The organism is Candidatus Amarolinea aalborgensis, assembly GCF_900491745.1.
GTDB lineage: Bacteria > Chloroflexota > Anaerolineae > SSC4 > Amarolineaceae > Amarolinea > Amarolinea aalborgensis.
Map to the genome: position 1 here is coordinate 1 of NZ_UETR01000009.1, position 57671 is coordinate 57671.

Below are 57671 nucleotides of genomic sequence, written 5' to 3' on the forward strand. Positions count from 1 at the left end.
CTCCGGTCGGCCGGCGCGCGCGCGCCGACTCCGCCGCGGTCAACGCCTGGATCCGCCGCGCCAACTCCAGCCAGGTGTGCGGCTGCATCTGCTCACTCGGTATGTTCGCGAACTCCTCCACCGTAATCTTCGCCAGCGCGCCCAGCGCCGGGATGCCGGACACCAGGTCAGCGCCGCTCAGCGTCGGCACCGGCCCGCCGCTCACGGGGTCAATGCGCATGGCGATCGTGCCGCCCGTGGCGATCACGTGGATGGTCGGTTTGGAATGTGGACTTCTCTTACGCTCACTCATGATGACCTGCCTGGCCTGTGGCCGTTGACGCGCGGCGCGGAATGTTGATGGATTGATCACTACAACCATTTTTAGCACATTTCTACCCGCTTGCCAAAAAGGCGCGTCAGAAAATTCAAGCAAAGTCAGCAAAAAGGTCGCCGCGGGCAAGTCGCCAACGCGCTGCGTAACGCTCCTTTAACGATTGCGCGCTACGGTACAAGCATCGCGGTCATTCGGCTGCCATCAACGTCTGTTGGTTTTGCCCTAACTCCGGTTCGCCTTTCCTAACCGGGACAAGCTGAACCCAAATTGCTCACGCCAAGGCGCAAAGAACGCCAAGAAGAAAAACCTTTGTGAACTTTGCGACTTTGCATAAGTTTTCTTGCTTTTTCTGCAAGAAGTCAACTTGCAAGATAGCAACTGAGGTGCATCCGAGACGATCGTGATATTTCATACGTGATCTGCCTGCCTCTGGATATACCAATGATTTGGGTTGTACAAGCACAATGAATCGTAAAAGATGAGAGACTTCTGAGAGTAAGATGGAAAACATCTGAGGCGCTCTTGTGTTATAGTGAGAGTAGGAAATGATGGTCGTTGAACAAGAACAGCACACGGAGCGACGTGATGAGCATCAAGCACTTGAACGTGGGCGAATTACAGCTGAACATTCGGGACATCCTGGAAGGGATCAAGTTTTGAAACGAACGCCACATCATCATTACCTAGCAGACCAATAGCCGGAGTCAACATCAAGGAATGAGAGCGGATGAGCCGAAGTATCGATCAGCAGCCCATCATTTAGTGACAGCCCGCCGGAGGCAGATCAACGGCGGTCGGTGGAAAGAGCAATGTGGTGGATGAAAATCATCCGTGGCGAGAGCGATTTGCACTAATCTAGCGTTAATGCTATATTCTCAACAAGCTGTGAATGCTACCCTGATCCCCGCACTTGCTGTTCGACTAGTCTTCATGTTCGTGCACAGCCGCGCACTCCCACGCCCTTACATTGAGATGTAACGCAGTAACGGCTATGCTTGGGAGCAAACTGGAGTTTACACCACATCTCGATGCGCTAACAGAACAGAAGGTCAGACTAAATGACATCACTTTTCCTAAGACTCATGGATGCCGATAGACGCAGTGAGTTGGCCGAATGCAAGGTCGATTTACTGGTAGGGGTCAACGAACAGCAGATCTGCGACAAAGTCATGGAGCGTCTTGACCAACTCGGTTGGCAACCTGTTCCGAACCTTAGCCACTGGCTTCAGTCGGCGCAAAGCGAGAACCATCAAGCAATTCAAAGGGTGATGCGTGGAACTACGGGAACCATATCCGTTGCAGTGAATCCCAAGCCTTGCCCCAATTGCGTACAGCATCAGGAGGCGATTCGCCAGCTTCGGAACGCGCTGCATGGCAACAAGCAGATTGTAGAACGCGTGCGTCAAATTCTGATCGATGCAAGGCGATTGAGCCACAACGAAATAGCCCCAGAACGGTTCGCTGATGCTATTTCTGGTGCGCTACACGACCTTGAAACGAAGGAGAACGCATTGCGCGACGTCGGTCTTGCTCTAAGCTCAACTCCAGGAAGCGAAGCAAGTTATGCAGATAAAATCCACTTGCTTGTCAGGGAAAATCACGAAAAGAATCGTGAAATCACAAGACTCGAGCAAGCCAAGGATGACCTAAAGCAGTCTCTTGCGTTCACGGAGGGACAGTTAAAGACTAAGTCAGGCGAAGTGCAGAGATTACGAGAAGAAAATTCGCGGCTAAAAAACGAGGTCAAAGACACAGGACGGCCTGCACCTCATTACGCGAACATGCCCAAGTCGTCTAGCGAAGATCATCTCTGAGGAAGACTGTGATGAGTACACTTGCCGTAGGATCCGCATCGAGTATCGCAGCCCCCCTGGTCGCCGCCGCAGTGGCTATCGCCGGTGCAGGTGTGTTGGTGGCGCGTGAGAGCGCCAAGGCAATTTTGGCGTGCGGCAGTGAACTGAAAGCCATGGCGGATGAGAATCTGGCCTTGCAGCGCCAGTTACGCGCAGCCGCGGCGAACTACGAGCGTGAACAGCTACAAGCTGCACACGCGCAACGCCAGCGCAATGCCGCTAAACTGCAACAGCAGGTCGAGCGTCAACAAGAACTACAACTAGAACGATCGAGACGACTGAAGAGTTCGAAAGAACTTGTGACAGCTGGCGCAGACTCACAATCCGATTGGGCCGCGGTCGACCGTATGCGTTCACAAGTGATACCAGACTCGCGACCACAGAACATTACCTTCGAGATGGCGAGTGGCTGGCCACAAAAGGTGCGGCATCTTCGAGCCTGGACAGACCGGCTTCGTCAGTGCACTGATCGTTTTGCAGACGGTGCCAACGCCCATCTATTCGATGTCAGTGGCCTCATTGAGATGAATCGCAAACTAGACTCCAGAATAGCAGGGATGGAGGTGCAAGCAATCGACACTGCCCTGGGGAAGACGCTACCTTCCGTGGCGATTTTCGAAGAAACTGTAGCGGTAGCGTCCTATCTGGAACGCCGCTTGAAGGAGATGGAGGCTTTGGCGCCAGAACGCCAGAAACTGCGACAAAGAGCCATAAAGACGCTTTGGCAGGCCCAGGAGGCGTTGCACACTGTACTTAATGCTCCTGACGCAGACACTTACCTGGGCAGTGTGGAGCACATCAGCCGCATCTTGGACGACGCCGAACGTGCGTTATCGAAAGCCGAGTTCACGAGCGCCATCTCAGGCGCGGAGGCTGTGTTGCGTCATCTGCAATCTGTGCGCGAAACAGGGCAACGCCTGCGCCAGCGTAACCTAATGCTGCTACTGAATGATTGGCAAAAACGTATGGAACCCCTGGCTCAGTTCTCGGAGCTGAAACCTAAGGTCGAAGAATGGCTGCGAAAAAACACCGATGTTCGCGCTCTGCTTGAACGAGATATCGCGTCGGCCTGGCTCCAGGCCGATCAAGCGGGCGGGTTGCTGGATACAGCAGAATCTCTGTTTCAGCAAGCCACAGACTTGCTGCTGCGCGCAACCGCCGAACTCTTGGCGAAGAATGCCGGCGAATGCCTGAGTGAAATGGGATATCGGATCGACACTCGGTCAGGCGATGGCGTACGAACCTTGATCGGGCGCAAGCCGGACGGAAAGGAATTCTATTTGACCATTGATGATTTGGATGAGATGGCATTCAAAGTAGAGGGCCATGGCAACGAATCTTGTAAAACGGCCTTGCGCGAGTTCATGGATAGGCTGAGATCGAAAGGGGTAGGCGCTTCGTACCAGTCTGAATTCTCACTCGGCCTTGCTACCCAACAACTTGTCCATCTCTTGCAGAGCAAGGGTTTTGATGTACGGATCGAACCTGCCGAGGACGGAGTGACGATTCTGGCCGAGGGGCAACCTGCTCTGACTGGCAAGATCAATTTCGATGGCGTCGTGCCTTCCAGCCTGACTCCGCAAATGCTCGACCTGTGGCGGCGACAGGTGGAAGAAACACACGAACCCGAGCCTGCCAACTCCACTAGTGAAGATGAGTGGTCTAAAGCACAGAAAGCGTGGGCAGACATGCAACCCTATCGTCTGAAGGAGGCGGCATGAATGGTGCTGTGGATCGAGTGCATGCGATCGCTGAGCTACTGGCAGCCGATCCTCCGCCCGCCCAGCGAACGATGGAGCGAGGCTATCTCCAGATATCGATGACCCATCAGGGCCAACTCGAGATGCGTGGTACGCGGGGCTATGTCGAGTGGCTGTTGTATGAACTGACTCGACGAGGATGGAGTCTCGAGATGGACAATCTACGTTGGTGCGGATGATCATAGGGGGGTTGACAGACGATGAGTACCACACAGATATCCGATCAGACTCCTTCAGGAAACCAGGAATCTAAGACTAACCGCTATCGCAACGACGTTCGACCCTTATGGTATCGCGAGATGGTGCAGGCGCGGGACGACCTAGGACGATGCGTTTTCTTGCTTCATTTCAATGTGGATGATTTGGTGTTTGCTCAGAACCTGGCACCCGACTTTCCTAACGATCTGTGGACGGTGAGCGAGTACATTGCCTATCGCCTGGCAAAAGCCAAATCTTTGGCGCTCTCTTACTCGTTGCACGATGGCCTCAGGGTGCATACGCGCGAGGATTTGGAGTCGGGAAGCGCAGCGCCCAGACCGACGAATACTTGGGAAAGCAACAACTCACCATCGCAATTGTGGCAAGATACGGCAGACCATGCCGCTTCACAGCCCTATGCGCTGATACGAGCGCAGGCGAGCCCGGGACGTTCTGGTCATGACGATCCGAAAACCCCACACGAGTGGCGTCATCCTGACAACGTCTTTCCCCTATTTTCGCGTGTGCTGCTGCATGATTATCATGTAAAGGCCAACACGAATGGTTCGGGGACGAGCGGCAGCGAACAGACGGAAAAGAATATGAGCGTAGGTGTGCTGATCGAGCACCTTCAGCATCTGGTCCCAGCCCCCAATGGTCCACTCGCCGCTCATAACTCGGCTGCTATTATGGAAGCTCTGCACAATTGGTCGAGCGATCCCTACCTTGCCTTACGCAAACACGTGGTAGTCTGCATCACGCCCGACTTGGCGGCTTTGCACGCCGAGGTGCAGGGCGGCAACAGTCGTCTGAGCATTCATCGTCTGCCCATGCCCGGGCGGGATGACCGGAAGGCATTTGTGGCCTGGCTGGTCGGCTTCGATGAATACCGACTCCCCGCGGACGCGGACGACGCGAATGAGACAGAGGCGATCGATAAGCTGGCCAACGGGTCCGCGGGCATGAATCTGCGCGAATTACGCGACTTCGTTCGCTTTGTCAACCTGCACCCAGATGCCGACTGGAGGACGCGTCTGGCAGAGCGTCGCGCGGAGATTGTGAGTCGCGAGAGCGATGGCTTGTTGAGACCGCAGGAGCCCAAACACGGCCTTGCCGACATTGCCGGCTATGACTATGTCAAAGAACAGTTCGACCGCCTGCTTCCCCGTTTGCGTGAGGGTCGTGCTGACATTGCCGGCATCCTCTTCGTTGGCCCACCTGGCACCGGTAAATCCTACTTTGCCGCGGCTTTGGCGCGTGATGCAGGTGTGCCGATGTTCGTGATGCGCAACGTGCGCAGCATGTGGGTGGGCGAAAGCGAACGCAACTTTGAGCGCATTTTGGAGGTGGCGCGAACCCTGGCGCCGGCCGTCATCTTCGTTGACGAGATTGACCAGGCTTTCATGAGTCGCTCGAGCAACCGCTCCGATAGCGGCGTCGAGCAACGCTTGTTAGGGCGCCTGCTGGAATTTATGGAGGACAAAGGCAATTTGGGCAGGGTTTTGTGGATCGCCGCCAGCAATCGTCCTGATCTGCTTGATGCCGCGCTCCTCAGTCGGTTCAAGTTGCGTATTCCATTTCTGCTCCCAGATGAAGCCGCTTGCCGAGATCTGTTGGAAAACAAGTTGCCTGCTCAAGCAGGCTTCCGCTGGCAGACTTCGATTTGGAATGAGTGGATGACAAAGTCTGTCGTTGGCCATTATTCTGGCCGTGAGTTGGAAACAATGGTGCGCGCGGCTTTCTGGCGCGCCGAAGACGACGCGCATCACCTGACTTCGGCAGGCAATGGTGCCTGGCGCGAGCAGCGCAGCGCGCAACTTGCAGTCTTAGGGCTGGAATTGCCCCCTCGACCTATTGAGCAGCGCGGAAGCAATGGAATGACAATGCCTTATGCTGATCCGGTTTATCTGCAAGAAATCTTGCACACCTCGAATCCAGGTCACGATGAACGAGAGTACGTGCGTCAATCCTTGTTGGCATTACTGGGCGCGCCCTTCAGCACGCCGGCTCTAGCGCGGGCTGTCCGTACGTCTCTGCCTGACGCTATAGGAAAAGCAGTGGTCTCAGACGATAACCGCATCAATACCCAGGAGATTGCTGCGTTCCTAGATGCACAGACCAATTTTTCACGCAAACAGAGTGCTGGGTCATGAAGCTTGCGCTTGCCTTGGCACTCACTCTGGTTCTGTTAGGGTTGCACATCTCAGCGCCAGAGACAGCGTTGGGCGAAGAAGTTGGTGAGTCAGCGCCCGTTGATATCGTCATCGTATTGGACGACTCGGGGAGCATGGCTGATTGCACCAATCCATGGACGCCCAACAACGACAAATGCACCAGTGGCCAAATTCCGCCGAGCGACCCACTGGATTTGCGTTATAGCGCTGCTCGCCTACTGGCGACCCTCGCTGACAGCGGCGATCGTATTGCCGTTGTTAGGTTTGCTTCCAGGGTGGAAGGGGTTGGCGCATTAGGAAAGCTCACCGCCATGGGTGGCCCTGAAAACCGCGCAGGTCTCATTTCATCCTTGAACGCCCCAAAGGACTATAGCGCCCACGGCGAGACGCGTATTGACCTGGGCTTCGCGAAGGCTGTAGACATATTTGCCGGCCAGCAGGAACCTGCAAGAGCTCGCTACTTGCTGTTTCTAACCGATGGCGTACCTTACGGGGGCCAGGATCAAAATAGGGCGGTGCGAGGTTCAGCAGCCGCATTGCGACGAATGGGTGTTCAGGTGTTCTCCGTCGTTCTCTGCAACCAGAATGCAGGCTGTCCCGAGGGAGCCGCAACGTTTCTGGAAACGAATGCAGGCGTCTCAGCCAGACTTGCACAAAATGCTTCCGAGTTGTTACGAGAGTTTAGCGATATTTTCGCATCTATCAAGCCGGAGATCCACGTGGTAGACCGACGTAACAAAGATGGCAACCTGGAGTTTTTCACGCGCGAAACACACGCGGCGCGACGCATTGCTGTTGTCGCCTCTGTAGGTGAATTGAACACTTTGCGTCGTGATGATCAGCCAATCACAACTGAAAAGGCATTACATGATAGCAACATCGAGGTTCAATTGATTGAGAGCAGCGCCTTGCCTGCAGGTCGCTGGGTAGGGGTGACTAAAGATGGAGGTGCTTTTGTTGTTGCTAGCACTGACACCTATCCTAAGCTGCTTTCGCCACCTGCCTCCATTGCCGAAAATCCTGCCTCCGTTCGCTACGCGCCATCTGACAAGCCGACGCTGCTGATGGGGGGTATCCATGGACCCGCAGGCGAAGACCCCTTGTTGCTGGATGGAACCACTCCGCTCAAACCGTTAACCACAGATGGTCAGATTCGATGGATAACCGTGCCACCTGGACGCAAGGACATCATGTTGCAAGTGGGCAGCGACGCCGCGCCCCTCCAAATCATCAAACACTTTGCTATCGAAACGCGTTCAGACCTGCCAAAACTTCAGGCCGATTCACCGTCGGCGGCCGCAGGCTGCATCCCGAACGGTCCATGCCTGTTTCAGGCATCATTTGGTCCTGGTCCTGACGTCACAGAGTTGCGCGGGCATGTTTATGTACTCGATCAATCGCTGGATAGCCAGCCCATACACGACGCAGGCTTGGATTGCCAAGGTCGGAGTTGCAGCTACAAAGGATTCGTCCCCACAGATGGCCACACTTACGCCATTTATTTTGTTTGCGAAGGCGTTAGTCAGGGCGTACATTTTGGAGATTGGACCGAGACTAGTTTGGTGATGGAGCCAGCGGTCTATGTGCGCGGCCTGCCCGACCCTCTGAATCTGGGTCAACAACCTCTTGACGGTTGGCCTGTGACCGTCATTGCCGGGACAACTGAAGATTTGGGACGGTTGACCGCTGACCTGTCCTTGAATCGGGCGGGGAATGGAGCACCAGTGAACGGCATTACAGTAGTATTCAGCGTTGATATTCGAGGTGCTGGCCAGCAAGCGGCAACTCTCAAAGTTGACTTTCCGATTGATATAGCACCAGGCCAGTACGAGGGCACGCTCAACTTCAGTACAGAGCGTCAACCCACTGGGGTGCGCCTTCCGCGGTCCGTGAGGGTATTCAGGAATGTTGCCACACCCACAGCAGTGATTGATAGTAAGGACGTTGATTTCGGCAAAGCAAATTTTGAAATCAGCGGCGAACCGGTCAAAGCGCAAGCCGATCTTCCGATCAGTTTTAGAAATGGAGACCCCTTCGCCGTGCAGGTCACCGAGTTCAATAGCGCCAACTGTCCAGGGCTTCAGCTTACAGCGGGCGCCCCTACGAGCGAGGGCAAGTTGCCATTGCGATTATTCACAACCGGTCAAACACAACTCCTGCCAGGCGTCTGTACTGGGACTTTTGCGTTGGCGGCGCCGGATGCTAACAGCACCGTCGAGAAGGGGACGAACCTAACCTGGAAACTCGAAATCGCGCCACTAGCCTGGGCCTTCAAGGGAGTACGTGGGTTTGATGGTCGTGAGGGGCAGGATTTTCGGGCTGGTGACATTGGCCTTCCGCAAGAACGGGCGCGCGGGGAATTGCTTGTCTACTTTACGGGAAATCCCAACTTCCGCCTCGAGGCATCGGACTTACACGCAGGTGGCGGCGTCAGTAGTATTGGCGCTGAAAGCCTGGAACTTCTTTTTGGTGAACCGAAGGCGGGCACCGAGGAAAACACCTACCTGGTACCAGTGGATCTGGTAGTGAAGGAATCAATCAATTATCACCCCTTATGGGGCACGACGTACAGCGGCGATTTCAAATTGGCCGTGGCGGGCTTACCTGGAAAGCCCGTATCAGTTAGTTTCCGTTTTCGCAGCCCCAGTTGGTTACAACGCCATTTCTTCAAGTATTACCGGCTATGGTGGCCAGGGATTGTCAGTTGGCCATTGACGTTGTTGTTTCTGTTAGTCGTTACCTTTGTGATGTTGCGTCAGCGTGCAAGTCGGATCGAGAAGCAAGTAGCTGCACAACCCGAAGCCTCGCCCAACCCACCTGAGTCATCCAAGCCATCCTTTCCTGCACCGCCGCCTCCATCATCCCCACCGTGGAGCGTAAAGCCATCAACACCATCACCGTTCGGGAGATATTCATCTACCTCCCCAGACCGTCCTCCGGCACCCTTCAGCGGTCCTAGGTCGACCGGAAGCGCATCGCCACTTGGTGGTTCATCAGCGCCTACCAGCTTTTCAGGCGCTCCCGTTCCCGGTTTCGGCTCACAGTCATCAAAGCCTGGTCCAGGCAAATCTTCTGCCTCCACCTCACCCTTTGGCGAGGCGAAGTCAGGCCTAGCGAAGCCATCTAAACCACCTTGGCGCTAATTTAACCTTTACTCATGTTTTTATCGTTCCGGCTCGGAGGAGCTCATGTCTGATCCTACACCAACTTCGTTACCTGCTATCTATCCTACGCTGGTCATTGGCCTCGGCGGTGCCGGCACGAATGTTGCCCGCCATGCCAAACACCGCTTTCTGCGATCCTGGCGCGCTCATCCCAAATCCAGACCGTGGGACGACTTGCCGGACGTCCTCCAAGTGTTGGCGGTGGACACCGAACCCTTGGTCAACAAGATGGGGGAGACGCCGCTCTATTTTCACGAGTACGCATTCCTGGGCAAATTCGACGCGACCAAATTGGTGCAGAACCGCCATAATCACCCATACTTATCTTGGTGGACACTGGATGATCATGACATTCCGCTAGGCTATGTTCACAACGGCGCCAAACAATTGAGACCGATCGGCCGTCTGGCTTTTTTTCGGAACTACGTAACGTTCAAGAGGCTGATGGAAGATAAAGTAACCAATATGCTGGTGTTGCCCGCCGTCCAAGAAGCCGAGCACCGAGGCTTCGACGTGATGCGCGATCATCGTTTGATCTTTATTGTGTCCAGTCTGTGTGGGGGCACGGGCGCAGGAATGTTCATGGATGTTGCGCACCGTGTCCGACATCAGGTGGGATCGAATGCCAGCATTATCGGCATTTTTTTCATGCCTTCGGTTTTCGAGCGCACGATCAGCAGCGATATTCAGAAACGGCGCATCCGCGCTAATGCTTACGCAGCGCTCAAGGAACTCGAGTATTTTCATGAGAATCAAACGTTCAAAGCCCTCTATCCGAGCGAGCAGGTTGCCTTGCCAGAAACCCCCTATCGAGCTTTCTCCCGTATTTTCCTGGTCGAAAGCACTAATAGCGAAAAAGTTGCCCATTCGGGCAAAGACGCTGCTGAGCAAATGGCAGCTCATCTTATCCACTTGATGGCATTCTCGGCTTTGAACAAGGACATCCTCGGCCAGGATGCCAATGCTCATGCTTCTGAAGAACGCGCCACATCTGGCAGTCACCGCAATTATAGCGCCTTCGCGGCGGCAGCCCTCGTCCTTCCGCGTGCAGCGATGTGGAATTTTCTCTTGGCTGCGACAATTTGGGTTTCGGGCCAGCGTCTGATGGCAGGTGTCACGGAGGACCTAACAGGTGAACAGAAATGGCGGAGCTACTTGGAGCTTCGAGATAGACTCAAGGATGCGTTTCGTAAATATGCGGTTTCCGAGGATGAGCTGCAACATCTGCAACAAGACATGACTCGCAACGATGGAAGGTGGCTTGCCTTTGAACAGGTACTGACCACAACGATGATAGCAGTGCTAGAGAGGTACGGCATACAGGGTCTATCTGAAGTTGCGCGACGGCTCAGTTATGGCGAAAGTGATAGCGACTTGCACCCTGAGGACGTCGGCCACCACGATCAGTTTCCACTGGAAGGGGTCGAGGAGCCTGTGTCTCCGCCGAGACTGAGTTGGCGCGAGTCTCTGTTTCCTAATCAGACTGAATCGGAACGGCGCCATAATGAACAAGCTCGCTACGAGAAAGCATTAATTAGCTTTCGACTTCTTGAAACGGCGCGCACCGCTTGGGCGCAATTACTGGAAAAAATGCGTAACATGGCCGAAGCTTATAAGACGGCAGGGGAGATTGCAAATGCTGCTATCATTGAGGCTCAGAAGCAAGCCGCAGAACAGGCGAATAAGGCACGACAGCAACTAGATCCCCTCCGTCCAAACGACGGCGCCGAAGCCAGCACAATTTACGAGATGGAAACCGGCGCCATGCGCGAAGAGTATGCCGATACGCTCTATGAGCATCTGGATGGTCTGCTTCGTCAACCAGCCGCCAGCGACAATGGCTCAACCGGTTGGGAAACGCTGCATTCGCGTCTGTGCAGTATCATCTTGCCAGCCGGGGCTCGCCAACCATTACGGGTAGGCGTTGGTGATCTAGACAGAGTGGTGCGGGAGGTCCTCAGCCAACCACCGCTTAACGGGTTGTACTCCAAAATGTCGAGCGAGTTCGACATCCGCAGTGTTTTCTATATTCAGTACGCGCAAGAGCGGCAGCGAGCGAATGGAGGCATTCCTCCCTATTTTGCACCGAAGCAGGTCATGGGCAGCCATGTTCGTCCTTTCGCTTTTGCCGACGCTGATCTGCGGCCATTTAGTTATGCTGACGTTGATCCGATTCCTCTTGTCAGTGTGCCGGGCGATGGAAAGGAAGCCAAAGGCGAGATTGACGAGGTCTTCGCCCAAGTGATGAAGGATTTCGGCGAGTTCAGACAGGTACGCACTGGCGACCGCGACCGCATCGATGCCTGTTACATCGTGCACGGGTTGCCTCTGGAACTGATCAGCTCACTACCAGAACTACACACACATTATCATGGGGGCGAGTTCCCAAAGGCTTTATTACACCTACAAGCCGAATGGGTGGATCTGCCTGATGTGTACACACCGCCCACTCAAGGACAAGAGCAGACACAACGGGCGTCTGCAACAAGTGGCGGGCAAAAGATGACAGGTTCATCGACTTCCGGTACACCGCCATCGCCGGGTGCAGGGACATCTTCGACTAGCAAGTCTTCTTCCACCCAGCCTCCGTCTTCGTCAAGCGACCTTTGAGTCATCGAACCATGTCCACGACCGTTACCCGTAACCGCGCAGCTGTCATTTGCTTTGGCGCCTGGGGCTTGCAGACTATGCTACACCTGGTGCCACGCGTTCGCTTTCTGCAAGTGGAACGCCGGGCGCTTGGGCTCGAGAAAGAATTACCCGACTTGGACAGGCTTACAGCCTTTGCCGCTATCATGCCGGGTAATGCAAAAGCTAACGACGGCAGCGCGGCGATAACCACTGCACCGCCATTCACCATCGTGCGTCCCGATCCCAACCGTTACCCAACGCCTTTTTACGTCGAAGACCGCCTACTGGCAATAACGGGTAGGATTCACGGTAACGCCAAAGGCACATACGCCGAACAACTCGGTCGAGAACTGTTGCAGCGAGCATGTGAGGATAACTATGTGCAACCATTGGTACTGGGCCGTCCCAGTAGCATTCTGAGTCAGAAGGCACCCAGCACCAATGCCCGCGCCAAGGCTTTTCAATCTGCTTTGCTTTGGTCTGAACCGGCTGTGCGGGCATTAGCACAAGAGGTGGTAGAGCCAACTCGTTTCGACGACGTGCAGGTGCTTGATCCCTTTGTTCAGACAACTATCTATGTTGTCGCCAGTCTGGCTGAACCACTAAGCTCAGCCTACGTGTGGCCCATCATGGCAGCCATGAAGCTGGCCTTAGGCAATCGAAACGTAGCTCGCATCGTGGGTCTCTTTGCCACAGGCTCTTTCGCCAAAGACAACAGCCAGGCCTTAGAAGAAGCCAACGCACACGTTGCTCTGCGCGAACTGGAGGTTCTTACAGGTTTGGGCCGCTGGCGCGGCAAGATGGATAATACTGAAACCGCTAGCGCTGCCCCAGGTGACAGATACACGGATACAGTAACACCAACATGGGAATCGCTAGTATGCGAAATCGGCGGTGCAAGCTGGCAGGCTCGCGTCGGTGAGCCTATCTTCCATCGAATCTACTTACTGGATCGCGAGAAGAGCAGTCAAAGCCTGGCGAGCGATGCCCAGCATTTGGCGGTTCTGGCTGGCAACGCGATCGAAGCCTTTTTGGTGGCCAATGACCCATTCCTCATCGAAACACACTTGGGGCCAGATAGCGAATTAGGCTTTGCCTCTCCTTACAGCCTGCTTGGCGCTACCAATGATTACGTACCTTTGCGCGACTACCTTTACGCAGCCATCAATGAGGAGCAAAAACGAATCGTCAAAGACTGTGTGTTATTTGAAGGCGATGCATCGCCAACTCGAGCGACCCTGCATGATTTGCGCGCCGATGCGACCGACGCCGTAGCCCGCCTATTGCGACCACATGCTCTACGAATGCTCGAACCCGAGCCTTTGCCGGAACGGGAAGGGCGGCGATTACAACGTTGGCTGCGCAATCTGACCCGACGCCTGCAGCTTAGCTCGCCAGAACCTATTGCCCCACGCGAGGATTGGCTGCCTCCTCTGCGCGTACGCGAAAGCTATTTGCTTCCTGAGAGCTTTCTAGACGAGATGATGCGCAGCAACACCTTGTGGGATTGGCGCGCACACTTCGAGACGCGCGTTGATGAGGCACACATCGAGTTGGAACAGAATCTTACACAGCAGGAATTCGAACAGGTATGGGGTTTGTCCCGATATGACGCCGAAATCAGGGCGCTCGAAGCCGAAATCGAACCTGAGAATCAACGCACAGCTGCCGCTGGCGCTACTCGACGAAGGCGAGGTGTTCGGGGGAGTCAGCCTGCGTCCGAACAAAAGAGGTGGGCTGACCTTCGTGTAAGACTGGAGGGTGATCAGTGTACGATTGGTGAGCAAACCTGGGCCATGCGTCACCAAAACGATGCACGTGTCATTCCTCACGCCATTTTCATGGCGTTACACCAAGCTATTGTAGACATTTGCGCAAGGCCGAATGGTATCCTGGACGCTCATGCAAGGATCGATGCATGGAGAGATGGGGTCAAGATCGTTCTGGGCCGTCTTGGCGAGGCAGAACGGGATCTGGGTGACGAACGAACGTGGCATGAGAACTTCGAGATGCGGGAGCATAGATGGCGCCGGCGTTTCGTGGCAGTGGCCAACCATGTGCCTCATCGCAGCGCTATTTGGGTACGCGCTGTGTTGGCCGCTGGCTTTGTTTCATTTCTCCTTTTCGATTGGTTGCTCTACGAACGTTCGCTTCAACTGAGCAGTTGGCAAACGGCATTGGTTGGGATGAGTTGCGCCGCGGTGGCCATGTTACTAGGTATGGGACTGGAAGGCGTACAGCGATTGCGTGTGCGTCGCCTACAACGGGAACGCATTCAGTTGGCTCAGGAAGAACTATCTCGGCGGGTGAACGATCTGATCGTTCGTAATCTGAAAGGCGTCTACCGGCAGCTCGACGACGATTTGAAACGCATTGATGAACAAATAAGTGAAACGATTTCTTACTGGCGTCGTCGCTCAGAACCGCGCGACGAGGCTCCCCACAGTCCCAGCATACCGATTCGACAGGCACACACAAGCCAGAGATTGTGGGAAGATATACGCGGGTTGGTGCGTGCTGAGGCAGATCGCGAGGGACAAACTTCCGAAGAAGGATTTCGCCAGACGTGGTTGCGCGATGGACGAGATTTGCGCCTTTGGCAACAGTTGGGAGACTCTCTTGCACAGCATATTCGTCTTGCTCTCGAGCGCGGGCTTAATCGGGCGGAAGCGGAGGAATACCTGACGCGATTGGAAGCAGTAAAGCGCCTGGCCGAAGAATTGGCGACATCATCTGGTAATCAGCCTGACACAAGCCTTCGAGAGCGGGTCGACGCCTTGGAACAGGACATTCGCACTACATGGTTGAGTCAAGAATGGTGTCCATATCGGAATCCCAACAAAACTCGCTGCTCGGCATGCCACACTCCTACAGGCTGTGCCCTGGCCACCCATCCCACCCAGTCAACGGGGTCGGAAACAAGCGACCACCGAGAAGCGCCGCTGGATGGGTCTGTTTTGCCTCTGGCGGCGCTCATCGAGGAACGAGCAAAGGCGGCTACAGCGCATTTGCTGCCGCCCCGAGGGGTAGAACAAGCTAAACCTGAACTGTTACGCTCGCTACTACAGCATTACGACATCGAGTCGATTCTGCAGCGAACAGGCATCAATAACTCCTACGGGTCCGAGCAGTCCCGGCTGATGGAATTCGTCGAAACAGCCGTAAGCCGGGGCAAGTTGTCGGCGAATGCTGATCTACACGACCCCCTTACCAAAGAGGGGATGCAAACGATCAACATTGATCTGGCCGTGACACGAGAGGGTTCTCGATCCAATCTACATCCTTACCTGGCGCAGCGTAGCATCCAAGCATTGGCCTCTCATGATCCGATCTCCCTATCGCTAATGCGCACTTTGCACGGCGTTCGATTGATGGATCTGACCCTTACCGAGCGTTGTCGACACGAGTATTGGCGACTTCAAGAGGATGATCAGAAATCTCTTGAGGTACATGATAAATTGGATGAAAGCTTACGCAAACAGGTATACCTTTTGCCTAGTGATGAGGAGCGAACAATGATATCGCTATACGATGCAATTAAGTACGCTCCGGAGATATGAAAGTGCAAAGCACTAGCGCTACAGATGTGGTCGTCTGCGATGTGTGTCCTCGGATGTGTCATTTGCATCCATCGCAAGTCGGTTGGTGTGGTGTGCGTATGCGACTGAATGACGATGTCGCGCCAGATCCCCGTCAAGGATGGACAGTTGCAAGTGTGGGGCACGTTGAAGACCATCCTCTCTTCCATTTCTATCCTGGAATGCGCACCCTCAGTGTGGGATCGGTGGGTTGCACAGCGGCCTGCACATTTTGCCAAAACTGGGAACTTGCGCTGGCGCCGACGCTCACACCATCTTGGTCACTTCGACGAACCTATTCTGATGACTATTTGCTCGAAATGGCACAAATGCGCCGCTGTGAGGCTATATCGTTTACCTTCAACGAGGCCGTCGTATGGATCGAGGGTGTAGAACGCTTGGCGCAGCAAGCAAAAGCTCACCATCTTCGAACCATTCTTGTCACCAATGGTTTCCTCACCGTGCATACGCTGGAGCGACTGTCTCCGTGGCTTGATGCTATTAAGCTTGACCTCAAAGGCTATAACGATGAGGTGAGCACATCCCAAGCCCGTATTGCTTTGGCTCCTATTCTCGGGATAATGGATATGATCCAGGCGCTTGGCCTCTGGATTGAAGTTTCCACTGTTATCGTACCGGGCATCCAGGACTCATCAGCAGCCGTCGCTGCGTTAGTCAATCACATTCTAGCTCATGGTGGGCCAGATGTGCCATGGCATTTGCAGCGGTTTTTTCCTGCATATGGTTTGGCAAATCAATCAGCGGGAGCCATCGCAGATCTACAAAGGATACGAATCCGGGCTTTAGAAATGGGACTGAAATATGTTTACATCAGCAATGTGCCAGGCATTGCCGAGCGTTCGACCCAATGCCACAGATGCAAGCAAGTCGTAGCATCGCGGCAGAATGCCATCGTACAGCGATTACCAACGCGTTGTCCCACTTGCCAGGAGCACTTCGTAGGTGTTGGGCTCACATAAGGAGAAGAATTGCGTATGCACGTTCTTAGAGCTATCATACGAATCATAGTTGAATCCTACACTATTACACGGTACGTGATCAGCGCTCTCACTTTGCTGATTATTTTGGTTTATTCTATTCTCTATCTGACCGGTTATGTGCCATACTATGGGAGATTGGCAGCTAGTTTGAATCTATCAGTTACGCTACTACTTGCGCTTCTATATGTTGCGGTTGCCTTGGTTGTCATCTTGATGTGGCATCTGCTCACAAGAGCAAACGCTCGCTCTTCATTTGCACGGATGGTTTATCGGCAAACAGATACAACTGGTTTACATTGGCTCAACTTACTCGTCGTGGTTATTGTCATGCTGGGTGTTTTTTCATTGCCGCAGCAAACCAAGATGGATCGGGAAGTTGTGACCTTTATCGCGTTTCTCGTGTTGGCGTCGATATTGTTTGACTATCTCCCGATACGTAGACCGAGACGGTGGCTTGTGCCACGACATGTGCGGTCGCGCGAGCAGATTGAGCAAACGCTAGATCAAGGCAATTGGAGCTTGAGTATTGGGGATCTCGAGGCCTATAACGAGTTTCCCATTCAATCCGATCAAGGCGATAATCAACTGCCGGATGGGATGTTCATTGAGATACCGCCGCGCTAGCGTAAGGGTTGTACAACCAGAGAGTATTTCATATTACCTTACACAGTGTCGGCGGGCTTTGCATCAGTTTGGGTAATCGTTGGTGTAGTAATCGGCATGGGTGAGTTGAACACTCTCGCACTGATGAGTTGGATATCCTGCTTTGCTCATGGTCCCTTGGTCTTCCCATGGCAATGGCCTCAATATACCAAAGCCCGGGAAGTTATTCTTTTGCGGGCCCTCAGCTCTCAGGCGATCTCCAACCCATGGGCGTCGAGCAGCGCGGCGTCGGCCAGAATGGCGGCTGTGGGGCCGTCGGCGACGACGCCGCCTTCGTCCATGACGACGGTGCGGGGCAGCAGCTCCTGCACCATGCGCAGGTCATGCGTGGCGACCAGCATCGCCTGCGGCAGCTCGCGCAGCAGGCCGATCAACCCGCGACGGGCGCGCGGATCCAGCCCGGCGGACGGCTCGTCCAGCACGAGCACGGCCGGCGACATGGACAACACAGTCGCGATGGCGATACGTTTCTTCTCCCCGGTGCTCAGGTGGTGCGAAACCCGCCGCGCCATGTGTCCCATGCGCACGGCATCCAGCGCAGCCTGGACGCGCCTCTGCACGTCGGCTGCCGGCAAACCCTGGTAGATCGGCCCGAACGCGACGTCATCGAACACCGTGGGCGAGAAAAGCTGGTCATCGGGGTCCTGAAATACCAGGCCAACCGCGCCGCGCACGCGGCCGAGGTTTTCATCACGCACCTCCAGGCCCGTAATGCGTACAGCGCCGGCGGTCGGCCGCAGGATGCCGTTGAGGTGCAGCATGAGGGTGGATTTGCCCGCGCCGTTTGGCCCGACCAGCGCGACCTTCTCGCCCTCGTGGATGGTCAGCGACACGTTGCGCAAGGCCGCATGCCCGTCCGGGTAGCTGAATGAAAGCGTCCGCACTTCGATCAGTGGTGTCATCACCAAGTCTATCCCCCCAGCAGGAATCCCAACAGCGTCAACAGCGCCAACAGCGTCAGTCCGGCAATCAGCACCAGCCACGCGGGCGGCGTGAGCCGCGGCAGCGCCAACGCGCGCACTTCCCCATCGTAACCGCGGGCGGCCATCGCCGCGTAGATGCGATCAGAGCGCTCGAACGCGCGTAGAAAGAGACTGCCGGCCATCCCGCCCGTCACCCGTGCGCGCCAGGCAAGCGTGCCGCCGCCTCGATCTTGGGCGTCGTTCACACCGCTGCGCGCGGCGCGCGCGCGGATCAGCCGCAGGGCCTCGTCAGCCAGCACGAACAGGTAGCGCCACATCAGCCCAAAGACCGCCACCAGCAGCCGCGGCAAGCGGATGCCGCGCATCGCCAACAGCAGATCAGGGAAGGAGGTGCTGGCCGCCAGCACGATCGCAACCTGGGCGGAGAGCCACGATTTGAGCGCGATGCTGGCGAATCGCTCGATGCCAGCCGTCGTGGCTATCAACGTCCAGGGGCCGAGCGGCAAGGAGGCGAGCGGCGTTGCGTCGGCGCCGCGTGTGGTGAAGATCACCGGCAAGGCCGCCAGCACGAAGGGCAGCGCCAACGCCGCGCGGCGCAGCACGTAGCCCAACCCCAGTTCCGAGAGAATCTCGATGACCAGGGCCAGCGCCCACAGCAGGATGTAGACCGGCCAAACGCCAATCGGCGCCAGCGCGGTCGCCAGGATGAACGCCAGCGTGAGCACCAACTTCACGCGCGCGTCGAGGCGATGCACCAGGCTGGGCCGGGGCCGGTAAGGGTCGAGGAAGCTGATGTGCATGGCGACGCTCTCAGGTCTCCACGCGCCGGCTGCGTCGGGTGTAGGCCACGGCAAACGCCACGCCAGCCACCAGCAGCGCGCCGACGATGCCGGCGACGATCGTGGCAAGCGCCTGGTTGGACAAGCCAGGGAATACGTAGTCAGGCATGATGCGATAGAGCGGCCCCTGTTGCAGGTTGAGGAAGCCTTGCTGGCCAGCCACCCATTCCAACCCGTCAGGATGGGTCGAGGCCAGGGGCGATGCGATCGCCAGCAGCACGGCGATGAGCAGTCCGCCGCCCCACACCAGGCGACTCCCGCCCCGTGGCGATGCGCCTTGTTGAACCAGGTCGGGCCGCGCGGCCGCGATGAACGCCAACGCGCCCAGGGTGATCAGCCCTTCGCCGATGCCGATCAGGGCGTGGATGCCGCCCATCGCAGGCACGGCCACATTGGCCGGCGAGGTGCCAGACAAAGCGAGTTCTAGCGCGCAGGCCAGCGCGGCGACGAAGATCGAGAGCCAGCCAGCGCTGAAGCCGCGCACGGCCAGCCCCCAGCGCCGGCCGCCGGCCAGCCGCTGAATCGTGCTGCTGGTGAAATGGGCCACGAACACGCCCACGATCGCCATGTTGACGATGTTCCCGCCCATCGCCAGCAGGCCGCCGTCCTGGAAGAGCAGCGCCTGCGCGCTGACCACACAGGTCAAGACCAGCACCGCGGGCCAGGGGCCGAGCAGGATCGTGGCCAGGGCCGCGCCCAACAAGTGGCCGGACGTGCCGCCGGCCACCGAGAAGTTGAGCATTTGGCCGGCGAAGATGCACGCCGCCAGCACGCCCATGAGCGGCGCCTGCCGTTCGCCTAATTCTTTGCCGGCCCGCTTGAGGGCATAGGCGATGACAGCGATGGCGACGATCCACAGGATGATCGCGACGGCCACCGACAGAAAGCCGTCTGGAATGTGCATCGGTTTGGGTGAGTAGAGCATAGCGCCTCCGGTCAAAAGGGATTGTTGGCTGATGCAGGTCTGGCGCGCTAACCCGCGGCGCAGGTCGCGCACAAGCCGCTGATGTGCAGATGATCGAGTTCGGCGTGGAAACCGTGGCCGTCGAGAATGGCGCGCTTCAACTGCTCAACCGGTTCGGCGCCCAGGTCAATCTGCACGCCGCAGCGGCGGCAGACCAGGTGGTGATGTAGATGCCCATCGGTGCGCACGAACTCGAACTGGGTGACGCCTTCCGGGCCAGGGGAGGCCGCGACCAGGTTGACCGCGCGCAGCATTTCCAGGGTGCGGTAGATCGTGGCCCGATTGAGGCCTGGCAGGCGCTCGCTCACATGCTGGAAAATGTCCTCCACGGTGCGATGACCGGGGTTGTGGAAGAGATCCTCAAGAATGAGCGCGCGCTGCGACGTGAGACGGAACCCCTGCTGCTGCAGGCTCGCCAGCATCGGTTTATAGCAGCTCATTGTATTTGCAACTCCTTGCAAGTGCAGTATATCGCAATGATGATGTCTGTCAAATCATGACGCTCATCATGTCAACCGCGGCCGGGCGATGCTAGAATTCTTCCTGCAAATCATTCTCAATAAGGTCAACGGATTATGAAGGATCAACCATGCGCTTGAATGAACTACGACCGGGAGAACGCGGCATCATCCGCCGCGTGGGCGGGGTCGGCGCGTTTCGGCGTCGCCTGCTCGATTTGGGCCTGCTGCCCGGCGAGGAGATCGCCGCGGTGCGCCAGGCCCCCCTGGGCAGCCCGGTGGAATACCAGATCAAGAACTACCATCTGGCGCTGCGCACGCGCGAAGCCGGCCTCATTGACATCGAAATGCTGACCTGAGCGATGGCAGACGCGCAAATCACCCTGGCCCTGGCGGGTAATCCCAACACCGGCAAGAGCACCGTCTTCAACGGGCTGACCGGATTGCAGCAGCACGTGGCGAATTGGCCCGGCAAGACCGTTGAGAAAAAAGCGGGCCTCTGCACACGCGCCAACGGCGTGGAGATAACGGTCGTTGACCTGCCCGGCACGTACAGCCTTTCGGCCTATTCACCTGAAGAGGTCATCGCGCGTGATTACATCCTACAAGAACAGCCGCAGGTAGTGGTCAACGTCGTGGATGCCCTCAACCTGGAGCGCAACCTTTACCTGACCGTGCAGTTACTCGAATTAGGCGCCAACCTGGTGCTGGCGGTCAACATGCTGGACATGGCCGACGCCGCCGGCCTGCAGTTCGATCGCGCGCGGCTGTCCGCGCTGCTGGGCGGCGTACCGGTCGTGCCGCTGATCGCCCGGCGTGGCAGCGGCCTGGATGAGCTGCTGAGCACGGTGCTGGCGGCGGCGCCGTCGTCGCTTCACACCGGCGCCAGCTTCCGGCTCGATTATGGCCGCGAGATCGAAGCCGAAATTGCCCAGGTGCGCGCGGCGCGCCAGTGTGAACCAACCTCAAAAGCGTCTGAACTGACGCCCAGCGATGTTGGGCCATCGTCCGGCCACGCCACGCCCTTACCGCGCTGGCTGGCCATCAAACTCCTGGAAGGCGAGGCCGGCGTCCTTGACCAGATCGCGCCGGCCGTTGATCGCCAGGCCGTGCAGCAGGCGGTGCAGAGCAGCCAGGGCCGTCTGCGCCAGTTCTTCGGCGATGAAGTGGATATTGCCATCACCGATCAGCGCTATGGTTTCGTGCGCGGACTGGCGCGCCAGGTCATCCGCCAGGCGCGGCCGGCGCGCCTGGATCTGACCGATCGCCTGGACGGCGTGGTCACGCATCGCTGGCTGGGCATCCCTTTCTTCCTGGCGATGATGTACGTGATCTTCCACCTGGTGCAGCATGTCTCCACCCCCTATCTCGATTGGGTGGATGGGGTCATCAACGGGCCGGTGGCGCGCGGCATTGGCGCGCTGTTGAACCTGCTCCATGCGCCGTCATGGCTGCAATCGTTGCTGGTGGAGGGGGTTTTGGCCGGCGTGGGCAGCGTTCTGGCTTTTGTGCCGGGTCTGCTCGTGCTTTACTTCTTCCTCTCGCTGCTCGAAGACAGCGGTTACATGGCGCGGGCCGCGTTCGTCATGGATAAGGCGATGGGCTGGATGGGGCTGCACGGCAAGTCGTTCGTGCCGCTGATCCTCGGTTTTGGCTGCGCGGTGCCGGCCATCCTCGCGACGCGCACGCTGGAGAACCGCCGTGATCGCATCCTGACCGCCCTGTTGGCGCCGCTGATGTCCTGCTCCGCGCGGCTACCAGTTTACGTGGTGTTTGGGCTGGCTTTCTTCCGCGCACAGGCCGGCGTCCTGATCTGGGCGCTGTATGCCACTGGGATCGTCGCGGCCGCGCTGGCCGGTTTTGTCCTCAGCCACACGGTCCTGCGGCCGCAGGCCGACAGCGCGTTCGTGCTCGAACTGCCGCCCTACCGTATGCCCACCTGGCACAGCCTGCGCGTGCACATGTGGGCCAATGTGAGCGATTTTGTGCGCAAGGCCGGCAGTCTCATCCTCGTCGCCTCCCTGGTTATCTGGCTGCTGCTCAACCTGCCGTGGGGCGTTCAAGACCAGCGGCAGAGCCTCTTCGGCCAGATCAGCCGCACGGTGGCGCCCGCGCTGGCGCCGGCCGGCTTCGGTCAATGGGATGCCGCGGGCGCGTTGATCACCGGCCTGGCGGCCAAAGAGGTGGTGGTCAGCACGCTGGCGCAGATTTATGCACCGCAGACGCCTGCGTCCGCCCCGGCGGCTGCTTCTGTCAAGAGCGAGCTGCTTGGGGTCGTCGTCGGTCTGCGCGACGCCACCGTGCAAGCCGGCTGCGCCTTGCTCAGCCTGGCGCCAGGGTTAGGCGGGGTAGCCGCGCCGCCGCCTGCCGCCGACACCGCGTTGAGTCGTGCGCTGCGCCAGCATTTCACACCGCTGAGCGGCCTTGCCTACCTGGCGTTCGTGCTGCTCTACGTGCCGTGCGTCGCCACCCTGGGCGCGATCAAGGCCGAGTTCGGGTGGCGTTGGGCCGTGTTTTCGGCCTGCTATCAAACCGGCATCGCCTATTTAGTCGCGGTGCTTGTGTTTCAGATCGGCCGCCTGGCGGGGTTCGCCTGATGCTGCGCGCCATCCTGGCCATCATGACGCCGGCTGCGGGCGCGCTGTGCGTGGAAGACCTGGCCGCGCGCCTGGATGTCAGCGCAAGCGCGTTGGATGGCATGCTGCAAACCCTGGTGCAGCGCGGCTACCTGGTGGAGGTTGCGGATGCGGCGTCGCCGTGCGACGCCTGCGCCTGGCGACTTCGGCGAGCGGCTCGACCGAGCTCGCCGAGGTCTCAGTCGAGCCGCGGCGGCTGCCTGGTCATGCGCGCGGCCGGTCGGCGCTACGCGCGGGCGGGAGATCGCAACCGGCGGAATGACCGTTCTCCGTCGAGGGAATGAGGCAATTTCGCACCTCATGTCAAATCAAATGATAATGTTACCGGGCAGTCCTCTCCTTTTATGTGATGAAATCGGTAACATTTTCATTTGAGTGAACCATACCACACGGGTAACATGTTCGCTGAGTGAATACGTCAATGCAGATGCGCCCAGCCCGGTTGAAGAGAACGGCATCCCCTGCTTCATCAACGAAGTTGTCACGCGTGCTGAGCGCCGTTTCGCCGGTCATTGAGGACCCCCTGTAAATGTAACCCATGCGATGCTGCCAACCCGCACCGGGGGGCGCAACATCCGCGCGTTGACCGGCGGGAGCGTCGCGCGCTTCTGAGATTGTCATCTCGGCGCAGCCCTGCGAGGAGGATCCCCTTGCGCAGGCTGGCTGCTGCATGAAGCGTCGGGCAAGCCGACATCGCCCGCGACGGCGCGTGCTCCTTCCCCGGCGGGCCTGCGCAAGGTTGGCTGATGGCCCGACAGGCAACCCTCGCAGGGGTCACGGGACATCAGCGCATTGGCTTTGCCGGAGCGTCGCGTGCCTCTGAGATCGTCATCTCGGCGCAGCCCTGCGAGGGATCCCTGCGCAGGCTGGCTGCTGCACGAAGCGTCGGGCAAGCCGAAATCGCCCGCCGGCGCACGCCTTGCCCGGCGGGCCTGCGCAAGGTTGGCTGATGGCCCGACAGGCAACCCTCGCAGGGGTCACGGGACATCAGCGCATTGGCTTTGCCGGAGCGTCGCGTGCCTCTGAGATCGTCATCTCGGCGCAGCCCTGCAGGGGATCCCTGCGCAGGCTGGCTGCTGCACGAAGCGTCAGGCAAGCCGAAATCGCCCGCCGCGCACGCCTTGCGGCGGGCCTGCGCAAGGTTGGCTGATGGCCCGACAGGCAACCCTCGCAGGGTCACGGGACATCAGCGCATTGGCTTTGCCGGAGGTCGCGCGCCTCTGAGATTGTCATCTCGGCAGCCCTGCGAGAGGATCCCCTGCGCAGGCTGGCTGCTGATGAAGCGTCGGGCAAGCCGACATCGCCCGCGACGGCGCGTGCTCCTTCCCGGCGGGCCTGCGCAAGGTTGGCTGATGGCCCGACAGGCAACCCTCGCAGGGTCACGGGACATCCGCGCGTTGACCGGCCGGAGCGTCGCGTGCCTCTGAGATCGTCATCTCGGTGCAGCCCTGCGAGGGGGATCCCCTTGCGCAGGCTGGCTGCTGCATGAAGCGTCGGGCAAGCCGACATCGTCCGCCGCGGCGCACGCGCCTTCCCCGGCGGGCCTGCGCAAGGTTGGCTGATGGCCCGACAGGCAACCCTCGCAGGGGTCACGGGGCATCAGCGCATTGGCTTTGCCGGAGCGTCGCGCGCCTCTGAGATCGTCATCTCGTCGCAGCCCTGCGAGGGGGGCGACGCCCATGAATGAATTCACGGGCTGATACACCAAAACCTGCCGAGGCAGGTTGTCCCCGCCGCGGCGCGTGCTCCTTACCCGGCGGGCCTGCGCAAGGTTGGCTTGCCCCTCTCCCCCCTCTCCTCTCCGCTCAGCGGAGAGGAGAGGGGCCGGGGGTGAGGTGAGGGCGTCACAGCCCCCCATTGGATGGACCTGTGCCGCTTCAGTGTACGCGCAAAATCAGCAGCCCGCCCTCCCCTTCGGTCACGTAGGCCAGGCCGCCCACCACACTGACGCCCCCGGCATACCCCGGCGCGTCGTACGAGCCAGCCAGGGTGGGGTGGGCAGGGTTGCTGACGTCAATGATCTGCAGGCCGCTGTCCCCTTCGGTCACGTAGGCCAGGCTGCCCACCACGCTGACGTCCCCGGCAGACCCCGGCGTGTCGTACGAGCCAGCCAGGGTGGGGTTGGCCGGGTTGCTGACGTCAATGATTTGCAGCCCGCTGTCCCCAACTGCTAGGTAGGCCAGGCTGCCCACCACGCGGAACCCGAAGACAGACCCAGGCGGATCGTACGCGCCGGCCAGGGTGGGGTGGGTCGGGTTGCTGACGTCAATGATCCGCAGGTCGTAGGGCCATGCTCTCAGGTAGGCCAGGCTGCCCACCACGCTGACGTGGGTGACATAATACCACGAATTCGACCAGCCGCCGCGCCAGGTGGGAGAAGCCGGGTTGCTGACGTCAATGATCTGCAGACCCACGTTCCAATCAGCCACGTAGGCCAGGCTGCCCACCACGCTGACGCCCAGGGCATCACTACCATACCCCGTCATGCGGTACGCGCCGCGTAGGGCAGGGCTGGCCGGGTTGCTGACGTCAATGATCTGCAGACCGATGTCCGAATCAGCCACGTAGGCCAGGCTGCCCACCACGCTGACGCCATTGGCATACATCTGTCTGTTGTAGGCGCCGCGTCGGGTGGGGTTGGTCGGGTTGCTCACGTCAATGATCTGCAGACCGTAGTACCCAGCGGCCACATAGGCCAGGCCGCCCGCCACGTTGACGTCGTAGGCTCCCCACCCCGGGTCGTAGATGACGCGACCGATGGGATTGGCCGGGTTGCTGACGTCAATGATCCGCAGGCTGTAAAAATCGACCACGTAGGCCAGGCTGCCCACCACGCTGACGCTGTGGTCACCCTGCCCGCCGTACGCGCCGCGCCGGGTGGGGTTGGCCGGGTTGCTGACGTCAATGATCAGCAGACCGCTGTCCCAATCAACCACGTAGGCCAGGCTGCCCACCACGCTGACGCCATAGGCAGACCCCTGCGTGTCGTACGCGCCAGCCAGGGTGGGATTGGCCGGGTTGCTCACGTCAATGATTTGCAGACCGCTCCCGCCATCGGCCATGTAGGCCAGGCTACCCACCACGCTGACGTCTATGGCATACCCCTGCGTGTCGTAGTAGCCGCGTCGGGTGGGATTGGCCGGGTCGCTGACATCAATGATCTGCAGACCGCTCCCGCCATCGGCCACATAGGCCAGGCTGCCTACCACGCTGACGCCCCTGGCATACCCCGGCGTGTCGTACGCGCCGCGTCGGGTGGGGTTGGCCGGGTTGCTGACGTCAATGATTTGCAGCCCGCTGTCCCCATCGGCCACATAGGCCAGGCTGCCCACCACGCTGACGCTATAAGCATTTCCTGGCGTATCGTAAGCGCCGCGCACGGTGGGGTTGGCTGGGTTGCTGACGTCAATGATCTGCAGACCAGTCTCCCCATTAGCTAGATAAGCCAGGCTGTCCACCACACTGACGTCTTTCACAACCCCCGTTAAGACGACGCTTTGCCCTACCTGCACCGGGTGAGCAGGATCGCTAATGTTCAAGATTACCAGCCGAAGGCCAACGCCGACATAAGCGTAGTTCCCGTGGCCATCCGCCGCGGTGACGTAACCACCAATCTGGCTGACGAACTCGACCATGGGCGCACTCGTCGGCGTCGGAGTAGGCGTTCGAGTTGGCGTATTAGTCGGGTTGGGCGTCGCTGTAGGCGTTCGGGTAGGAGTCACGGTCGGCGTCAGCGTGGGCGTTGGGGTGTTCGTGGCCCCGGGCACGGACGTCGGCGTGGGTGTTGGGGTGTTCGTGACCCCGGGCACGGGCGTCGGCGTGGCCGTCGGGGTGTTCGTGATCCCGGGCGTGGGCGTTGGGGTGTTCGTGGCCCCGGGCGCGGGCGTCGGCGTGGCCGTCGGCGTTGCCAGGTATAGCACCCAATCAAAGGATCGGGGGCCATACGTTCCATGCTCGTCTTGCACATTCACGTGCCAATAGTAGGTGTCTGGCGCATTCAGGGTTGTCGGTCTCCAACATGCCTGGGTGATCCAACCGCTCTGCTCTCTGTTCGCATTTCCAAGTGTCCATATATCCACCCAGAAGAAGACCTGGTCGCCGTCAGGATCGCCATTGTCTTGCCAACAGAGTGTCGGCATCGAAGCGTGTGTGGAACCATTCGGAGGACTGAGCAACGTGGGTTGGCGAGGTGGATGATTTTCCTGGGCCGACGTCGGCGTCGGCGTGGGCGCCGGCGCGAACTGACGGCGCACCAGGGGCATGAACGCTTCTGAGACTACCAGCGCACGGTAGACGGTGTCTGCCTGCGCGTCGTCGCCTGCCTGTCCACCAATCACGTAGATATCCTGCTGCTGACTGAGCGCGCCGGCCGCGCGCAAGCGCGCCGCGGGCAGAGTCGCGCCGGCCGTCAGGGGCGCCAACGCGCCATCGGGCTGCATCTCGAAGCCAAACACGCTCGCCCGGGCCTGGCTGCCATCCGTACCGCCGATCACGAACAGTTTGCCCTGCGCCGCCAGGCCGATGGCATCGGCCCGCGCTTCAGGCAGGATGTCGCTGCCCATCTCCACCCAGTTCTCTAGCGCTCCACTGCTGCTGCGCATGGCCCGGTAAATTTTACGCGAGACAGTGGCCGTCGTAGGCCGGCCGCCGATGATATAAATCGCGTTATTAGCCGCGACCGCGTTGAGTCGGTAGAGAGGCGTCGGCAGCGCGCGGTCCTGAACCCATGCGCCCAGGGCGCCGTCCGTCCCGATGGCAGCGCGCCAGACGTTGGACAGCGGGTTGGCGTCGAAGCCGCCCTGCCCTCTGGCCAGGTAGTGAACGCCGCGATCGAGGAAGACATCGTACAGTTCGACGACGTTGAGGTGCTTGCCATTTAACAACGAATCGTTGGCTTTGAGTCACATGGGACGCCTCCGGGAATGACGCAGGCAGTGGTTCTTACGGTATCAGTATAAAGCAGGATGGAATCGTTGTCAATCCAAAAATTGACATTATGCCCGCTTTGCAGTATGACAACCCCGTAGGCCTGATGCTGTACGCCTGGAGGGTGACAATGACAACGTGTTTGGTAATCGGCGCGACGGGTTTCATTGGTGGACAAATTGCACGCGCCGCGGCGAAGCGCGGCTGGCAGGTGCGTGCGCTGCGCCGGCGGCCCGGCGCCGTGGGCGCGATTGGCGATGTCGCCGTGGAATGGTGGGCCGGCGATCTGACCGACGGCGCGACTGCGGTTCGACAGGCTCACCGCACGGGGCCTGAGCTTGTCGAAGGCCGCGCGAGCCTGATCGGAGCTATGGCCGGCTGCGATGTGGTGTTCCACGCGGCCGGCGCGTATCCGCACGGGGCGCGTCGCCTGGCGCAGGAGGTCAAAGCCGCTGAGGCGCAAATACGCACGGTTTTGGATGCGTTTGCCGCGGCCGGCGCCGGCCGCCTGGTCTACACCAGCTCCTTCACCACCATCGGCCCGCCGGGCGAACCGGGCCGCCTGGCTGATGAACGCGACCCCTATCTCCCTGGCTCTGCGCAGGAGGCGTATCACGAGGCCAAGTGGGCCATGGAAGTCGCCGCGCTGCAGTCTGGTCTGCCGGTCGTGGCGCTTTGCCCCACGGCCGTCTTTGGGCCGGGCGATGTGCACCTCTCCGTCAGCCAGATTCTGCTGCTGGCGGCCAAAGGGCGTATTCCGGTCTACGTGGATGCGGTCTTCAACATCGTGGACAGCCGCGACGTGGCCTTGGCGCATCTGGCCGCGGCCGAGCAGGGCCGGCTGGGCGAACGCTACCTGATCGGCGGTCACAATGTCACCCTGCTGGACGGCCTGGCCCTGACGGCGCGCCTGGCTCACGCGGCCCCGCCGCGCTTCAGGCTGCATCCGCGCGTGCTGGACGCCATCGCGGCTCTACCCATCCGCGGGTTGGGTCATCTGCGCACCATGCGCCTGTGGCAGCCATTCAACAATGCCAAGGCGGTGCGCGAGCTGGGCCTGGCCCCGCGTCCGCTGGAGCGGACGATCGGCGACGCGCTGGCCTGGTTCAAGACGATGGGGTATCTGTAGACGCGGGAATGTAGCCCCACGCTTGGCGGGTAAACGGTGCGCGTACCTTTTGACGCACCCCATGCCCTGTGTTATGATGAAGCTAACGAACGGTTTTACCAATAAACCATGTTGATACCTGCGGAGCATCATGAACATTTTGGGGATTTGCACGGAAGGCCCGCAATCTACCGGGGCCTGTTTATTGATAGACGGCAAGCTGATCGCGATGGCCGAGGAAGAACGTTTTGTGCGCATCAAGCAGGCGCCGGGCCTCCTGCCGACACGCGCCAGCCAATACTGTCTCAAAGCCGGCGGGCTGAAGCTGAGCGACATTGACGCGATTGCCGTATCGTGGGATGTCGCCAAATACACCGATTTTATGCCGCGCTTCTACGACGAAGTGGGCCGCCGCTACGGCGACAAAGGCTGGTTGACTTACATCAGCGAAAAGCAGATCTTGCAGCGCTTCCAGCCGAACTATGTGCAGCACCGCATCACGGCCAGCCTCATCAAGGGCGCAGACCGCAGCCAGATGCGGCCCATTCGCTATGTGGGCCATCACAAGACGCACGCCGCGGCGGCTTTCTGGTCATCCGGTTACGATGAAGCGACGATCATCACGATTGACGCCAGCGGCGAAGAGCAGTGCACGGTGATCTGGCACGGCAAGGGGATGGAGATCACGCAGATCGAGAGCTTCGACATCCCTGACTCCACGGGCTGGATGTACGCCGGCCTGACCGAGTTCCTGGGCTTTCGTCCCTATTCCGATGAAGGCAGCGTGATGGGCCTGGCCTGCTACGGCGCGTACGATCCTGAGATCGCCGCGGTCTTCGACCGCATGGCGCCGCTCTCGCCCGACGGCGCGTATCGCATTGATCCCAGCTACTTCTTCTTCGGCGAGCATACCTACGGCGATCGCTACACCGACAAACTGGTGCATGAGCTGGGATTGCCGTTCAAGTACGGCGATGAGATCACGTCGCGGCAGCAGAACATCGCCTGGGCTGTGCAGGATCGCCTGGAGCAGATCGCGGTGGGCCTGGCGCGCCGCGCCGTGGTGCAGACCGGCTGCCGCACGCTGTGCCTGGCCGGCGGCGTGGCCTTGAACTGCAAGATGAACCGCGTCATCCTGGACAGCGGCGCCGTGGATCGCATCTTCATCCAGCCGGTGAGCAATGACGCGGGCTCGGCCCTGGGTGCAGCGCAGCTAGTGGCCGCGGAGATGGGCGACGATCCGCGCTTCGAGCAGCGCCTGGTGCACTATGGCCCAGACTACAGCAACACCGAGATCAAGGCAGTGCTCGATGGGCACAAGCTGAAGTACGAATATCTGCCCAACGGCCGCCTGGAGCGCCGCGCGGCCGCGCGCATGGCGCAGGGCGCCATCGTGGGCTGGTTCCAGGGGCGTCTGGAGGCCGGACCGCGCGCGCTGGGCAGCCGTTCCATCATCGCCTCGCCCATCGGCGCGGAGGTCAAAGACAAAATCAACGAGGCGGTGAAGTACCGCGAACCCTGGCGGCCGTTTGCGCCGTCGGTCAAGGCCGAGCGTATCGGCGATTTCGTCCAGGACCCGGTCGAGGCGCCGTTCATGATCTTGACCTTCGACGTGCGCCCGGAGGTGGCTGACCAGATCGCGGCCGTGGTGCATGTGGACAACACCGTGCGGCCGCAAACTGTGCGCGCAGAGGATTTGCCGCGCTGGTATCGGGTGATTGACGAATTCGAGAAGCTGACCGGCGTGCCGATGATTCTCAACACCAGTTTCAATGTCAAGGGCGAGCCGATTGTCAACACCCCGCAGGATGCCGTGCGCACCTTCTACGGCAGCGGCCTGGACGCGCTCGCCATCGGCGATTTTTGGCTCGAAAAGTAACGCGCAATGACGAAGGGCGCGCCCGGCCGGGACGCGGGCGGAGGTGATGATGGAGTTTCGGTATCATACGGTCGGCGACGAAGAACAGATCAGAGTGGTCAAGATCGAGCAGGATGGCGAGCGCTATCGGATCACGGTGGACGGTCGGCCGTATGAGGTGCAAGCGCACCGCCCGGAGCACGGGTCCATCAATCTCAGCATCAACGGTCGGCGACTGCGCGCGTTCGTGGCGCACGATGGGCTGCGCCGGCATGTGGCCCTGGCATCAACAAAACGCTACGTGGTGCAGCAGCCTGATCCGCGCGCCAGGCAACGGCGCCGCGGGCCTGGAGCCGCCGAAGGCGGGCTGGAAGCGGCCATGCCCGGCCAGGTGCTCGACGTTCTCGTGCGACCGGGCGACACCGTCACGCGCGGCCAAACCCTCGTCCTGCTGGAAGCGATGAAGATGGAGCTGCGCATTGCCGCGCCGCTCGATGGGCAGGTGCGCGCGGTGCGCTGCGCGGCCGGCCAGGTCGTTGAACGAGGACAGATACTAATCGAGCTGCAGGCGCTCTAAATTTCGTGCAATTAGGTCTATTTTGTGCTACAATCATGGTCCATTTCATGGCGAATGACTGCCTGTCGCGATTGAAATGGAACCATGCTCAACGTACGACGCGAGTCAAGCCGGGAGGCGGCTGCGTCTGACGTGCGTGCCATTACGATTGGCATTTCAAGGTATTCAGGAGGAGACTCTCAATGTCAAGCACAACGGCTGTGCTAGAACGTCCGGCGCCGGCCCTGGCTCCGGTAAGGCCGGACGTCGTCAATGATTTCTCGATTGTCGTGGCGACCCCCAATGGCTCCGGGAGCCAGACAGCCAACCTTTCGATTATCCGCTCGATTTTCCGTATGGGAATTCCGGTCAACGGTAAGAACCTCTTTCCCTCCAATATCCAGGGCTTGCCCACCTGGTACACGATTCGCATCAGCAAAGATGGTTATGTGGCTCGTCGTGAGGGGACCGAAATTCTGATCGCTTTCAACGACAAGACGGTCGAGCAGGACCTGGCAAACCTGCCAGGGGGCGGCGTTTGTATCTACCCGCTGGACTGGAAATTTGCCCATGATCGCACCGATGTCACGTACTACGGCATTCCGGTCAAGGAATTCGTCAAGGCGTCGGGCGCGGAAGACAAAATCAAAAATTACATTGCCAATATGGTTTATGTCGGCGCCCTGGCGTTTGTGCTGGGAATTGACTTGGAAGAGATCAAGAGCGCTTTGCATACGCATTTCGGCGGCAAAGCCAAGCCGATCAATCTCAATTTCAGCGTCGTCAAGATGGCCTACGATTGGTCAAGGGAGAACCTGACCAAGGCAGATCCTTTCCGCGTCGAGCGCATGGACAAGACGCAGGGCAAGATCATGATCGAAGGCAATATCGCGTCCGCCTTGGGGGCCATTTTTGGCGGCGTCCAGGTCGTGGCCTGGTATCCGATCACGCCGGCCAGCAGTCTTGCGGAGTCGCTGAATGAATACCTGCCGCAAATGCGCCTGGACGAGAACGGCAAACCGACGTTTGCGGTTCTGCAGTGCGAAGATGAAATTGCCGCCATCGGCGTGGCCATTGGCGCGGGCTGGGCCGGGACGCGCAGCATGACGTCCACCTCTGGGCCTGGTCTCTCGTTGATGACCGAGTATGCCGGCATGGGCTTTTTTGCCGAAGTGCCGGTGGTCATCTGGGACGTGCAGCGCATGGGGCCAAGCACTGGCCTGCCCACGCGCGTCGCGCAAGGCGATGTGCTGATGGCCTACACGATGGGCCATGGCGATACGCGCCACGTGGTGCTCTTGCCTGGCTCAGTCTCTGAGTGTTTTGAATTCGGCATGCAGGCCTTTGACCTGGCTGAGCGGCTGCAAACGCCGATTTTTGTATTGAGCGACCTGGACCTCGGCATGAATTTGTGGATGAGTGAGCCGTTCGCTTATCCAGAAAAACCACTCGACCGCGGCAAGGTGTTGACGGCTGAGGATATTCAGCGCCTCGGCTCCTGGGCGCGCTTCGAGGATGTGGACGGCGACGGCATCGGGTACCGTACGCTGCCTGGCACGAACGACTACCGCGCGGCGTACTTCACGCGCGGCACGGGTCATAATGCCAAGGCCGTCTACAGCGAGCGGCCGGAGGACTGGGAGCAGAACATGGCCCGCCTCTACAAGAAGCACTATACCGCCAGCACGCTGACGCCCAAGCCGGTGGTGGATGACGCGGCCGCCACCCCGATCGGCATCATTTCGTATGGTTCGGCCGATCCGGCCGTCCTGGAGGCGCGCGATCGCTTGCGCAAACTGGGCATCGAAACGAACTACCTGCGCATGCGCGCGCTGCCGATTGATGAAACGCTGCGCGAGTTCGTCGCCCGGCACGATCGCATCTACGTCGTCGAGCTGAACTTCGAAGGGCAGATGGCGGAGATTCTAAGTATGGAGCTGCCGCAGCAGGCACCCAAACTGCGCAAGCTCAACAAATGCGACGGCCTGCCGTTGACCCCGCGCTTTGTCACCGAGTCCATTCTGAAGCAGGAGCGATAACATCATGGCAACTCCACTTCCTACCGCCACGACGGCCGCCGGTTCGAATACCACCGCCAAGACGAATGGCAATCTCAAACTGAACCTGATTGGCCTGGAACTGAAAGATTACGACGGCTCGCCCTCCACGCTGTGCGTTGGCTGCGGCCATAACTCCATCTCCAACCAGATCGTGCGCGTCGCGTATGAGATGGCGCTGCGCCCGCATGAGGTGATCAAGCTGAGCGGCATCGGTTGCTCGAGCAAGTCGCCGGCTTATTTTTTGAACCGTTCGCACGGCTTCAATTCCCTCCACGGTCGCATGCCCTCGATTGCCACCGGCGCCTGCCTGGCCAATCACACCCTGCGCGCGATTGGCGTCAGCGGCGACGGCGATACCGGCAGCATCGGCATTGGCCAGTTCAAACACCTGGTGCGCCGCAACGTGCCGATGGTGTACATCATCGAGAACAACGGCGTCTACGGCCTGACCAAGGGCCAGTTCTCGCCGACAGCCGACGTGGGGCAAGTGCTCAAGTATGCTGGCACGAACGAATTCCGGCCGGTTGACCTGTGCATGGAGGCGCTCATCCTGGGCTGCGGCTTCGTGGCGCGCTCCTTCGCCGGCGACGCCAAGCAGGTGCGCGAACTGCTCAAGGCCGCGTTGAGCTACCACGGCACGGCCGTGATTGACATCATCAGCCCCTGCGTCACCTTCAACGACCATGACGATTCGACCAAGTCCTACGCCTACGGTCGCACGCACGAAGAGCCGCTGCACGAGGTGACGTACATCCCGGCGTACCAGGAAATCACCGTGGATTATGAGCCGGGCGCCGCGGTGGACGTTGAGATGCACGACGGATCGCACGTGCGGCTGAAGAAGCTGGACAGCAACTACGATGCGACCGACTGGATGCAGGCGGTGCAAGTGCTGCGGGAGGCTGAAGCCACCCAGCAGATCATCACCGGCCTGATTCACATCAACCCAAACCAGCCTACGCTGCCGGACCTGATGCACATCGCGGATCAGGAACCACTGGCGTTCATGGCAAACGACAAGCTGCGCCCTTCACGTGATCATCTCGCCGCCTTGATGCGCGAGATGGCGTAGGTCGTTCACGCAGAAGCACCTGCAAGCTCGCGGGCTTGCAGGTGCTTTTTTAATCGGGCGCCGCCAGAAAGATAAGTTCATTCGTCATGTCCCGTTTCGATCCTGCGCGGCTGCGCAGTTTGTTGACAGGTCTGTGCATCATCGTGCTGGCGGCCGCTTGCTCCGCCGCTCCCACCCCGCCGCCTGGACCCAACGCCATCGCGGTTCCGAATGTTCTCGCCGTGGAGACCTTTCTGGCCGACATGGCGCAGCATGTCGCGGGTGAACGGCTGAGGGTGCAGGCGCTGATGCCCATCGGCGTGGATCCGCACAATTTTGAGCCTGCGCCCGCGGACATTGTCCGGGTCAGCGCCAGCACCGTGCTGATCGTCAACGGCGCCGGGTTCGAGGGCTTTCTGAACCGCCTGCTGCAAAATGCGGGCGGGCAGCGTCTGGTGATCGAGGCCGCCGCCGGCCTGACCAGCCGCGCGGCGGTATCCGAATCCGGCGCAGCGCAGGATCATCCCGAAGGCGATCCCCATTTCTGGCTTGATCCCATCCTCGCCGTTCACTACGTGGAAAACATCCGCGACGGGCTGAGTCAAGCTGACGCGGCCGGCGCGTCCGTGTATGCGGCCAACGCCGCGGCTTACATCGCTGATTTGCAGGCCTTGGACGCCTGGATCCGCGATCAGGTCAGCCAGGCGCCGCCGGCGGCGCGGCAGCTGGTGACAAACCACGAAAGCCTTGGCTATTTCGCCGATCGCTACGGTTTCCAGGTCATCGGCGCGATCATTCCGAGCGTCAGCACCGGCGCCGCGCCATCAGCGCAGCAGCTCGCCGGCCTGATTGACCATATCAGAGCCACGGGCGCGCGCGCCATTTTCTTGGAAGCTGGCGCCAATCCGCAGTTGGCCGATCAAGTGGCAGCCGAAACCGGCGTGCGGGTCGTCACTGGCCTCCTCACCCATTCGCTCAGCGCGGCCGGCGGCGAAGGCGCCACCTACATCGAGATGATGAAGTTCAACACGCGCACCATCGTGGCGGCGCTAAAACAGTGATGGTGGCATGGTTGATAGAAATGAGGCACACGTGATGGATTCGGGCTTACCCGCCTCTGTGAGCGACCGCACCCGGCTTGATGCCGCTGCGGACTTCGGCGAGCTCAGTCGAGCCGCCGGCCCCGCGGCGCGTCGCCTCGACGCGCCCGCGCGCCTGGATGTGGATGACATCACGGTTGGTTACAACGGCCGGCCGGCCTTGCAAGGATTGACCTTTCAGATACCACACGGCGCCCAGGTGGCCGTGGTCGGGCCGAACGGCGCGGGCAAGTCCACCCTCTTCAAGGCGCTGGTGGGCCTGCTGCCGCTGCGCAGTGGGCGCATCTTGATCCACGGCCAGGCCCTGGGCATGCACCAGGACTGTGTCGCCTATGTGCCGCAGCGCGAAGCCGTGGACTGGCGCTTTCCAGTCACGGTGGCAGACGTGGTGATGATGGGGCGCTACGGCCGCCAAGGCTGGCTGCGCCGCCCCAACGCGGCCGATCGCTCTGCGGTGACGCGCGCCCTGGACGCAATGGGCATTCTGCCCCTGGCGCAGCGCGCCATCGGCGAGCTGTCCGGCGGCCAGCAGCAGCGCGTCTTCCTGGCGCGGGCGCTGGCCCAGGAGCCGCACATCCTGTTGATGGATGAACCGTTCACCGGCGTGGATGCGGCGACGCAGGAATCTACCCTCGCCCTGCTCGATCGCCTGCGCGCACAGCAGGTGACGGTGCTGATTTCGACGCACGATTTGGCCCTGGCTGCCAACCGCTTTGGCTATGTCATGCTCCTCAACCGGCGCTTGATTGCCTTCGGCCCGCCGGCGCTCGTTTTCACCACGCAGCGCCTGGCCGAGGCCTTTGGCGGCCAGGTTCTCATGCTGCCGGAAGGGGTGGCCGTGGTAGACCATTGCTGCCCGGACGATGAGCCTGAAACGCACGCGGTCACGCCATCCGCCGGCCTGTTGCCGACCGCGCCCGCGGCCGGCTTGCGCGCAGAGCGAGAAGCACGATGATCGAATGGCTCTTAACGCCGCTGGCCTACGGATTCATGCAGCGGGGCCTGCTGGCGGCGGTCATGGTGGGCATCCTGTGCGCGGTGATAGGCTGTTATGTCGTGCTGCGCTCGATGGCGTTCCTGGGCGACGCCATGGCGCACGCCATTCTGCCTGGCGTCGCCGTGGCCTATTTAGTGCAAGGCAATTTGATTGTGGGCGCGCTGGTCGCGGCTGTGCTGGTGGCCTTGGGCATCGGGCTGTTCTCACGGCAGGGAACCCTCAAAGAGGATACGGCCATCGGCATTCTGTTCGCGGCCGCGCTCTCGCTGGGCGTGGTGCTCATCAGTTCGATCAAGACCTACGCCGTGGATTTGACCCATATTCTCTTTGGCAACGTGCTGGGCGTCAACACGGGCGATCTGTGGTTGACGGCGGGGCTGGGAATCGTCATCTTGGGCGCCGTCGTGCTGCTCTATCGCCCCTTTCTGATCATCTCGTTTGATCCTGTGCTGGCGGCGACGCTGCGCCTGCCCGCCGAACTCCTGCGCAACGTGATGTTGATCCTGCTGGCGCTGACGGTCGTGGTTTCCATGCAAACCGTCGGCGTCGGTCTGGTCGCGGCCATGCTGGTCACGCCGGCCGCTTCGGCCTTTCTGCTGACCAAGCGCCTCTCCACGATGATGATCATCGCGGCCGCGATTGGCGCCTTCTCCAGCCTGGCCGGTCTTTACCTCAGCTACTACCTGAACGTCGCCTCCGGTGCGGCCATCATCCTGGCCGCGACGGCGGTCTTTGTCCTGGTCTTCCTCTTTGCCCCGCAGCGCGGCCTCGCCTGGTCATTCATGCGTCGCGCGGCGTAAGACCACCTGGGTTTTCATGCAGCCAGACTCCGGCCGATGGCAGCAACCAATAGGCACGCCCATTCGTTATGGGAACAGGAAACGATCTGTCTGCCAGGAGACGCCATGAAAAGGTATTACCCATGGGTGCGCTTGTTGTGGGTTGTGACAGCCGGCTTTGTCTTGCTCGCCGGCGGTTGGTACAGCCTTGTGGGCTGGCATTACCGCAAGAGTATCGTGCCCCTGGCGCAAGCGCCGACCGAACGCGTGGCGATTGTTTTCGGCGCGCTGGTCTATCCGAGCGGCCGCCTCAGCCCCATGTTACATGACCGCGTTGAAACGGCCGTGCAGTTGTACCATGCCGGTAAAGTCGAGAAGCTGATCTTGAGTGGAGACAACCGTTTCGTGGATTACGATGAACCAGGCGCGATGATGGCCTATGCACAGTCGCGTGGGGTGCCGCTGAGCGCCATGCAGCCTGACTACGGCGGCCGACGCACGTATGACACCTGCTACCGAGCGAAGGCCATTTTTGGCCTGACGTCAGCCATTCTCGTCACCCAGGACTTTCATCTGCCGCGCGCGCTGTTCACCTGCCAGGAGCTGGGGGTGCGTGCGATCGGCGTGGCCGCCGACCTGCAGCCCTATGGTCAGCACGCGCTCGCCTGGTCAACCCTGCGCGAGGCGCCGGCCCGCCTCACCGCGCTGCTCGACGTTATTCGTCGTCAGCCGCCGCCGGTGATGGGCGAACCGATCGCGGTGTTTCAGCCGCCTACGTAATGAGCGGCTGCGCCGTGGCCGCGGCCACATTGAGTTCGCGCAAGAAGCGCTTCCGCAGCTCGTCCTCCACACGCTCCGGGTCATTGTCATAGCGAATGCGGCCGCCGGCCATATGCGCATGACCGCCTGTGCCGCCCATTTCGCCCACCACCTGGCGCACCATGCGCGCCGCGTTGGCCTCTGGCACCTGTGTGCGCACGGCCATCACCACATGGCTGTTGTAACGCCCCCAGCAAATGACCCAATCCGTGCCTTCCAGCCGAGCCAGGATGTCGGCCATCTCTGCGGCCATATCTGGGCGCTCCATCTGTCCGAGACTGGCGAGCGCCACGCGGTCATACAAAACGGTTCGCGCCAGGGTGTCGTTGAACGCCTTGAAGTAGCTGCGCGGCACGCGTGCCTGCTCGATCTTTGCCAGCAGCTTGGGATCCATCAGGGCCAACAAAATCATGTACGCCCACGCGTCGCAGTCGCCGGCGTCGCGGGCCAGGCCGCGCGTGTCCGTCTTGATGCCGTAGAAGAGGGCGGTTGCCAGTTGGCTGTGGGGCTGCAGCTCAGCCGCCACCAGGTACTCGGTCAGAATGGTGGAAGTGGCCCCGTAGCAAGGGCGCACATCGCGGTAGCGCGCCCGCTGCGGCGCGCGGCGCAGCTGATGATGGTCGAACACAGCAACCACCGGCAGATCAGGCGGGCGCGCATGGTTGGAAGCGCCGACCTGCGTGTCAATCAACGCGATGGCGTCGGCATCGCTCCAGTTGATCTTGTCCACCTGGGTTAGTTGGATATCCAGGCTCGATACCAGGGCGCGGTTTTCGGCGCGCCCAATGATGCCGCCGTAGACGATGCTGGGATTCCTATTCAGCCGGGCGTTGAGCAGGGTTTGCAAGGCCCAGGCGCTCGCCAATGCATCAGGGTCCGGGTCATTGTGGGTGAGGATGACCAGCCGCTGACTGCTGCCGCATGCGTTGAGCAGCCGCTGCAAACGACGCTGGCCGTGCAGCATGTCGAAGACGGGCAGCGTTTGTCCGCTGAACGGCATGGCAAAACGCGGCGTTTCTGGCGAGTCGGTTGCAGATGTCATCGCATGACCTCGACCCACGCTGCTTCACTGATGCCGTTGCTATCCAACGGAATATGCACCATTCCATCCGCCTGCATCAAGGTGTAGATCAGGTTGGATTTGCCAAATACCGGCACGGCCCAGCGCTCCTCGCCGCGCTGCTCCAGGCGCACCTGCACATAATCCTCGCGCCCGGTCACCGAGGCGATGGGGCGCGCCAGCCGGGCCATGACGAAACGCGGCAGGAGTTCTTCTTCGCCCTGAAACAGGCGCAGCGTCGGCGCCACCACCAGGTCGAAAATGACCATCGCGCTGACCGGATTGCCCGGCAGTCCGAAGACCGGCTTGCCGTCGCACACAGCCAGGATGGTGGGTTTGCCGGGGCGCACGCTGAGGCCATGCACCAAAACACCGGGCTGACCTAACGCGGCGACCACCTCGGCCGTCATGTCCCGCACGCTGACTGAGCTGCCGGCGGAGATCACAACCACGTCAGCCTGGGCAAATGCCTGGTGGGCCAGGGCCAGCAACATTTCTCGCCGGTCAGGCGCAATCCCCATCAGGACTGGTTCCGCGCCCGCGCGGCGGGTCAGCGCGGCCAGGGTGTAGCTATTGATGTCTCGAACCTGGCCGGGGCCGGGCGTCTGCGACGGCGGCACCACTTCATCACCCTGCGAAAGGATCGCCACCCGCGGCGGCCGCGCAACCAGGACCTGCGTGATGCCCAGGGCGAGCAGCCCGCCCAGGTCAGCGGGGCGCAGGCGGCGGCCGGCGGTCAGAACCACGGCGCCTTCGCGCACATCTTCGCCAATCTGGATGACATTCTGACCAGGCGCCACGGGACGCAAAACCTCAATCGTGTGCGGAAACGCCGGCGCTGCGTCCTGGGGCGCGTGCGCGGCGGGGACGACCTCGGTCTGTTCGACCATGACCACGGCGTCCGCGCCGGGCGGGATCATGCCGCCGGTGTGAACGATGGTGCAGGCGCCGGGGGTGATGGGCAGGTTGGCGGCCTGCCCCATGGCTGTCTCCCCGATAACGGTCAAATAGGCGGGCAGGCTGGTCGAGGCGCCAAAGGTGTCGGACGCGACCACAGCGTAGCCGTCTACGGTGGAACGAGCGAAGCTTGGCAAATCGTGCGGCGCGCGGATTGTCGCGGCCAGGACGCGGTCCAACGCCCCGGTGACCTCAACGGTTTCGGTCGTGATGTGAATCGGCAGATGCTGGCGGAAGATCTGCCAGGCGGCGGTTGGTGTATGGACGTTGTACAGTGCTGGCATGACTTCTTTCGCTCAGAAACCGGGCTTCGGCCAGAAACCCGGTTTCTTTTTGCTTATCCTTAGCGGTTGCCGTTGCCGGCTGCGGCCGCGAGCACAATCAGGCCGAGAATCAGAATCATCGCGACGAGGAAGAGCAAGACCGCAGGCAGCAACACTGCCACGAGCGCGCGACCCCACTGGGTCTCCTCGCCCATGACCAGGCCATCGGCGCCCACGCGCTGCTGCACCCACCCCAGGCTGACGGCCGTGGCTTTGGTGTAGATCAGCCAACCCCAAACTGCGGCGACGATCCCCAGCAAGCCGCCCAGGCAGGGCACAGGCGCCAGGAACGTCAGCAGTTGGGGGACACTGTAGAGCGGCGTGGTCGTCAGAAAGTCGCGCAGGCTGCCTTTGGCGCCCAACAGCAGCCGCGCCAGGAGCAGCACCCAGATGCCGTAGCTGAGCCAGGCGCCGAGACGCACAAACGGGGACGAGAGCCAATGTCCCAGGGCTTCCAGGAAGCGGCCCACAGGCCGCGGCAGCGTGGTCGGCAGGCCCATGATGCCTTCGGCAATGCTAAGCCCGCTTTCGAATTGCTGGCGCACCATCGCCACTGCTTCCGGCGGGATGTTGCCGGCGTTCTGCATTTGATCGAGCGCCTGGTTCAAGCTGTCGCGCACAGTCTGCATGTCCGCAACCGGATTGCGCACTATCTGCCATAAGAAGCTGATGCTGCCCGCGATCAGGGTGACCACGATGAGCAACCCAATGGCATAGCGCATGCCATCCACACTATCACGGAAGCGCAAGAATGCGCTGGTTTTGAGCGTCAGGATATCGCCGAGCAGAGCGCCCCATTTGACATTGCGAAAGTCGCGGTCGCTGACGCTGTTGAGATCGGTTGTCATTGTGCTATCCCTCCGGCCACCAGGCCAGCGATCAACGTGCTGAAGACGAAGCCGAGCACGATGATGACGATGCCAAAGAGAATACCCGGCAGCAGCGTCGCTGCCACGGCGCGCTGCCAGCTCAACCCGTGCACCGTTTTCAACGCGGTGTAGCGACAGAGCATCTGCCAGGTGCCGATGACGCCCCCCACCACCACGAACGGAATCACGGTGACCAGGCTCAAGAGCTGCGGCGCTTCGGCCAGGGCGGTGGCGCCCAGGGTCTGGGTCAGCGTGCCCTTGCCGCCCAGCAGCCGCGCCGCGAAATGGGCGACGACGCCCCAAATCAGCCACAGCAGAATCATCTCGACCGGGAAGAGCACAATGTTCAGCGCCGCGTTGCCGACATCGGGGTAGCCAGCCAGGCGCGGGAAGATCTGCCAGCCCAGGTCATAGAACCGATTGAACATGTCGAGCGCCTGCTGTCCGCCAGCCTGCACCATTTGACCAAACCACGGCATGTTACGCAAACCGTCCAGTACGGTCTGCTTCATCGCTTGCAGGTCTGGCGTGGCCGTCCGCGCGAGCGCAGTGCCCACCAAGCCTACCAGGGCGACGGCGACGCTGATGATGACGACAATGAATAGGCCTTCGACGAATGGATTATCATCATCGCGCATGTCCTCGTACACGTCTTGTTCGAGGAACAGCGCCCGCCACGCCCAATTGAACGAGCGTCTAACGAATGGCATTACATCCTCCTCATCCGAATTGCAAACAGGTGATCGAAACGAGCGGCCGATCCAGTCACGATTGGATCATGCAGCAGGGAGCAGGCTGCGGGGGCGCGAGGAAGGGCTGCGATGCCTCAACCTCGATCCGCAGACGGTACAGAAAAAGTATAGCACAAGCTGGCAGCCCGCGCAATCAAAACCCAAATTCCATCTCATGCCCCACGCGATCACCAATCTCTGTTCTTCGCTCTCTGGTATCCCGTCTCCGGTCTCCGAGCTCAGCCCCAGGGAGACTGGCGGCCTGCGTCAACGAGATGCGGGGCTGGTGCGCAGATCGTAACCCCACCGCAAGTTGCTGACCGCACGTTCCACGCCGGCGCGCGCCAGCTCCAGCAGGAAGGGGTGGCTGAGATCGGCCGGCGCTTGCAGGCTGGCAGCCAGGTGACGCGCCAGCGCGGCCGTGCTCAAGTCGCCGGCGAACGCCAACCAGGGCACCATCGCCAGCAGGCGGCGCCGATAGGCGATCAAGCTGGTGGGGCTGAAGTCGCGCGTAACCAACTCCTGCACGAGCATGTCAACCGTAGGAAAGGCCGGGCGGCGGCTGTCCAGCAGGCGCTCGGCCAGGTCATACGCAGCCTCGGAGTGAACAAACCAGGAGCTGAAAGCTCGATGATCGAGCAGCGCCCGCGACTGTTGGCGCAGATTGGCGATCGCCAGATCGCCGGCCAAGGGGGGAAGATCAGGCAACGGGGGCGCCGTGGGTTCGCCAAACTGCCAGATCAACGGGTTGAGCAGTCGGAATTCGTGAGCGACGGGGGCCTGGTGTTCGTAATTGAGCTGGACCGCGGCCGCCACCAGGCTGCGGCCATAGTCGAAGGGGGCTTCGAGCAGACGCAGGGGCTGGTCGCTGCGGGGAATGAGCAATTCGCAGAAAGTGCCCGCCAGGTGCGGCCCGGGAATACGCACCTCGGGCAAACTGGCGTTGGCAAAGGAAAGGCGGATGCCTGCCGCGTCGCCCAGCAGCACGCCCAGGAAGGTCACCTCGCCTGGTTTGTAGAGGCTGATGACGGGTGTGCGCGTCGGGGCCACAAACCACACGGCGCGATAACCGTCGCCGTCAACGCCGCTGACCAGCGCGCGCCAGCCGCGTTCGGGCGGCGGCGGCGACTCAGCGTTCACGCCAGCCAGGGCCAATTTGCGCAGGTTTCGATCAACCAGCGCGCGCGTCGCGGGCGACACCGTGGGCAGCAGGCATCGCAGGCCCACGACGGCCGTGGGCATCCGGATGCGCCCCAGCGCGTTGACGGCCTGCGCCGCCACGACATCCCGACTGTCTTGGGCCAGCAGGCGCAGAAGCACCAGGCGTCCTTCGGGTTCGATGGCATCGAGGCTGTTGATCAGATCGAGCACTACTTCCAGCGGCTGCGACTCGAGCTGCTGCACGTATTCGATGTAGACATATTCCGACTGCTGCGCAGCCACTAACATTTCACGCACCGAATTGAGCATGATGGCGCGTGGGTCGGAGAGCGTGGCGTAGAGGGTTTCATCGGGCGCCTGGCCCAAGAACCGCTCCAGGATCGTGATCGCGGTGATGCGCACCTGGTCGGGGCTGCGGGTATCCTGCGCCGCGGCGCGCATGGACTCGATGACCGGCGCGCCGGCTGCATGCAGCGACGCGGCCACCTGCCCCAGGCCGCCGCGAATCTGGGGATCGGTCGTGCCCAGCATGGTCAGCAACACAGGCAGCACCTGGTCGCCCATGCGGGCAATGGCGCGGGCGCGGGTGCGCAGATCAAGCTCGCCGTGCGCGGTGCTGAGAGCGAGCAGCGCGGCTTCGATGGCGGCGCGCGCGCGGCGCGCGGCCATCTTCTCCGAAAACGCGTTGGCTATGATGTTGTCTTGATTGGCGACAGCTATAATGTTATCTTGATCGGCCATGGCAATGATCTTGTCTTGATTGGCGGCGGCGGTAATGATGTGGTTGTGATCGGCCAGGGCATGATGTTATCTTGCTTGGAGGCCAGGCTTGGCAACCATTTCGTATGGCGAGCGGGCGCGCCTTGCGCCGATTTCCTCAGGCGGAAAAGTGAAGTCCATTCCCGCATGCAGTATACCATGACCAAAATCGCAAGACCAAAATCTCAACGCCATCGTCCTGCATTCGCATTCCCACGCGGCCAACTCACTCCCGATCTCCGGTCTCCGATCTCCAATCTCTGGTCTCCGATCTCTGGTCTCCAATCCCTAATCTCCTACCCCCGCGGCTGCAAAGATGAAAACGGCCGGGTGATCGAAGAGGCGAAAGGTCAGCTCCGCGCCGCTGTCGTCCCAGGCCCATGGGCCGAGCTGCGGAATGACGCGAAATGTCTTGACGAGGCGATACCCGGTTTCACCGGCGAACAGGCGGCGATAGAAGGCGGCTTGCGCCGGAAAGCGCGCGGCCGCGGCTGTGAAGCGTTCGGCCCAGCTATTGCCTACGATAACATAATCGGTTGTCAGCAAGCTGCCCAGGTAGGCCGCGGTTTGCCCTGGCGACACGGACGGCGCCAGGTAACGCACACTGGTTACGCCGTCAACCTCGTAGGGATTCCAGACCCGCCAGTTGTAACCAGTCAAACCGTACTCGCTCTCTGCTTTGTGCAGCAGCAGCCCTTCGTCTTTTTCCACCAGGATGGACGCGCCGGCCGGCGCTTGCTGCTGAATCCAACTGACCGCTTGCAGACGCACATCGGGTGGGCGATAGATCTGCACGTAGGCCAGGGTATGCAGCAGCCCCGCGGCCGCGATCATCAACGCCAGGGCACGGCCGCTCATCGTCTGCCAGCTCAGTTTCGGCGCTCCAGGCCGCCATCCAGCCCACAAGTCGGCCAGCAGGCGGCCGCCCAGGATGCACAATGGCGGCGCGAGGGGCAGCGCGTAGCGTATGAACTTGGCGTATGCGCCGCCGGCCACGACCGTATAGGCCAACAGCCAGGTCAGGACATAGGCGTCGGCAAACCAGGCAGGTGGGCGCTCCGATTCTGGAGGGGCGATTGCGTGTGATTTTACCACGGCGGGCCGCCCGCGTCGCGCTTGCCACAGCCGCCAGAACCCGCCGCCGACTGCCGCCAGGCTCAGCGCGGTGAGCGGCAGACCGAATCCGTAGCGCAGCCAGTTAGTCAGCGCGTAGAGAAAACGCGGTGTGCCGTCGAATTGGGCGGTATACAGCACGGGCAAGCTGCCGGCCACGACCAGGCTTTGCGTGCGTACGCTGTCGTTACGATCGAGATCGAAATAGGTGGCTGGATTGAGCACGGCGTAGGGGTTGAGCGCCAGCCAAAGGCCCACCACCACCAGTCCGCACAGGAGCAGTTGCGGAATTCCCCAACTGGCTGGGCGGTTGAACTGGCGGCGCGTCTGCGCCAGGTGCGCCGCCAGAACCGGCGCGGCCAGCAGCCCGGCGCCGATTTTGACCGACATGGCCAACGCCACGGCGGCGCCGGTCAACGCATAGTCGCGCCAGGCGCCTCGCCGCGCCAGCCGTTCACCCAGCAGCAGCGTCCACATCATCAGCGCGACCAGCAGCGAATCCACCGTGCCAAAATGCGCCTCGCGCACCGGCAGCAGGCAAATCGCCAGCAGCAGGCCGCTCCCCAGCGCGACGCGGCGGCCGGCAGCCTCGTTCGCCGGATGGGGATACAGCCGGCCGGCGAGCGCCATAGTCAAGCCGACGGTCGCTGTGCTGGACAGGGCAGCCAACAAACGTCCGATGTAGAGCATGGGCGCGGAATCGAACGGCGTCGCAATCAGCGTCTTGAGCCAGGCCAGCGCCTGGTCCGCCAGCACGGTGCTCAGCGCCAACAGGTACAACGGCAGTGCGCCGTAGGACGATGCCTGTGGATCGAGTGAGCCGGTCTGCGCAAAACGCTGCGTCAACTGGCTCGCCAGGTAGATCACGTGCGACTCGTCCACGTTGAAGCTGTGCGGAAAGCCCCATGTCAACCCGACCACGCGTAAGAACAGCGCCAGCAGCAGCACACCGCCCGCCAAAACTGGAAAGCGCGCAGCCCTCATTGATTTGAGCAAGCGCCGCAGATGAACACGGATCGCCACGGATTACCTGTTTTCATTCCTGGTTGCGCGCCGCGCATGGGTAATTGATCTGAATATGCGCCAAACGAACTTCTTCACAACTCGCCGCGCTTGAACGCGGCAATGATGCCCTCGGCCGTACGCGTCGCCAGCGCGGAGATCGTCAGCGCCGGGTTGACGCCCGCGCCGGTGACGAAGGGGCTGCTATCGCCGATGAACAAATTGGGCACATCGTGCGTGCGACACCAGGGGTCCACCACGGACGTGCGCGGATCGCTGCCCATGCGGCAGGTGCCCAGGTAGTGCGACGATCCGCCCGGCCGGTATTCAGGCTCCCAAATTTCTCGCGCGCCGGCGGCCTGCAGGACCTCATCGAAACGCCGACGAATCGCTTTGAGCATCTCCTGATCGTTGGCGCGCGGCTCATTGAGGATGCGCGGCGCAGGCAGGCCGTACAGGTCTTTGACGTTCGGGTCCAGACTGACTTCGTTGCGCAGGTCTGGCAGTTGATCGCCCACCGAGGCCAGGCCGACCATGTGGCCGAACAGTTCTTTGACGCGCTGCTTGTGGCCGGCGCCCCACCCTGGCACGCGCTGCGCCACACTGAAGGGCCACTGCCAGCCGTTGTTCACTTCTACGGTGAAGCCACGCGCAAAGTTGTTGCGTTTGTCCGTCGCGTAGAAATCCTGGATCATGCCGCCGGCCGGGATGCCGCGGTAGGTATCCACACGTTCGTCGAACACCGCGTACGTGAAGACAGCCAGGTGTTCCGTGAAGTATTTGCCCACCAGGCCGCTGGAGTTAGCCAGGCCGTTGGGAAAACGAGACGACTGGCTCAGCAACAGGAGGCGCGGGGTCTCGACCGCGTTGCCCGCAATGATGATGGCGCGCGCTTCCACTTCTTGCTGGCGGCGGTCGGCGTCAAAATAGATGACGCTGCGCGCTTTGCCATCCGCCCCCACCGTGATCTCGCGCGCCATGCACTGCGGTCGAATGTCAACGCGGCCCGTGGCTTCGGCTTTGCGTACGTACGTCACGTCAATGCTGCCTTTCGCCCCAATCTTGCAGCCCAGTCGGCACCCGCCGCACTGTACGGACGCCGGCCGGCCGTTCCAGGGACGACTGGGCAGCGCCACGGGCGAGTGAACCATGTGCAGACCCAGGCGATCGGCGCCGCGCTTGATAACCTGGCTGGCGCAGTTGTAGGGGAAGGGCGGCAGCGGAAATGGCCGGCTGCGCGGCGGGTCAAAGGGATTGGCCTCCGCCCCAGACGGCCCCGAGATGCCGATTTCATACTCCACGCGGGTGTAATACGGCTCCAGATCGGCATAGGTCAACGGCCAATCGTCTGCCACCCCATCGGCGCTGCGCACGCGGAAGTCGGACTCATGGAAACGCGGCGACACGCCGACATACACCAGCGTCGAACCGCCCACGCCTTTGGCGCGGCTGTAGTTGAACCAGTCGGCGCCGCCAGAGGTGTACAGATCGCGGCGCGGGTCTTCGGGGTCGAACACACGCGTGGCAGAAACCTCGAAGTCGCGCTCGGTGGTGCGATAGTCCACGTAGGGGTTGAAGCGCTTGCCGGCTTCGAGCACAATGACGCGCAAGCCGGCTTCGCCCAGTTCTTTGGCAAGTACGCCGCCGCCTGCTCCGCAGCCAATGATCACCACATCGGTCATCTCGCGGGCGCGCGGCTGAAAGAAACGCGGTTTCTGAATGAGGTCGCTCATGATGACGCGCAATTCCCCAGGCGCCCCACGTAGCCGCGCGGCATTGGAGGCCCGTCGTAGCCCAGCCAATCCCAACCGACCTGGCTGGTGTAAAACGCCTGCATCACATCGTTGACAAGCTGCGGGAACAGGTTCAACGCCGGGCCGAGACCCTCCCAATCGTGGAAGAGATCTTGCGCCTTGCGTTCTACACGATCCGGCAGCGTTGTCGTCGTGCGGTTGATATTCTGCTGCATCTGGTCCACTGCCTCCAGCAGCGCCTGCTGCTCGGGCCGCGTCAGTTCGACGAAGACCGCGCCATGCATGCGGTGCGCTAACTCATCGAAGGCCAGCAGTCCTGGCGCGTACAGCGCGCGGCGGTGAGCCGAAGTGGCTATTAGCCGATCCACGATGTCAACCACCTGCGCTTCAGGCGCGCCTGGTCCATGGTTGTCCGATGGCGCCAGGTGCGAAGCCAGTGCGCCCAGCAGGACATATTCCTCTTGGGTGAGCCAGGCAATGCCGCCGGTGGGCCGCAGACGCTCGCGCGCGTCAATGATCGCGGCGCGCCCCTGGTTGTCTAGCACCAATTTGCCGCCGATGCCCGCAGCCGCCAGGCCTAAGGCGCCGCTCACCAACGCGGCGCGTTTCAGAAAGACGCGGCGCGGCATGTCGTTTTGATGATTCACGGTTTCTCCCAGATAACCAAATCGCCGCCGACCGCGGTCGCGTCTCGATAGACCGCTTGCCAGGGCGGGGGCAGCGCCGCTCCCTCTTGCCAGGCTTGCAGCCCGGGCCGGGCAGCCAATTTGCGCGGCGAGGCGATGATGACATCCACGCGCGCGGCGTCTGCATAGTTCAGCACTTGCGCCGGCGATCCATTAGGCATCGGCACATGAATCCCGCCGGCATAGAAAGGAATCTGGCTGTGCACCGACAGGATGCGCAGGCTGCGGCCCGGCGCCTGCTGCGCCAGCCAGGCCCCGGCCCGCTGCTGGTCGCCATCCACTGCGCGCCGACTGCTGACGGTGCTTGCGCGCGGGAGGGAAAGCAGCAAGGCCGCGGCGACCGCCACGGTGAGGACTGTGCGCCCGCGCGCAGGAATCGCCCGCGCCAGCCCTGGGCCGCTTTCCGCGAAGGCCAGGCCGTTGCCAGCCCACGCAGCCAACAGCGGCCACAGGGGGAACAGGTAGCGGGTGTAGACCAGCGGCACCATTGCTACCGTGAGCAGCGCCAGCCCCAGGAAAGAGCCGAGATAGAGGGTGGACGCGCGCCCGGTCGCGCGATCCGCGCCGGTTGGCGATGACGATGGGTCTCTGCGGCCGACGAAGGCAAGGGCGCTGATGATGCCAACCGCCATCGTCGCCAGGAACCAAGGGGAGACCAGGTAAAGCTGCATCTCCTGGCGCACGCGGCGCAGCCCGTCCACCAGTTGGCGCAGGCGGCCGGCGGACCACAACGGCGGCATATCCAGCGCCTGCGGCTGGCTCAACTGCGCGGTGCGCTCGAGGAAAACGCCATAGGGTCGCCCGTCAGCGTCCAGGCCATAGGCCGCATCCACATAACTTTGACCCTGGGCCATGCGCCCGGCAATGACAAAATTAAGGCTGCTCTTGCTTTCAAAAGCGACTCGATCGAGCGTTAAGCTGAGCCACAGGACATAGGGCGCGGCCACCAGGGCAAACGCGCCCAGCAGCGCGACCATCTGCCGGCCCAGGGCGCGTCCATTGCGGCGTGCGGATGGACGCGGCGCGGCCCAACGGCGCAGGCCAAGCCACACCGCGACCAGCGCCAGCGCCAGCGCGCCTTCGACGCGGGTGAGATAGGCCAGCCCCAGGCACAGACCTGCGATCAGCGCGGCCCGGCCTTGACCTGATTGGACGGCTCTCCAGCCCCAGGCTAACCCCAGAACCAGCAGCAGGGCGTACAGCGTCTCGCTCCATTCCAGGCTGCTGTATTCGATCAGCAGCGGCGCGCCGGCGACCAGCAGCGCGGTCCACAGACCTGCGCGGCGATCGAAAAGCCAGGTCGCCAGCAGATAGGCGGCTGGGACCAGCGCAACGCCGGCCAGAAGCGAGATCAGCCGCGCGCTGCCCAGCGCATCGCCGTTCAGCGCGGCGACGAGCGCGATCAGCAGCGGATAGAGCGGCGGAGCAAACGGCTCCACGGCGCCGAGAATGCCGACATAGCCATGACCGGCCAGCAGATTGCGGGCGATTGTAACATACGTCGTACCCTCGGTCAACACGACCGGATGACTGAGAAAGCCGGGCACGCGCAGCAGAGCGCCGGCCAGCGTGATCAAGGCCAATGCGAGCGGTACGGCTATTTGTGGTTGCCTGCTGCGCATCATGCTTGCGGCTCTGCCCCGGGTTCAGGCAAATGGGTGAAGTCGAGCACCGCCTCACGACCGGCATGGCGCCGCGGCAAGCGAAAGCAGAAGGTGGCGCCCTGGCCGTTCACGCCGGGGCTTTCAACCCAGATGCGCCCGCCGTGATGCTCCACGATGTGCTTACAGATCGAAAGGCCGAGGCCCGTGCCCTTGTACAGGCGATTGGAGCCGCCATCTACCTGGTAAAAGCGATCAAAAATACGCTGCTGTTCTTCGGGTGGAATGCCAATGCCTGAATCGCTAATGCGCAGCACGATGGCGTCGGCTTCCTCCTCGCCGTGCACGCGGATGGCGCCGCCGGGCGGGGTGAACTTGATGGCATTGTCCACCAGGTTGGTAACCACTTGTTCGACGCGCATGGGGTCTGCTTCGATAGTGGCAAAACTTGGCGCAACCTGGTTGATGATGTTGACTCTGCCATTGGCGGCCTGGGGGCCAAGTTTGGTCGCCACGTCAGCCACCAGGTCGCCGAGATCAACCTGCTCCATGCGCAGCTTGATTTGACCTGCCTCCATGCGGCTGAACTCCAGCAGGTCGCTAATGAGCCGCTGCAGTTGGTTGGTCTGTTCCTTGACGGTGCCCAGGAAGTCGCGCTGCAGATCGTTGACCGGGCCAGTTTTGCCCATCAGGATGATCTCAACGAAGCCCTTGATGGAATGGAGCGGCGTCTTCAACTCGTGGGAGACCACGCTGAGGAAGTTGGTCTTCATCCGCTCCAACTCCACGCGCGCGGTGATGTCGCGCAAGACGGTTACGACGCCGCGGCGAGCGCCACCTACGCTGGACATCGGAGATGCCAGGGCCTGGTAGGTATGTGCACGGCCATCGCGCGCGGTGATCAGCTCAATTTCGCGCACGATCGGCTGCTGTGTACTGCTGAGCGTTTCTTCGATGACGGACAGCAGTGGGCTGTGCGCCACGAGCGACGAGAGGGGCACGCCGGTGGCGACGTGCAGCACGCCGAAAATGCGCATCGCGACCGGATTCATCAAGAGCAGGCACAAGTGGGGATCCGTCACCAGCACGCCATCGCCAATGCCCACCACGACAGCCTCCAATTCGCTGCTCTTTTCCCAGGCTTCCTGGTAAAGTTGGGCGTTTTCAATCGCGGTGGCGGCAAAGTAGGCGAATGAGAGGCCCAGTTGGCGCTCTGGTTCGCCAAAGTTGACATGGGCGCGGCTGTCGCCCAGGTAGAGCGCGCCAATCGGGCGCTGCCGCGCGAGCAGCGGAATCACCAGGCATGAGCGCATGCCCCAGCGACCGAAGAGCGCTTGTTGGCCCACGGCGCGGCTGGCCGCAGCGTCTCCCACCATGACGGGCTGTTCATTGGTGAGGGCCTCGGCCGTGGCCGGCTCGTCGTTCAGGATGATTTCGAACTGCTCGGCCAGGGCCTGCCCGCCATCTGTCGTGATGCTGCCCATGAGCCGGCGGCCGTCTTGGTCGAGGACGGCGACCGCGCAATGACTCGCGCCGAGTAAGTTGGCCAGGCGTCCCACAATGACTTGCAGCACTTCTTCCATCCGTAACGTGGAGGTGAGCGAGCGCATGACCTCTTGCAGGGTGCGCAGTTCGAGCACGCGCTTGCCCAGGTCCGTGGCCGTACGCTGCAGGACGCTCGTTTTTTGCGCCAGGTCGCTCTCTTGGCGGGCCAGGGCATCATTGAGACTGTGCGCCCGATGCTGCCACTGCGCCACATACCATGTCGCCAGGCTGCCGGCCAGAATCCAACCCCACAGCAGTCCATAGCGTATGAGAAAACTCTGCTCGCGCAGAAAGCCCAGGTTGCCGTGATAATACCACAAAACGAGGATGTACAGTGGGCCAAGCGCGAAGGGCAGCCAGGCGATTTCCTGGCGTATCGCGGGCGCCAACAGAACCGCTTTGAGCGCCAGGAGGCCATACAGGAGATACATGGGGCTGACTACCCCGCCGCTGATGGTGATCAGGTAGCTGATGAAGGCGGCATCCGCGCTGAAACCAAACCACAAGAGCCAGGCGGCGGGGCGAATGTCCGTAATCCAGGTCAGAACGGTGGAGAGCAGCGCCACGAGCGCGTAGAGGAGCCAGGCCAACGACAGACCGCCGCCAAAGGGCGAGAAATCGGCCGTCAGCACGATCACCGCGCCCAGCGCCAGCAGCAGCCAGCGTAGGGGCACCCCAATGAGCCGCTCCTGGCGATAGGCCATGATGAGGTTGGGAGAGTCGAATGCAGCAAGCGTTGTACGTGTGGCCATGGTATCCAAGAAGAATCGGCTCAGCGGGCTGCCGGGAACAGGGGAAAGCGCCAGATGCCCTGATCAGTGGCGGCCAGCAGGTAACTGCCGCGCCGATCGAAGGTGAGTGCATGGACAGCGCCAGGCCGCCGGCCGCGGTCGAGAGGCTGCCAGGAAAAGCCGCGATCATGACTGACCATGATGCCCGCGCCGGCAAGCGCCAGGTAGAGCGTTGCCGGGTCGTCGGCGGTCACCACGAGCGCTTGCGCCTGGACTTCATCCGCCGACGCAGATGGGGCAATTGGCCCCACACCATCCATCGAGTAAGGAATGGCTGCCCAGGAGGCGCCGGCGTCGGTGCTGGCGAATAGGGCGCCCTGCCCCCACGCGTAGAGGTGAGCTGGTTGGGCGGCCGCCTCGGCCAATAACGTCACCGCGCCCGCTGCCAGCCGTTGGCTCTCTTCCCAATGGTCGGCCAGCGGGGATGGCAGGCGCAGAATATAGCCGCCCGCGGTGCCCAGCAGCACCTGTGGCTGCGCGGGGTCAACCACGCCGTCGCTGCGGCCTTCGCTGACGAGGATGACCGTGGCTGGCCCAACCTCGGCGCGCCAGGTGGGCGTTTGCTGCCAAAGGTTGCCCCCATCGAGATTCACGAGCAGACGCTGGTTGTCCGCCAGGTACACCGCGCCCAAAGGCCCCAGCCCCACGACTGGATTCTGATCGCTGCCGGCAAAGCTGCGCATCAGCTGCCAATTGGCTCCGCCATCGGTTGAGCTGTAGAGGCCGGATTGATTGTCCGCGGCCAGCGTCACCAGCACATGACGGCCGTTGTGGGTATCCACGGCCAGGCGATGCAGCTCAGGCGCACCCCACATGCCATTACCGGGGAGCGCCTCATCAATCGAGCGCCACACGGTGCGCTCAGCGTCGCCGCCAGGCGCGCTGGCGCTGGCTTGCATCAGCCCATCGGTGGGCGTCCATGCGTAGTAGAAGAACAACCCGTCAGCAAATCCTGTCGCCACGTGACGCACGCTCTGCTCAGGTAGGCCAACCGTTTGCCATGCAGAACCTGTGGCTGCCAGCTGCATTGCGAGCAGGGGCAAGAAAAACAGGAGTGAACCGAGCATCAGGTAGCGCCACGGCGGCGTTTGATGCAGCAAAGTCATCGGCTTTCTCAACGAATCGGCGTCGGCGTGGGGGGAACCGGCGTGTCGGTGGGGGGAATCGGCGTCGGCGTCGGCGGCACAGGCGTGGCTGTGGGCGGCGGCACGTCCGTTGGCGTGGGGGGCACGGTGGGCGTCGCCGTGCGTGTGGGGGGAATCGGCGTCGGCGTTGCCGTCCGCGTCGGTGGGATCGGCGTCCGCGTGGGCGTGGGGGTGCGCGTCGGCGTAGGGGTTGGAGTGGCCGTAGCCAGCGCCTGCAGCGCGGCCGCTTCACCGCTCTGCGCGGTCGTCTTGTCTTTGACTTCCAGGGCCAGGGCGCGGCGGTAATCTTCAAGCGCGGCCACATACTGCGTGAGCGCCATGTACTGATCGGCGCGGCGCAAATAGATCAGGTAGAGCAGCTGCGCGGTTTGCCCACCGGCATAGGTGTTGCGCGCGTCGTACACCGTGCGCAGGCGTCCTTCAGCCTGGTTCCAATCGCCGACGTTGTAGGAACGCACGCCGTCCAGGTAGTAGCTCGCCAACTGCCGTTCTTCGGTGGCCTGCACATTCTTGGGGCGTAGACTCAGCGCGCGGCCGAAGCTCTCAATGGCCGCCTTGACATTGTCTTCAGAGGCGCCCGCGGCGCTGATGCGCGCCCGGCCTTCGTTGAGATAGCAGTTGAAGAGGTATTCTTGCACGCCTTCGGCGCGAAATGAAGCGTCGAGCGCGCGCACCTGCTCGAACTGCGCCAGGGCTTCGGGGCACTGACCCTGGTCATAGAAGCGCTGCCCGGCATTATAGAAGCCCAAGAGGGTTTGCTGGCGTTTGACCTGCGCGGCCAGGCTCTGCGCGTCGGTGGATTGAGCAGGATCAAGCGCCAGCAGTTGGTCCAGATAGCCGGCGGCGGCGTCCCATTGTTCGGCGGCGATGGCGGCCTTGGCCTGTGCATAGAGCTGCGCCAGGGTGCGCAGGCGCGTCGCACGATCACGCTCCGCTTGCGCTTGCAGATTGCCCGGCGCCAATTGCAAAATGGCTTCGAAATCACGGATGGCGCCGTCGTAGTCGCCCGCGCTGAGCAGTGCAATGCCGCGATTGTACAGCACGGACATCTGCTGCTGTTTGCCGTTGAACCAACTGTCCCGTATGCCGCCGGGAATGAAGAACGCGACCAGCAGAACCACGATCGCCGCGGCCAGCGCGATCAGCAGCCAGCGCCGCCGCGCGGACTGCGCCGCGCTGTGGGGTTTGGCGGCAGGAGCGGCATCGGCGACGCTGCCGGCGGCGGCGCCCGATTCCATGGACTCCAGCTGCAGGAACCAACGTACTTCGTCCAGCAACTCGTCGAGGCCCTGGCGCGCCGGCTGCATTTTTTTGAGGCGCGTAAAATGCTCCAGCGCCAGTCGCCATTCGCGACGCTGATAGTGTTCCATGCCCTGGGCATGCAGCTGCTCAAGGTCTGCCGATGATACGGCCATAACCACCACTTGTCCTTACACTCACTGTCGCCGCCCGGCCTGCGGGAGATACATCGTGCGCCGCACCGGCGTCGTGATTCTCACGCTGTCCAGGTAGGTGTAGGTGTTGTAGTACCCATCTTGCCGGTTGAAGTTGCCAAACCAGAGTCTGATCGTCTGCCCGGCATACGGGGCGAGATCAAAGCTGGCGAATTTCCAGCCCAGGTCAACCACGGGTTTGTCAGGCCCCACCAGGTTCAAATTGTTGTTTCCATCCTGCAGCAGCCGTGTGATAGTGACGCCCGTGCTGCTCAAGATGTAAACCTCGAACGAATCATAGTATTTTTGGCGGCCCGGGTGGTACACCACGTCATAGGTGAAAACGCGGTACCAAAAGGACAGGCGCATTTGCGGCCATTCGGACAGCAGCGGAACGGTCACCGTTTGACTGACTGCGCCGCTGCCAACGGGCACGACCGGGTTGGGATAGCCGCGACCGTAGGCGGGACTGCCCAGCAAGGCGCTGTACGCGCCTGTGCCCGCGGGCGCAGGCGCAGGCGGAGGCGCCAGGCTGGTTGGCAGTGCGCCTGCGGTTTGCCAACCGCCGAAACTGCCAGTTTCAAACTCGCCGTTGTTGACGCCGTTGATATAAGTGGCGCTGTCGCCATTTCCGCCGCTGTACGCGCCCACATTCCCGGCCGCGTCGCGCGCGCGTACGCGCACGTAGGTGGTTTGTCCCACCTGGCCTGTCACCTGGATAGAGGTGGATTGGGTGTTGGTCGCCACGGTGGTCCACACGCCGTTACGTCCGGTTCGCGTCTGCACATCATAGCCAGTCACCCCGGAACCTGGGCGGTCGCGGCCGCTCCAGCGCAAGGTGAAGGTTGACGTGACCTGGAAAGGCGCCAGAGCTTCAATGCGCGCGGTGGGGGCAGTAGCGTCTATGTTGAGGATACGCTGCTGCAGCGATTCGACGTTGCCAGCGATGTCGGACGAGCGATACTCGATGGTGTGTCGCCCATCATAGCCCAGGGTGAACTGCGTGCCTGTGATCCACGCGCCGCCGTTGATGCGATACTGGGTCAGAGCTGCGCCAGAGCCGGCGTCAGCTGGCGTCAGCGTCACGACGACCGGGCTGACATACCAGCCGTTGCTGCCGGCTGTGCCGGCGGCGCGAAAAGCAGTGACCGGCGGAGTGCCGTCGTAGCGGGCCGCGTTCTCCAGCCGCACATGCTGATGGTGATCCACGTTGCCAGCGAAATCTTCTAGCCAGACATACAACGTGTGTTGGCCTTCGCTGGCAACCTGGAGACCCGTGGCAAAGCCCACGCCAGCGATGAATGCGCCGTCATACGGCCCAACGGGGGCCAGATCAAACTTGTAGTGAATGCCGGCGATGCCCGAAAGATCAGGCGGGCTGATCCAGGATACGGAAAAGCTGTTCAAATGACTCCAGCCTTCGGGGCTAACCGACACCTGCAGCGGCGGACCTGGCGCCACCGGGTCAATACGAACGGTCTGCACATGCGGAGACTCGACATTGTTGGCGAGATCGGTCGAGAGATAGGTCAGGGTGTGCTTGTCTGCCCCGCTGATGAGGGCGGTGGTGCCGGTTTGCCAGGCGCTGGTATCGACGCGGAAGAGGGTGCTGCCCACGCCAGCCAGGGTGTCGGTGGCGGTCAGCGTGACCGTAACGGGGCTGATATACCAGCCGTTGTTGCCCATGAAGCCATTGAGCGCAGCTTGTGTCTGCGGCGCGGTGGCATCATAGCGGAAGGCGTTGGCCACGCGCACGGCTCGACGATAGTCTACATTGCCCGCGCCGTCGCGCAACCAGAGATACAAATCATAGCTGCCTTCGGCCGGCACGGAAATGTTGTCTACCACTTGCATCTCGCGGAAGATGCCATCCTGATTCGCAGTGGGCGGCGCGCCCAGCTTGTAATAGGCGCCGGCGATGCCTGAGCGGTCGTTGGGTTTGCTCCAGATGAAGCTAAAGCTGTTATCACGCGTCCACGAGGCTGGCGCGGTCTGCGGCGGGGCTGGTGTGCCAGGCGCCTGCGTGTCAATCTTGAGCGTGACCGGGAAGGGCGTTTCTACGTTGCCGGCAGCATCCACGGAATAAAACTCAATGACGTGCTCGCCTTCCTGGTTGAGCACGAACTGCGTGCTGGTCTGCCAGTTGGCTCCGTCAATGCGATAGAAGGTGTTGGCGATGCCTGAGGTGAGATCGAGCGGAACCAGGGTAATCGTCACGACGGATCGGTACCAACCGTTGTCGCCAAGAATGGCGCGCGGGTCGGGCTGATAGGAGGTTGAGGGTGCGGTTTGGTCAAGGGGCACGCGCAACGCCTGCGCCGCCTCCACG

General features: G+C 61.3%; 39 protein-coding genes (1 of these 39 running past the window's edge). 20 read left to right on the plus strand and 19 right to left on the minus strand.

Going from position 1 to position 57671, the window contains the following annotated elements:
- Positions 1–292: asparaginase domain-containing protein (locus tag ACPQ6D_RS13195; protein ID WP_423224800.1), on the minus strand; the 292-nt coding region annotated here is incomplete at its 3' end.
- A gap of 1082 nt (positions 293–1374) precedes the next feature.
- On the opposite strand from ACPQ6D_RS13195, the gene ACPQ6D_RS13200 reads away from it, so the two are divergent.
- The 8 genes from ACPQ6D_RS13200 (at position 1375) to ACPQ6D_RS13235 (ending at position 17299) form a co-directional block, all read left to right on the plus strand.
- Positions 1375–2130: a hypothetical protein gene (locus ACPQ6D_RS13200; protein WP_423224801.1), complete on the plus strand. Its 756-nt coding sequence runs from the start codon at positions 1375–1377 to the stop codon at positions 2128–2130.
- An 11-nt stretch (positions 2131–2141) separates the two neighbouring features.
- Complete coding sequence (locus ACPQ6D_RS13205; protein WP_423224802.1) at positions 2142–3890, plus strand: magnesium transporter CorA family protein; 1749 nt, start codon at positions 2142–2144, stop codon at positions 3888–3890.
- Between the two features lie 377 nt (positions 3891–4267).
- The gene (locus tag ACPQ6D_RS13210; protein WP_423224803.1) at positions 4268–6280 is read left to right on the plus strand and encodes an ATP-binding protein; all 2013 of its coding nucleotides are present in this window, start codon (positions 4268–4270) and stop codon (positions 6278–6280) included.
- Positions 6277–9444, plus strand: coding sequence for a vWA domain-containing protein (locus ACPQ6D_RS13215; protein WP_423224804.1), 3168 nt, complete (start codon positions 6277–6279; stop codon positions 9442–9444). The genes ACPQ6D_RS13210 and ACPQ6D_RS13215 overlap by 4 nt, the downstream gene beginning before the upstream one ends.
- A 45-nt stretch (positions 9445–9489) precedes the next feature.
- The gene (locus ACPQ6D_RS13220; RefSeq protein ID WP_423224805.1) at positions 9490–12075 is read left to right on the plus strand and encodes a tubulin-like doman-containing protein; all 2586 of its coding nucleotides are present in this window, start codon (positions 9490–9492) and stop codon (positions 12073–12075) included.
- Positions 12076–12086: 11 nt separating this feature from the next.
- Complete coding sequence (locus ACPQ6D_RS13225; protein WP_423224806.1) at positions 12087–15656, plus strand: AAA family ATPase; 3570 nt, start codon at positions 12087–12089, stop codon at positions 15654–15656.
- The gene (gene amrS, locus ACPQ6D_RS13230) at positions 15653–16654 is read left to right on the plus strand and encodes an AmmeMemoRadiSam system radical SAM enzyme (RefSeq protein ID WP_423224807.1); all 1002 of its coding nucleotides are present in this window, start codon (positions 15653–15655) and stop codon (positions 16652–16654) included. The genes ACPQ6D_RS13225 and amrS overlap by 4 nt, the downstream gene beginning before the upstream one ends.
- 15 nt (positions 16655–16669) lie before the next feature.
- Positions 16670–17299, plus strand: coding sequence for a hypothetical protein (locus ACPQ6D_RS13235; RefSeq protein WP_423224808.1), 630 nt, complete (start codon positions 16670–16672; stop codon positions 17297–17299).
- Between the two features lie 227 nt (positions 17300–17526).
- Here ACPQ6D_RS13235 and ACPQ6D_RS13240 read toward each other — a convergent pair whose 3' ends face one another.
- From ACPQ6D_RS13240 to ACPQ6D_RS13255, 4 genes are read right to left on the minus strand one after another with little or no spacing between them, the layout of a single operon-like run.
- The gene (locus ACPQ6D_RS13240) at positions 17527–18240 is read right to left on the minus strand and encodes an energy-coupling factor ABC transporter ATP-binding protein (RefSeq protein WP_423224946.1); all 714 of its coding nucleotides are present in this window, start codon (positions 18238–18240) and stop codon (positions 17527–17529) included.
- 8 nt (positions 18241–18248) lie between these two features.
- Positions 18249–19061, minus strand: a complete 813-nt coding sequence (gene cbiQ, locus ACPQ6D_RS13245) for a cobalt ECF transporter T component CbiQ (protein WP_423224809.1) — start codon at positions 19059–19061, stop codon at positions 18249–18251.
- Between the two features lie 10 nt (positions 19062–19071).
- Positions 19072–20025 carry an energy-coupling factor ABC transporter permease gene (locus ACPQ6D_RS13250; RefSeq protein ID WP_423224810.1) on the minus strand — a complete coding sequence of 318 codons (954 nt, stop codon included), beginning with the start codon at positions 20023–20025 and terminating at the stop codon, positions 19072–19074.
- Positions 20026–20072: 47 nt separating this feature from the next.
- Positions 20073–20504 carry a Fur family transcriptional regulator gene (locus ACPQ6D_RS13255; RefSeq protein ID WP_423224811.1) on the minus strand — a complete coding sequence of 144 codons (432 nt, stop codon included), beginning with the start codon at positions 20502–20504 and terminating at the stop codon, positions 20073–20075.
- Positions 20505–20653: 149 nt separating this feature from the next.
- On the opposite strand from ACPQ6D_RS13255, the gene ACPQ6D_RS13260 reads away from it, so the two are divergent.
- The 3 genes from ACPQ6D_RS13260 to ACPQ6D_RS13270 are packed head-to-tail and all read left to right on the plus strand — an operon-like array spanning position 20654 to position 23442.
- Positions 20654–20881 (plus strand): FeoA family protein, encoded by a 228-nt coding sequence (locus tag ACPQ6D_RS13260; protein WP_423224812.1) that lies wholly within the window; start codon positions 20654–20656, stop codon positions 20879–20881.
- Positions 20882–20884: 3 nt separating this feature from the next.
- The gene (gene feoB, locus ACPQ6D_RS13265; RefSeq protein WP_423224813.1) at positions 20885–23119 is read left to right on the plus strand and encodes a ferrous iron transport protein B; all 2235 of its coding nucleotides are present in this window, start codon (positions 20885–20887) and stop codon (positions 23117–23119) included.
- Positions 23119–23442 carry a helix-turn-helix domain-containing protein gene (locus ACPQ6D_RS13270; RefSeq protein ID WP_423224814.1) on the plus strand — a complete coding sequence of 108 codons (324 nt, stop codon included), beginning with the start codon at positions 23119–23121 and terminating at the stop codon, positions 23440–23442. Before feoB ends, ACPQ6D_RS13270 begins: the two co-directional genes overlap by 1 nt.
- Positions 23443–25035: 1593 nt before the next feature.
- Here the strand turns inward: ACPQ6D_RS13270 and ACPQ6D_RS13275 are convergent.
- Positions 25036–28041: a hypothetical protein gene (locus ACPQ6D_RS13275; RefSeq protein WP_423224815.1), complete on the minus strand. Its 3006-nt coding sequence runs from the start codon at positions 28039–28041 to the stop codon at positions 25036–25038.
- 173 nt (positions 28042–28214) lie between these two features.
- Between ACPQ6D_RS13275 and ACPQ6D_RS13280 the strand changes: the two genes are divergently transcribed.
- The 9 genes from ACPQ6D_RS13280 to ACPQ6D_RS13320 all read left to right on the plus strand — a co-directional run bounded on the left by ACPQ6D_RS13280 (position 28215) and on the right by ACPQ6D_RS13320 (position 38373).
- Positions 28215–29213, plus strand: a complete 999-nt coding sequence (locus ACPQ6D_RS13280; protein ID WP_423224816.1) for an NAD-dependent epimerase/dehydratase family protein — start codon at positions 28215–28217, stop codon at positions 29211–29213.
- A 130-nt stretch (positions 29214–29343) separates the two neighbouring features.
- Positions 29344–31071, plus strand: coding sequence for a carbamoyltransferase family protein (locus ACPQ6D_RS13285; protein ID WP_423224817.1), 1728 nt, complete (start codon positions 29344–29346; stop codon positions 31069–31071).
- 46 nt (positions 31072–31117) lie between these two features.
- Complete coding sequence (locus ACPQ6D_RS13290) at positions 31118–31627, plus strand: acyl-CoA carboxylase biotin carboxyl carrier protein subunit (RefSeq protein WP_423224818.1); 510 nt, start codon at positions 31118–31120, stop codon at positions 31625–31627.
- Positions 31628–31809: 182 nt separating this feature from the next.
- The gene (locus ACPQ6D_RS13295; RefSeq protein ID WP_423224819.1) at positions 31810–33645 is read left to right on the plus strand and encodes a 2-oxoacid:acceptor oxidoreductase subunit alpha; all 1836 of its coding nucleotides are present in this window, start codon (positions 31810–31812) and stop codon (positions 33643–33645) included.
- A 4-nt stretch (positions 33646–33649) separates the two neighbouring features.
- Complete coding sequence (locus tag ACPQ6D_RS13300) at positions 33650–34738, plus strand: 2-oxoacid:ferredoxin oxidoreductase subunit beta (protein ID WP_423224820.1); 1089 nt, start codon at positions 33650–33652, stop codon at positions 34736–34738.
- Between the two features lie 86 nt (positions 34739–34824).
- Positions 34825–35778, plus strand: a complete 954-nt coding sequence (locus ACPQ6D_RS13305; protein WP_423224821.1) for a metal ABC transporter substrate-binding protein — start codon at positions 34825–34827, stop codon at positions 35776–35778.
- A 34-nt stretch (positions 35779–35812) separates the two neighbouring features.
- Positions 35813–36772 (plus strand): metal ABC transporter ATP-binding protein, encoded by a 960-nt coding sequence (locus ACPQ6D_RS13310; protein ID WP_423224822.1) that lies wholly within the window; start codon positions 35813–35815, stop codon positions 36770–36772.
- Positions 36769–37614, plus strand: a complete 846-nt coding sequence (locus ACPQ6D_RS13315; RefSeq protein WP_423224823.1) for a metal ABC transporter permease — start codon at positions 36769–36771, stop codon at positions 37612–37614. Before ACPQ6D_RS13310 ends, ACPQ6D_RS13315 begins: the two co-directional genes overlap by 4 nt.
- 105 nt (positions 37615–37719) lie before the next feature.
- Positions 37720–38373 (plus strand): SanA/YdcF family protein, encoded by a 654-nt coding sequence (locus ACPQ6D_RS13320; protein ID WP_423224824.1) that lies wholly within the window; start codon positions 37720–37722, stop codon positions 38371–38373.
- Here ACPQ6D_RS13320 and ACPQ6D_RS13325 read toward each other — a convergent pair.
- The 13 genes from ACPQ6D_RS13325 to ACPQ6D_RS13385 form a co-directional block, all read right to left on the minus strand.
- Entirely contained in the window at positions 38366–39454 is a 1089-nt protein-coding gene (locus ACPQ6D_RS13325) for a DHH family phosphoesterase (protein WP_423224825.1), read from the minus strand. The genes ACPQ6D_RS13320 and ACPQ6D_RS13325 overlap by 8 nt on opposite strands.
- The gene (locus ACPQ6D_RS13330) at positions 39451–40713 is read right to left on the minus strand and encodes a molybdopterin molybdotransferase MoeA (protein WP_423224826.1); all 1263 of its coding nucleotides are present in this window, start codon (positions 40711–40713) and stop codon (positions 39451–39453) included. The genes ACPQ6D_RS13325 and ACPQ6D_RS13330 overlap by 4 nt, the downstream gene beginning before the upstream one ends.
- 59 nt (positions 40714–40772) lie before the next feature.
- Positions 40773–41600, minus strand: a complete 828-nt coding sequence (locus tag ACPQ6D_RS13335; protein WP_423224827.1) for a hypothetical protein — start codon at positions 41598–41600, stop codon at positions 40773–40775.
- Positions 41597–42331, minus strand: coding sequence for a YIP1 family protein (locus tag ACPQ6D_RS13340; protein WP_423224828.1), 735 nt, complete (start codon positions 42329–42331; stop codon positions 41597–41599). The genes ACPQ6D_RS13335 and ACPQ6D_RS13340 overlap by 4 nt, the downstream gene beginning before the upstream one ends.
- A 288-nt stretch (positions 42332–42619) precedes the next feature.
- Complete coding sequence (locus ACPQ6D_RS13345; RefSeq protein WP_423224829.1) at positions 42620–44254, minus strand: hypothetical protein; 1635 nt, start codon at positions 44252–44254, stop codon at positions 42620–42622.
- Between the two features lie 306 nt (positions 44255–44560).
- Complete coding sequence (locus tag ACPQ6D_RS13350; RefSeq protein ID WP_423224830.1) at positions 44561–46408, minus strand: glycosyltransferase family 39 protein; 1848 nt, start codon at positions 46406–46408, stop codon at positions 44561–44563.
- Between the two features lie 74 nt (positions 46409–46482).
- Positions 46483–48120: a GMC family oxidoreductase gene (locus tag ACPQ6D_RS13355; protein WP_423224831.1), complete on the minus strand. Its 1638-nt coding sequence runs from the start codon at positions 48118–48120 to the stop codon at positions 46483–46485.
- Positions 48117–48788 carry a gluconate 2-dehydrogenase subunit 3 family protein gene (locus ACPQ6D_RS13360; protein ID WP_423224832.1) on the minus strand — a complete coding sequence of 224 codons (672 nt, stop codon included), beginning with the start codon at positions 48786–48788 and terminating at the stop codon, positions 48117–48119. Before ACPQ6D_RS13360 ends, ACPQ6D_RS13355 begins: the two co-directional genes overlap by 4 nt.
- Positions 48785–50452, minus strand: a complete 1668-nt coding sequence (locus tag ACPQ6D_RS13365) for a glycosyltransferase family 39 protein (RefSeq protein WP_423224833.1) — start codon at positions 50450–50452, stop codon at positions 48785–48787. The genes ACPQ6D_RS13360 and ACPQ6D_RS13365 overlap by 4 nt, the downstream gene beginning before the upstream one ends.
- Positions 50449–52725, minus strand: a complete 2277-nt coding sequence (locus ACPQ6D_RS13370; protein ID WP_423224834.1) for an ATP-binding protein — start codon at positions 52723–52725, stop codon at positions 50449–50451. Before ACPQ6D_RS13370 ends, ACPQ6D_RS13365 begins: the two co-directional genes overlap by 4 nt.
- A 20-nt stretch (positions 52726–52745) precedes the next feature.
- Entirely contained in the window at positions 52746–53870 is a 1125-nt protein-coding gene (locus tag ACPQ6D_RS13375) for a sialidase family protein (RefSeq protein WP_423224835.1), read from the minus strand.
- A gap of 8 nt (positions 53871–53878) precedes the next feature.
- The gene (locus ACPQ6D_RS13380) at positions 53879–55324 is read right to left on the minus strand and encodes a tetratricopeptide repeat protein (protein WP_423224836.1); all 1446 of its coding nucleotides are present in this window, start codon (positions 55322–55324) and stop codon (positions 53879–53881) included.
- A gap of 21 nt (positions 55325–55345) precedes the next feature.
- On the minus strand, positions 55346–57671 hold the 3' portion of the coding sequence (locus tag ACPQ6D_RS13385) for an OmpL47-type beta-barrel domain-containing protein (protein WP_423224837.1). It continues 1229 nt past the right edge of the window; only the last 2326 of its 3555 coding nucleotides appear in the window; its start codon lies beyond the right edge, outside the window — the gene reads right to left on this strand; the stop codon is at positions 55346–55348.

What these genes read in the sequence shown, in the direction of transcription:
- ACPQ6D_RS13215 (WP_423224804.1), top strand. Translation starts at nt 6,277, where the DNA reads ATGAAGCTTGCGCTTGCCTTGGCACTCACTCTGGTTCTGTTAGGGTTG.
- ACPQ6D_RS13290 (WP_423224818.1), top strand. Translation starts at nt 31,118, where the DNA reads ATGATGGAGTTTCGGTATCATACGGTCGGCGACGAAGAACAGATCAGA.
- ACPQ6D_RS13225 (WP_423224806.1), top strand. Translation starts at nt 12,087, where the DNA reads ATGTCCACGACCGTTACCCGTAACCGCGCAGCTGTCATTTGCTTTGGC.
- cbiQ (WP_423224809.1), bottom strand. Translation starts at nt 19,061, where the DNA reads ATGCACATCAGCTTCCTCGACCCTTACCGGCCCCGGCCCAGCCTGGTG.
- ACPQ6D_RS13270 (WP_423224814.1), top strand. Translation starts at nt 23,119, where the DNA reads ATGCTGCGCGCCATCCTGGCCATCATGACGCCGGCTGCGGGCGCGCTG.
- ACPQ6D_RS13370 (WP_423224834.1), bottom strand. Translation starts at nt 52,725, where the DNA reads ATGGCCACACGTACAACGCTTGCTGCATTCGACTCTCCCAACCTCATC.
- amrS (WP_423224807.1), top strand. Translation starts at nt 15,653, where the DNA reads ATGAAAGTGCAAAGCACTAGCGCTACAGATGTGGTCGTCTGCGATGTG.
- ACPQ6D_RS13255 (WP_423224811.1), bottom strand. Translation starts at nt 20,504, where the DNA reads ATGAGCTGCTATAAACCGATGCTGGCGAGCCTGCAGCAGCAGGGGTTC.
- feoB (WP_423224813.1), top strand. Translation starts at nt 20,885, where the DNA reads ATGGCAGACGCGCAAATCACCCTGGCCCTGGCGGGTAATCCCAACACC.
- ACPQ6D_RS13200 (WP_423224801.1), top strand. Translation starts at nt 1,375, where the DNA reads ATGACATCACTTTTCCTAAGACTCATGGATGCCGATAGACGCAGTGAG.
- ACPQ6D_RS13285 (WP_423224817.1), top strand. Translation starts at nt 29,344, where the DNA reads ATGAACATTTTGGGGATTTGCACGGAAGGCCCGCAATCTACCGGGGCC.
- ACPQ6D_RS13305 (WP_423224821.1), top strand. Translation starts at nt 34,825, where the DNA reads ATGTCCCGTTTCGATCCTGCGCGGCTGCGCAGTTTGTTGACAGGTCTG.
- ACPQ6D_RS13205 (WP_423224802.1), top strand. Translation starts at nt 2,142, where the DNA reads ATGAGTACACTTGCCGTAGGATCCGCATCGAGTATCGCAGCCCCCCTG.
- ACPQ6D_RS13260 (WP_423224812.1), top strand. Translation starts at nt 20,654, where the DNA reads ATGCGCTTGAATGAACTACGACCGGGAGAACGCGGCATCATCCGCCGC.
- ACPQ6D_RS13235 (WP_423224808.1), top strand. Translation starts at nt 16,670, where the DNA reads ATGCACGTTCTTAGAGCTATCATACGAATCATAGTTGAATCCTACACT.
- ACPQ6D_RS13220 (WP_423224805.1), top strand. Translation starts at nt 9,490, where the DNA reads ATGTCTGATCCTACACCAACTTCGTTACCTGCTATCTATCCTACGCTG.
- ACPQ6D_RS13335 (WP_423224827.1), bottom strand. Translation starts at nt 41,600, where the DNA reads ATGACAACCGATCTCAACAGCGTCAGCGACCGCGACTTTCGCAATGTC.
- ACPQ6D_RS13325 (WP_423224825.1), bottom strand. Translation starts at nt 39,454, where the DNA reads ATGACATCTGCAACCGACTCGCCAGAAACGCCGCGTTTTGCCATGCCG.
- ACPQ6D_RS13315 (WP_423224823.1), top strand. Translation starts at nt 36,769, where the DNA reads ATGATCGAATGGCTCTTAACGCCGCTGGCCTACGGATTCATGCAGCGG.
- ACPQ6D_RS13355 (WP_423224831.1), bottom strand. Translation starts at nt 48,120, where the DNA reads ATGAGCGACCTCATTCAGAAACCGCGTTTCTTTCAGCCGCGCGCCCGC.
- ACPQ6D_RS13320 (WP_423224824.1), top strand. Translation starts at nt 37,720, where the DNA reads ATGAAAAGGTATTACCCATGGGTGCGCTTGTTGTGGGTTGTGACAGCC.
- ACPQ6D_RS13340 (WP_423224828.1), bottom strand. Translation starts at nt 42,331, where the DNA reads ATGCCATTCGTTAGACGCTCGTTCAATTGGGCGTGGCGGGCGCTGTTC.
- ACPQ6D_RS13380 (WP_423224836.1), bottom strand. Translation starts at nt 55,324, where the DNA reads ATGGCCGTATCATCGGCAGACCTTGAGCAGCTGCATGCCCAGGGCATG.
- ACPQ6D_RS13300 (WP_423224820.1), top strand. Translation starts at nt 33,650, where the DNA reads ATGGCAACTCCACTTCCTACCGCCACGACGGCCGCCGGTTCGAATACC.
- ACPQ6D_RS13375 (WP_423224835.1), bottom strand. Translation starts at nt 53,870, where the DNA reads ATGACTTTGCTGCATCAAACGCCGCCGTGGCGCTACCTGATGCTCGGT.
- ACPQ6D_RS13330 (WP_423224826.1), bottom strand. Translation starts at nt 40,713, where the DNA reads ATGCCAGCACTGTACAACGTCCATACACCAACCGCCGCCTGGCAGATC.
- ACPQ6D_RS13250 (WP_423224810.1), bottom strand. Translation starts at nt 20,025, where the DNA reads ATGCTCTACTCACCCAAACCGATGCACATTCCAGACGGCTTTCTGTCG.
- ACPQ6D_RS13280 (WP_423224816.1), top strand. Translation starts at nt 28,215, where the DNA reads ATGACAACGTGTTTGGTAATCGGCGCGACGGGTTTCATTGGTGGACAA.
- ACPQ6D_RS13345 (WP_423224829.1), bottom strand. Translation starts at nt 44,254, where the DNA reads ATGGCCGATCAAGATAACATTATAGCTGTCGCCAATCAAGACAACATC.
- ACPQ6D_RS13310 (WP_423224822.1), top strand. Translation starts at nt 35,813, where the DNA reads ATGGATTCGGGCTTACCCGCCTCTGTGAGCGACCGCACCCGGCTTGAT.
- ACPQ6D_RS13240 (WP_423224946.1), bottom strand. Translation starts at nt 18,240, where the DNA reads ATGACACCACTGATCGAAGTGCGGACGCTTTCATTCAGCTACCCGGAC.
- ACPQ6D_RS13365 (WP_423224833.1), bottom strand. Translation starts at nt 50,452, where the DNA reads ATGATGCGCAGCAGGCAACCACAAATAGCCGTACCGCTCGCATTGGCC.
- ACPQ6D_RS13295 (WP_423224819.1), top strand. Translation starts at nt 31,810, where the DNA reads ATGTCAAGCACAACGGCTGTGCTAGAACGTCCGGCGCCGGCCCTGGCT.